The sequence below is a fragment of the Gemella haemolysans genome (assembly GCF_028308085.1).
Classification (GTDB): Bacteria; Bacillota; Bacilli; order Staphylococcales; family Gemellaceae; genus Gemella; species Gemella haemolysans_D.
In genome coordinates, this window is sequence record NZ_JAQMFS010000071.1 from 1 (window position 1) to 46,861 (window position 46,861).

Here is a 46,861-nt window from a genome sequence, read left to right on the forward strand (position 1 = left end):
CCTTGTTTGAACATTGACTCTGTTTCTTGAGTTTGTGGTTGTCCTTGTTTTCCAGTTGTTTCTTTTGGCTCAGCTGTTGGTACTACTGGAGTTACCGTTGGTGTATATGTTGCTGTAGCCGGTGTTCCATTCTTATCTTTTACTTCTACTGTTGCAGGATCTGGTGTTCCTGTGAAGTCTTTGTTTGGTTTGAATGTTACTACACCTGTTAATGGATCGATTGTATATTTACCGATTTCTTTTCCATCTTTTGTTGCTGGAATTTCTGTTGACTCTACTGGTTGTCCATTTACTACGAATTTAGCCGGTTGCTGTTCGTTGATTGTAATTGGTGCTGTTTCATCACCTTGTGTAAATTTAGGTGTTCCTGTTTGCTCTTGACCTTGTTTACCTTCAGATGTAACTGGTTCTCCTGTTGGTGTAACTGGTGTTACCTCTGGAGTATATTTTCCTTTTGATGTAACTGGAACTTTGTTTCCTTCTGAGTCAGTAGCTGTTACTGATACCTCTACATTTACACCTTTAGCTTTTCCTGTGAATGTTGGAAGTGGTTCAAATGTTACTACTCCTGTTGTTGGATCAATCGAGTATGTTCCTTCTCCATCAACTACCACTTTACCTTCAGCATTAGCTCCTTCTAATGAGTATGCAGCTGTTGTCCAGTCTACATTTGTTCCATCTGGAGTGTTTGTTGTTGTATTTAATTCAGAGAAACGATCTTTTCCTGATTTAGATGTTTGAGGTTGTCCTTGTTTTCCTGTAGTTTCATCTGTTGATGGTTGAACTCCATATACAGTTGGTGTATATGTATTTTCTGTCGCTACACTTACTGGGTTTCCTGACTCATCATTGAATGTTACATTCGCTGAAACTTTCATCGGTGTAGCTGTTCCTACAAATCCTTCTACTGGAGTGAATGTTACTTCACCTGTTGTTGGATCTACTGTGTAAGTACCTTGATCAGTTGTTACTGAAGAAACTTTATTTCCTGTTGTTGGATCTACTAGTTTGAAGTCTGATACTGTAGTTCCTTCTTTTCCATCATTGAAATTATCTGCCATTGAGTCAGTTTGTTTTTGACCTTGAGCTCCTGATGATTTCTCTGGATCTGTTACCACGATGTAGTAAGTTGTTTCCGCTACTGCATCTTCTGTTACTTCACCAGCATCTGTTCCATTTACTGTTGGAGTTGTTACAACACCGTTTGAGTCTACTGCTCTCGCTGTTACTTTGTAACGTCCTTTTTGAGATAATACATAAGCATTAGCTTTAGCTAAGTTTGCTTCTGCAGCTGTTTTAAGAGCTGTACGTGCTGTTTCTACTGCTTTTTCAGCTGCTACAGCTTCTGTTCTAGTTGCAGTAACTTTAGAATCAAGTATTGCTACATTCCCTTTAGCTGCTGCGATATCTGCTTCAAGTTTTGCTTTAATTTCTTTTGCTACGTTAAGCGTTCTTTGAGCCATTTCTTCAGCTGTTGGTGAAATTGTACGTAGTTTTAAATTATCTAATGCTGTTTGAGCATCTTCAACCATTCTTATTTGACGATCTAATCTTTCTTGTAAACTTGCTAATTTATTTTGTTCTTCTTGTTTTTCTTTTACCGCTTTAGCTGCTGCTTGAGTTTTCTCAGCTGCTGAACGTTGAGCTTGGATATAAGCTGTTTCTTCTGCTTGAGCTCCATCAAAAGTAGTTACTGTTCCGTCTGGTGCAGTTGCTGTTACTTTTGTTTTAATAGTATCTGAATCTGCTACTGATGTTTTATCATCGATTGTATCTGCGAATGCTACATTTGCTTTAGTAGATTTAATTAAGTCTACTGATGTACCTTTTGCTTCCGAATAACTTGTTGAAGTTCCTGTTGGTTTAGCATTTTGGATAGACGCTAAATCTGATCCTACTGCTTCACGGAATGCAATATACCCATTAAATCCTGAATCAGTTGAAACCTTCCATCCTGCACCTGTTTCTGTTGCCGTAACCTTAGATCCATCAGATGCAGTCCACTGATTTGTTACTGAATCATAATTTACTTTAATCGTTCTACCTTGAGTACTTGACGTTTGATCATTTGGTAATAATGTTTCAGTACGGAAAACATCTCCTACTGCTGTTACTTCACCATTTTTTCTAACTTCTGCTACTTTATCTACTAGATTTGTCGCTGAAGATTTAGCATTCCACGTACGTGTGAATTCATAAACAAATAATTTAACATTTCCGTTAGGTTGAGCTTCTGTATATACACGTCTTTCTGTAAGAATTGAATTATCTCCACTTTCTTCAAGGTGATATGCATCTTCTACAGGTAGAGAGTATTTACCTGTTGCACGGTTAAATGTCGCTGTATATTCTTTGTTGTTATGATCTTTAACAGTTACTGTCTCACGTTGTAAGTGTGCTTGTACTTTGTCAGTTGTTGCTTTAGCCGCAATACTATCGACACCAACATATTTTGTAGATTCTGGAGTCACTGTTAAGTTAATAGTTGATTCTCCTGAAGTTGCAACCGGTGCTAATACGGCTCCTTCTTGAACAGCTGTATTTGTAGTACCTGCTGCAACAACCCAGTTCCCATTCTTAGCTACTAAGTTTGTAACTGTTCCATCTGGCATTGTAATTTCCGCTTTGTTAGCTCCATTAGAGATTGTTACTGGTACGTTTGTTGCATATGCTTCTACATTTTTCACCGTAATCTTAGGTGCTACTGCGATTGTAATATTCTCATGAGCTTCTTGCCCATTCATGTTCCATGCTGATGCACTGTTATAATCTTTAGCTAATGCTGCTACAGTAAAGATTCCTGCTTCTGTTGGTTTACCTGTGATTAAACCTGTTTCTGGTGCGTAAGTTAACCCTGGAATAGTGTCGTCAAGAGATACTGGTTTAGTTCCATTCGTTTTACCATTTAATGTTGTATAAGCAGTAACTGTTTGAGGACTATTCATTGATTTAACAGTAGTCCCGTCAGCTGCCACAAATTCTGCTTTTTTACCAGATGAATTAGGCGCAGTTTTTGAACCAGCTACGAACTTAGAACCATCTTCACGCTGATAGTTAGCACGTATATCTTTATTTACTCCATCATTATCAACATATTGTAATTCATGGCTTACATCCTCCCCAATAGTAACCATTGTTGAAGAACCTTGAATTCTAGGAGCAGTTGTATCCTGCCACCCTATCCATCCTGCTTGTAAGTCACGGAAGAATACTTTTTGTTCAGTATCACCTTTTGCAACAGTTAATTCATAACGGAAGTCATAAACACCGTTTTGAATACTTGCTCCAACATATCCTTCTACAGTATCTGTAGCTGCGTTATATCCTAATCCTGGAGGTAAGTTCAACGGAGTTACACTCTTGATAGTGTATCCTGCCGCTTTTGCCTCATCATTTAAATCAAAACGTTTTGTTACGTCTTTAAGATAAACATAGTGGTTACCTTGTTCATATGTGTATCCATAAATTTCTGTTGCTAGATATTCATAAGCTCCACCTGATCCATATGGGTTAGTATTATTATTTTGACCACTTGCACGAAGTTTGTTATTCCACATCGCTGCTTCACGTCCAAGTTTCTGAGCTTCTGTTTTTGATAACGGAAGGTCAGTACGTGCTCCAGTACCAGGTTGTGGGTTGTTTTTAGCAACGACTTCTGTATTTTCAGATTGGAATCCTTTAACATAAATTCTATATGCAGGATTACCATCTAACTCTTTATACGTTTTCCCAGTCGCTGTTTCAAATTCTCCATTTTCTTTTCTTAGTTCTGTAGATTCTAAAGTATATCCTTCATTTGCTGAAAGAGCTACTCCGTATCTACCATCACGACGAACACCAGCATTTTCTAATTCAGCATATACCGCTTTAATAGAATTACTTAGCTCTTCTAAACTTTTAGCGATTTGTTCTTTTGTTACATTGTCGCTTCCTAGTAAGTTATTAGCTACTTTAATTACTTCTTCGTTTTTAGCCACTGCTTTTTCTACAGCTGGTTTCGCTTCGATTTTAACTTCATTTTTACGAATTGCTTCATTAGCAAGTACGTTTGTTACTTCAGCTTCTGAAGTTACTTGAGTTAGTTCTTTTTTAGCTTCTTTTACTTCTTCAGTTTGTTTTGCTTCAGTTTTAGCTTTTTCTTCTTCTTTTTTAGTTTCTTCTTTCTCTGCAGTTACTTTTGCATTTGATTCTACAACTGTAGAGTTTAATGCTTCAAGTGTAGCTACTTTTGCATCTACTTCTTCTTGAGTTGCATCAGCTTTTGCGAATACTTCTTTCGCTTTCGCTAATTCTTCACGAACAGCTTTCACTACTGCTTCATCAGCATTTTTAGCTTCGTTTAGTTTTTGTTCTAATTTTTCGATTGTTGATTTTAAAGCTGTTTTATTCGCAGCTTTTGTCTCAGTTTTTTCTTCTTTAGCAGTATTTTCTTTTACAGTTTCTTTAGACGCTGTATCTTTTGTGCTTTCTGCTTTTTTAGTTTCTTCTTTTGCAACTGCTGTTGTTACCGTACTTTCTTTAGCAGTTTCTTCTACTTTTGCTGCTTTTTCAACAGCCTTAGGTGCTTCTTCTTTTGTCACTTTAGCATCTGTGTTTGATGTGCTTTGTGTTGTTGTGTTGTCCGATACTTGCTCACTAGCTTGCGCTACTGTTCCTACACCTAAAAAGATACTAGCACCGATTACTACTGATGCTGCACCCACTTTGAATTTCTTAATAGAGTAACTTTCGACTCTTGTACCTTCTTTGGTACTCTTTAAATATTGGTTGTTTTTCCCTACCATTATTTTCCTCCTATGGTATATATTGTATTATTAATTGATTGTGAATTTTTAGACATTCACCTATATAACAAAACTTAATTAATAACAAAACATAAAAAAACATAACAATCTTGTTACATTTTTTCATAAACCATATTGCTTTTGTATAAAAACTCCAATATAATATTTCTCCAAATATAAATTAACCTCTTACCATTAATTTATTAACTATATATTTTTTTTACTAATTTTGAAATTCATTTGATTTCTTTATCATTTTACCAAAATATTTTCATTGTGTCTACTATTTTTCCCTTAATTTTTTCTATCAATCTTTAAAATTCTACTTTTTTATACAATATTATACCTCTTAAAAACACCTTTAAATCAGCTTTTATAAACAGAAAAACCTATAAAATCAACTTTTGTAATTATTGTAATTACTTTGCACAGAACTTAAGATTTTTTTAAAAGTATTTTTGTTTTTAATAAAATTTATTACCTATAACAGTTTCTAATAAATAATATAACATCACGTATAATCACCTTAACAGTAACTTTTAACTTATAAGAATAGAAATTAAGTACAATAACTACAGTTTACTTAAAATATACTTTAAATAACTTAAAAAGTTATAAATATTACTTAAAATATACTTTAAATAATATTCCTTGCGACATCTCTCTACTTTATCTTATCTTTGAAATTTATATATCTTAATTATTTCCATTTTTCATAATACAGCGTTTCAACTCAAAAAACACAAAAAACCACCCTCTATTATCTAGAGGGTGGCTCATATATATCATTAAGAGTTTTTTAGATTTCTAATTAGTCGTCTTTTCTTTGGCGTTTTCTTACAGCCACAGCAATACCCGCAAGTAATGCTCCGAATCCTGCTAATCCTGTATCAACTCCACTTTCACCTGTGTTAGCTAGGCGTTTAGGTTGTACTTTTTCAACAGAGTCCGTTACTTTTCTGAAGATATGTACTAAGTTACCTTCTTTATCTACTTCTGTTCTTACGAATTCGTATCCTGGAACTTTTCCAGCTTCTTTAGTTCCTTTTTCTGTTGGTTTTAGAGGATTTCCGTTTTCGTCTACCCAGTTTGTAGTTCTGCTTTCTTCTGGAATACGATTAACCGGTTTAAAGATGTGGCGTACATTTCCATCTTTATCAGTTACAGTTCTTACGAACTCATATCCTGAGATTTCTCCTGGAACTTTTGTTCCATTTTCTAATGGTTTTAATGGATTTCCGTTTTCATCTACCCATGATGTAGTTTTTTCTACTACTGGAGTTGGTGTTGGCGCTGGAGGTGTTACTTTTTCGTATACATGCTCGATATCTCCGTTTGGAAGTTTCTTAGTTTCTACGAATCTATATCCTGGAATATCTTTCTTCGGTTGTTCTCCATCCTCTGTTGGATAATTTGGAATTTCTTTTCCTTCTTTATCTTTGAATGAAGTTTTAACTTTTTCATATACGTGTTCTGTATCTCCATTTGGAAGTTTCTTAGTCTCTACGAATCTGTATCCTGGGATATCTTTCTTCGGTTGGTCTCCATCCTCTGTTGGATAATTTGGAATTTCTTTTCCTTCTTTATCTTTGAAGGATGTTTTAACTTTTTCGTATACGTGTTCTGTATCTCCATTTGGAAGTTTCTTAGTTTCTACGAATCTATATCCTGGGATATCTTTCTTCGGTGTTTCTCCTTCTTCTGTTGGATATCCTGGGATGTCTTTTCCTTCTTTATCCTTGAATGAAGTTTTAACTTTTTCGTAGACGTGTTTTGTATTTCCATCGTTGTCAGTTACAGTTTCTACGAATCTGTATCCTGGGATGTCTTTCTTAGGAGTTGTTCCATCTTCACTTGGGTATCCTGGAATTTCTTTTCCTTCTTTATCTCTGAAGATAGTGTCTGGACGAACTGTTGGTGTGTAAGATGCAAAGATTGTTTTACCATTTTTATCTTTTCTAACAACTGTTACACCAGATGCTGTTCCTACGAATTCTGGTTCTGGAGTGAACGTTACTTTTCCATTTGGATCAATAGTGTAAGTACCTTGACCTGGTACTACTTTTGTAGTTTTTCCGTCTTCGAATGTTGGTGGTACATCTTTATCGATATCTCCTTCGAATACTGGAGTATTTGATTGAGGTTTACCTTTTGGTCCTTCAGATACTACATCTTTAGTTGATGTTGCTCCTAGAACTGTTGGTGTGTATTTCGCTGTTACTGGTGTTCCATTTTTATCAACACGTTTAACAGTTACACCTTTTGTTACACCTACGAAGTCTTTTTCTGGAGTGAATGTTACTTTTCCGTCTTTATCAACAGTGTATACACCTTCTCCTGGAACTTCTTTTCTAGTTGAACCATCTTCGAATGTCGCTGGTACATCTTTATCGATTTCTACTGTTTTGTTTTTACCGTTAACAGTTTCTGATCCACCTTTGAAGACTGGTGTTTCTTCTTGAGGTGTATTCTTAGGACCCACTGATGTTACATCTTCTCCAGATGGTGATACTGGAATTACTGTTGGTGTGTATTTCGCTGTTACCGGTGTTCCGTTTTTGTCAACACGTTGAACAGTTACACCTTTTGCTACACCTGTGAATGTTTTTTCTGGTACGAATGTTACAGTTCCATCTGGCGCTACAGTGTAAGTACCTTCGTTTGGTACTACTTTTGTAGTTGAACCATCTTCGAATGTTGCTGGTTCATCGTTGTTGATTTCTACTGTTTCTTCTTTACCATTTATAGTTGTTTTTCCACCTTTGAATGTTGGTTTTCCTGTTTGAGTTTCACCTTGTAGATCTTTAGATTTAGCTTCTTTACCTTTTGGTGTTACCCCTAATACTGTTGGTGTGTATGTTGATTCAGCTGGCGTTCCGTTTTTATCAACACGTTGAACTTTAATTCCTGAAGTTTTACCTTTGAATTGTGGTTCTGGTGTGAATGTTACTTCTCCAGTTTTCGGATCGATTGTGTATGTTCCTTCTCCTGGTACTTTTACAGTTTTTTCTTCTGTTGGTTGACCAGTTGTTGGATCTACCAACTTAGCTGGTTTTGTAGTATCAATTTCGACTGTTTCTTCTTTACCGTTAACAGTTGTTTTTCCACCTGTAAATGTTGGTGTTGATTTTTGTGGTGCACCTTGGATATCTTGTGTTTCTTTTTCATCACCTTTTGGTGTTACTGGTTTAACGAATGGAGTGTATTTACCATTTACTGGTGTTCCGTTTTTATCTTCACGTTGAACTTCGATTCCTTTAGCTTCACCTGTGAAGTTTGGTTCTGGTGTAAATGTTACTTTTCCATTTTCATCAATTTCGTAAGTTCCTTCGTTTGGTACTTTTACAGATGTTGCATCTGTTGGTTTACCTGTTGTTGGATCTACTAGTTTTGGTGCTTTATCTAAGTTAATAGGTACTTTTTTGTCACCTTCTTTGAATGTTGGTGTACCTTCTTGTGATTTACCTTGGATTCCTTCTGAAGTTACTGGAGTCGCTGTTGGTGTTACCGGCGTGATGTATGGTGTGTAAGTAGTTTCTACTGTGATTCCATTTTCATCCGCTGCTTGAACACGTACTGGTTGTACTTTACCATGGTAAGTTGCATTTGGAGTTAATACTCCGATAGCTTTTCCATCTACTACTTCAAGAGTGTATTCCCCGATTACATTTCCTTCTGGATCTTTCGCAGGGACTTTCGTAGCTGGTTGTCCATTTTCATCTAATAATGTGTAAGATTGTGGATTAATCGGTACAGTTTTTTGAACTGCTACTTTTACATCTGGGTGATCGATATCAGGTACAGTCGTTTTATCTACTACACTATCGATAAATGTAACAGGTTGTTTTTGAACTTGACCTTGAACATCTTGTGATGTAGCCGGTTGTGCTTTTGGTTTAGCCCCGATAACGATTGGACGGTATTTACCAATAGCTGGTTGTCCAAGTTTATCAACACGTTGAACGATTACCCCTTTAGCTTCACCAACAAATGTTTTCTCAGGAACGAAATCAACTGTTCCGTCTTGTTTAAGAGTATATTCTCCTTCTCCTTCAACTTTTACAGTAGTCCCCACTGGTACTGGTTGTTTTGTCGCTGGATCAAGTAATACTGGTGCTACATTTTCATCGATTTCTACAGTTTTTTCTTCTCCACCGATTTCTACTGTTCCACCTTTGAACTTAGGTTTTCCGTGTTGTTTTTGACCTTGGATATCTGCAGAAATTACATCCCATCCTGTTGGAGTTACTGGGTGAACTACCGCTGTGTATTCTCCACGAGCTGGTGTTCCATTTTTATCTTTACGGATTACTGTTAATGTTGTACCTTTTCCTGTGAATGTTTTTTCTGGTACAAATGTTACTGTTCCGTCTGGAGCTACTGTGTAAGTACCTTCTCCTTTGATTGTCTTAGTTGTATTACCATCTTCGAATGTTGCTGGTACAGTATCATCCATCGGTACAGTTTCTTCTTTACCGTTTACTGTTGTTTTACCACCTTCAAAGGCTGGTTTTCCGCTTTGAGTTGCACCTTGAATATCTTCTGTGAATGCAACTTTACCAATTGGAGTTACAGGTTTAACAGTTGGTGTGTAAGTCGCTGTTGCTGGTGTTCCATTCGCATCTTTAACTTCTACTGTTGCTGGTACTGGAGTACCTACGAAGTCTTTATTCGGTGTGAATGTTACTTTTCCTGATGTTGGATCAATTGTATATGTACCAACTTGTTTTCCTGTTGAATCTTTAGCTGGAATTGTTGGTTCATCAGTTGGTTTACCTGTTGTTGGATCTACTAATTTAGCAGGTTGAGTTGCATCGATTTTAATTGGAGCAACTGGGTGTCCTTGCGTAAATGTTGGAGTTCCTTCTTGAGGTGAACCTTGGATTCCTTCTGAAGTTGCTGGTGTTCCTGTTGGTGTTACAGGTGTAATGTTCGGTGTATAAGTAGTTGTTACAGGTGTTCCGTTTTTATCTTTCGCTTGAACAGTTACCGGTTCTACTTTACCTACATATGTTTTATCAGTTGGTGTGAATACCGCTACTGCTTTTCCGTCTACATTCTTAACAGTGTAAGTACCTACTACTTTTCCTGTTGCGTCTTTTGCTGGTACTTCTGAAGCTGGTTGTCCATTTTCATCTAATAATGTGTATGTTGTTGGATCAATTGGTACTTTTTTCTCAACACCATCGATTGTTGTTTTCGAATCGTTGAATGTTACAGGTTGCTCTTGAGTTGCACCTTGTACGTCTGTTGATGTTGCCGCTTCTGCAGTTGGAGATGCAGGTTCAACTACTGGAGTGTATTTTCCAGTTGCTGTTACTTCTACAGTATTCCCTTCTTTGTCAGTTGCATTAGCTGTTACTTTTACATCTACACCTTGCGCTGTTCCTGTGAATGTTGGAAGTGGAGTGAATGTTACAACACCTGTTGTTGGATCAATTGTGTAAGTTCCTTCGTTTGGAACAACAACTTTACCTTCATTATCAGCACCTTCTAATGAGTACTTAGCTGTTGTTAAATCAACATTTGTACCATCTGGAGTGTTTTCTGGAGTGTTTAGTTTAGAGAATCTTTCAATTCCTGGTTTAGAAGTTTGGACTGCCCCTTGTATATCTTTAGTTGTATCAGCATTACCTTTAACACCATAAACTGTTGGTGTGTATGTAGTTGATGCTTCTACTGTTACAGGGTTACCATCTTCTCCTGGGATAGTTACATTAGCTGCTACTGAAATTGGTTTAGCAGTTCCAACATATCCTTGAGCTGGTGTGAAGCTTACTTCACCTGTTGTTGGATTAACTGTGTAAGTTCCTTCATCAGTTGTTACTGAAGAAACTTTATTTCCTGTTGTTGGATCTACTAGTTTGTAGTCTGATACTGTAGAGTTTTCAGGAAGTCCAGTTTTGAATCCTTTTTCCATAGTATCACTTTGTGGAGTATCTTGAGCTCCTGAAGAAATTTCTGGTTTAGGTACTACGATGTAGTAAGTTGTTTCTGCTACTGCATCTTCTGTTACTTCACCTGAATCTGTTCCTCCTACTGTTGGAGTAGTTACAACACCGTTTGAGTCTACTGCTCTTACTGTAACTTTATAGCTTCCATATTGACCTAATGTATATGCTGCGATTTCTGGGTTTGCTAGGTTTGCTGCTGCAGCTGTTTTCAATGCTTCACGAGCTGTTTCTACCGCTTTTTCAGCTTCTAGGGCTGCAGTACGCGCTGACTCTACTTCAGTATTTTTTGTTGAAAGATTTGCTTGAGCTGTCGCTAGTTGTGCTTCAATAGATGCTTTAAACTCTTTGGCATGCGCAAGTTTTCTTTCTGCTAATTCTTGAGCTGTTGGTGAAATTGTACGTAATTTCAAGTTGTCTAATGCTGATTGAGCATCTTCTACCGTTCTTGTTGAACGATCTAATAGTTCTTGAAGACGTGCTAATTCATTTTGTGATTCTTGTTGTTCTTTTACAGCCGTTGCTGCCGCTTGAGTTTTAGCTGCCGCTGTACGTTGTGCTTGAATATAAGCTGTTTCTTCTGCTTTCGCCGCATCAAATACTTTTTGGCTTCCATCTGGAGCTGTTACCGTTAATTTTGTTTTAATTGTTTCTGATTGAGCATCGTCTGATTTATCATCGATAGTATCTGTGAAATCAACGTTAGCTTTTTCTGATTTTAGTAAATCTACTGAAGCATCTTTTGCTTCTGAGTAACTTGTTGAAGTCCCCGTTGGCTTAGCATTTTGAATTGATGCTACGTCTGTTGAGCTTGCTTCACGGTATGCTACATACCCTTTAAATCCTGATGCTGTTTCAACTTCCCAACCAGCATTTGATTTTTTAGCTGTTACTGCTGTTCCGTCAGAAGATGTCCATTGATTTGTTACTGAGTCATAACTTACTGTAACTACCATCCCTTGTTCTGAAGATGTGTTATCTTTTTTAACTAGAGTCTCTGTACGTGTAACATTACCTACTGCTGTTACCTCACCATTTTTACGGATTTCAGCAATTTTATCTACTAATGTTGCTGCTGAAGATGTTGTATTCCATGTACGTTCAAACTCATAAACAACGAACTTAACATCACCATTTGCTTGAGCATCTGTATAAACACGACGTTCAATAAGAGTTGATGTACCATTACCATTGTCTTTTAATTCATAAGCTTTTTCAGTAGGTAATGAATATTTACCTGTTGCACTGTTAAATACCGCTTTATACGTATTACCTGCTGCGTCATTTACCATAGCAAATTCACGTTGAATATTTGCTTTCACCTTATCAGTTGTTGCTTTTGCTGCAATACTATCAACACCTACGTATTGTGTAGCATCAGATGTTACCGGAAGATTGAATTTTGAAGGTGCTGTTGTAGAAGCTGCTCCTAGTACATCTCCTTCATTTACAGCTGTATTTGTAGTTCCAGCTGCTACTGTCCAGTTTCCATCCTTAACTGCTAATTTAGTTACAGTACCATCTGGCATTGTAATTTCTGCAGTGTTAGCTCCGTTTGAAATAGTTACAGGTACTTTTGTAGCATATGCTTCTACGTTAGATACTGTAATTTTTGGTGCTACAGCAATAGTAATATTTTCATGAGCTTCTTGACCATACATATTCCAATCCTGATTTTTCGCATTGGTTGTATTATTATAGTCTTTTGCATAAACAGCCGCTGTAAAAATTCCCGCTTCTGACGCTGTTCCAGTAATGTCTCCAGTTTGTGGATTATAATTTAATCCTGGTACGACATCATTTATCGAAGTTTGACTTCCCGTATAATTACCATTTAGGGCTGTGTGGGCTGTGACCGTTTGCGGTCCATTCTCGGTATTTACTTTAGATCCGTCAACTGCAGTGAAAGTTGCTCCAGTCGCGCCTCCAGGAGCAGTTTTTGAACCGGCAACAACTTTTTCTCCATTTTTTCTGTATACATAACCTGCTCTTTCATCGCGACTCATTCCATCGTTATCAACATATTTGATGTTATGATTAACTTGATCGCCAATTGTTACTAATTTTGATTTTCCTTGAATAACTGGTGCAGATGAATCTTGCCATCCTATCCATCCAGCCGTTAAGTCTTTGAAACCAACCTGCTGAGTAGCTCCACCTTTCTCTATAGTTAAAATATAACGCATGTCATATACACCATTTTGAAGAGTAGATGATACATATCCTTCCACAGTATCTTTATCAGCATTATATGCTAATCCTGGTGGTAAGTTGCTCATATCAACTTTTGTAATTGTATATCCTGCAGCAGTTGCCTCTGGTGATAAACTAAAACGTTTTTTTACATCTGTAAGATAAACATAATGATTTCCTTGCTCATAAGTATATCCGTAGATTTCTGTAGTTAGATACTCATAAGCACCTCCTGCACCGTATGTGCTAATGATCTTATCTTTGTTAGCTTTTCCTGTAACACGGATCTTTCCATTCCATAGAATAGCTTCACGTCCAAGCTTTTGAGCTTCTGTTTTTGATAAAGGAATATCTGTACGACCACTTGTCCCGGCTTGTCCATTATTAGTCGCAGGCACATCAGTGTTCTCAGATTGATAACCATGAACATAAACTTTATAGTTAGCGTTACCATCTAGTACTTTGTATGATTTACCTGTAGAACCAAGAAATTCTCCATTTTCTTTTCTTAATTCTGTAGAAGAAGCTGTGTATCCTTCATTAGCTGAAAGAGCTACTCCGTATCTACCGTCACGACGAACACCAGCGTTTTCTAATTCAGCGTATACCGCTTTAATAGAGTTGCTTAATTCTTCTAAGCTTCTTGCGATTTGTTCTTTAGTTACATTGTCACTTCCAAGTAAGTTGTTAGCTACTTTGATAACTTCTTCGTTTTTAGCTACTGCTTTTTCTACAGCTGGTTTTGCTTCGATTTTAACTTCGTTTTTACGAATAGCTTCTTTAGCCAACACGTTTGTTACTTCTGCTTCTGAAGTTACTTGAGTTAATTCTTTCTTAGCTTCTTTAACTTCTTTAGATTCTTTTGCTTCTGATTTTGCTTTTTCTTCAGCTTTTTTAGCTTCATCTTTCGCAGCTGTTCCAGTTGCTTCTGATTCTGCTACTACTGAAGTTAGCACGTTTAGTGTTGTTACTTTCGTATTAACTTCGTCTTGAGTTGCATTAGCTTTTGCGAATACTTCTTTTGCTTTTGCTAATTCTTCACGAGCTGTTTTTAATGCTACTTCATCAGCATTTTTAGCCGCTGCTAATTTTTGCTCTAAGTTTTCAATACTTGCTTTTAGAGCTGTTTTATCAGCTGCTTTTGCTTCAGCTTTAGCTTCTGTTTTCGGAGCTTCCACTTTTTCAGCTACTGCCGCTGCAACACTTTCTTTCGTGTTTTCTACTTTTGCTGGTTGTGCTTGTGCTTTTGGTGTTTCCTCTTTTGCTCCTGCGTTTGTTGTGTTGTCCGCAGTTGTGTTATTAGAAACTTCCTCAGCTGCTTGAGACACTGCTCCAGCACCTAAAAAGATACTAGCACCGATCACTACTGATGCTGTACCGACTTTGAATTTTTTGATAGAGTACGATTCTACTTTAGTACCTTCTTTTGTGGTTTTTAAGTACTTATTATTTTTTCCTACCATCAAACTTCCTCCTATGATATATATAACTTTTTAGCGTTAAATTAAATATCTCCTCTTATGATATATTTTCTTCTAAACTAAACCTTTTTCAAACTCTTTATCTTCGATTTTATTGATTATGATATTTAACTTGAACGCATACTACTAATTTGAAATCCATTTTTTGAATTCCACTATTAATAATACCAAATATTATCCTTTTTGTCCAAGGAATCGACTCGATTTTTAAATCTATATTTTTTTTCGGCTACAAATCATAAAACCCTCATACATTAGCCACATTTTTCCGAGTATAGACAGCCTTATGAAACCATGTTAAAATCAACCTTTCAAACTACTAGATGCTATCTATTATCACGCAGTTTTATTCTTAATTTTTACTTACTCTAATGTTTTATAACTATAGAAATCTATAATCTCATGCCTACAAACAACTTCAATCTTCATTTATGTTCTTTACTGTAAAAAACACTGATATTATAAACTTTTCATCAAACTATTTCTAGAAATTAACTTAACTTCCTTCATTTAATTATTTTATATTAATAAAATAATTATTTTTATTAATCCAGCCTAAAACATTGACCTGTTATTTATAAATTATATTATATTTTTTAGTGGAAAACGAATATTAGTATCATTATTTTTTAACTAAATAGAATATCAGTGAACAACAATTTCAAATATATATACAAGTTAAAAACAAATCTCGAACATTTAAAATCATCTCCAGCATTTTTCATTAAATAATAATTCATTTAAATATTTTACATATGTAACAAATAGTTACTCTATTGACCTACTTTAAGACCTATGATAGAATGAAAACGTGGAATATTATGTATTTAATTATTTTTTATGTATAATATGAAAGTAATTTTAAAAAGTTTGATTAACGACAATCTAGCAAGCACTTTTAATCAATTTTTGTAAAATTTCACCACAAAAATACTTAAAAAAATATTGTACATTGGTTATACATTCGATAATACATAGCCAAATTTTAACAAAAAACTAAAATACACGTATACCGGAGGGTTATATGATTACAATTGAAGATATTAACAAAGTTATAGAAAAAATAAAAAATGAACACACAAAAGAATATATTGGAATTTCTATCAGCGGAGATAGAGGTCTAAATGTTAGTACAAATAAATTTGGAGGAGTTCCTTACATTGCACAAGACGCTGAGGTTCCAGCAGACGCAGAAGGTAATCAACTTGCACTACTAGCTCAAATTAACTGTACTGAACTACCAGAAAATGATATTTATCCTAAAGAAGGATTACTACAATTCTGGATTTCACGCGATGATTCTTTCGGACTAGATTCTAAAGGAACTAATGTCGTAAAATATATTAAAGATATAGATGAAAACATAACAAATGGAGATGTACTAAGCAAGTATCATCTTCCTAGCGAAGATAACGACGAGGAATATTCTCCATTCCAAGAAAAAGATGCATCATTTGCATTAACATTCAACAAAGGAACTTCAACGATTACAGCTACAGACTTCTTGTTCGAAGATATCGCAAAAGATGCTATCCATGAATTATTTCCTGATGAACAGGTAGAAGATTTATACGAAGACCTTGATAGTGAAGTCTATAAAACTCTATTTAAAGCTTTTGATGGCGTTAAACACGCTATAGGTGGCTATCCAACATTTGTTCAATGGGATCCACGTGACCCTGAAAACAAAGAAGCGTACGACACTATGCTTCTTCAAATAGAAAGTGAATGGGATGCGAACACGAAAGATAACCTAATTATGTGGGGCGATTCAGGAGTTGCAAACTTCTTTATCAACAAAGAAAAATTAGCAAACTTAGATTTTGAAGATACATTATTCAACTGGGATTGCTGTTAATTAAGACTCTCTGTTAAATTCGGAACATAGAGAAAAAATAAAATCTAGGCAGCAATTCGCTGCTTAGATTTTTATTATTTAGTGATATAACCTTTTTTAATAAAACGTTCAAAAGGACAGAGAGTAAAAATTTACTTTCTGTCCTTTTTCGTTTGTGTATATTATAAATTGAATTACAACGAACCTTATTATAATTCACTTTCATCTCTGGTTTATACTTTTTAAAAGTCTGATACATTATCCGAACCGCAGTAAGGGCAAGTTGGATAACCAAAATCTTGACTTTCAGCATCAAAATACCTGTTACAGTTATTACAATAACATTCTACTTCTATCATCCATATATTTTTCGTAGGTAGCTTTTGTGATTTTTTTATAAACTCTGTTGCTATTTTTGCCTTCGACATTAACTCTACCAATAGCATTGTATCCTCAGCTTGTACTTCTTCCATATTAAACAACCCCTTTTCTAAATTTTCTTCACCTTTATTATACTCCATTAATTATGCATTTTCTAATAATATATAACTTCATTTTCTTCCGAAAATGAAGTCTCGCACCAAATTCCATAAAGCAACCTACTAACCCATGTGCATTTATTCAGCTACTACGACTAAATCTCCCCAGCTGTTTCAGTCAAGCCTAAAAACAAAAATATCTGTTTCGGCCATTCTATTCAAAGCTAAAAACAAAACCCACCTTCGAAATGTATCGAAAGTGGGTCTTATTCTAACTAAGAAGGTTCTTAGCTATTTTTAATCTTCTTTATTTTTGCGACGTTTTACTGCTGCAAGTAGTCCACCGAAGATTGCCATTCCTAATCCAGCTAGTCCTGTATTAGTTTCAGTTGTACCAGTGTTAGCTAAGCGTTTAACTTGAGCTGGTGCTTTCGGCGTCGCTGGTGCTTCTGGAGTTACAGGTGTTGGTTGTGGTTTTGGTTCCGGCTTAGGCTCTGGTTTAGGCGTTGGCGCTGGAGTCGGAGCTGGTGTTGGTGCTGGCGTTGGGTTTGGTTGTGGTACTGGAACGTAGTTGATTGGTGTATCCTTAGTTGGATCGTTCGGTACGTTTGGTACTTCGTATCCTTTAGTTGGATCATTTGGATCAACTGGTTTCAGTGGGTTTCCGTTTGGATCTACCGGAGTGAATCCTGGTACGTAAGGTACGTGTGGTTTATCACTTCCTGGTTTTGTTGGATCTTTCGGATCGTTTGGATATGGAATTGGATTTGTTGGTGTTCCTGGGATGTTTGGTACCCATGATCCTAACTTATCGTAAACAACTGTTTCGTTGATATCTTTGATTGTATCAGGTGTTACTTTAACATCTTTAGTTGATGATTCTAGATCACCAGCTTTAGCGATGTATCCTTTAACAACTGGTACTGGATATCCATTGAAGATGTCATCGTTACGATCTGTTGTCCATTCTCCATATGTGATTTCTCCTGTTACTAAGTTAACCTTAGCTTCACGAGTGAATTTGATTGTTTCTGTACGAGTTTCAGAAACTTCTTTTCCGTTACGATCTACATACTTGATAGTACGTGTAGCTGATTTCTCAGTTACAAGATCTTTCACAGTACTTGGCCATACTGGGCTGTTTGGATCGTTAGGGAATACTGGTTTACCTGGTTCTGGTGTAGATGGTGTTACTGGAGTTCCATCTGGGTTCTTCGGCAAGTTTGGATCATTTGGATCTACTGGTTTACCTGGTGTAACTGGAATAATTCTTTCAGCTACTGTTACATTGAAGATTTGATCTACAGATTTATCTTTATCAAATACTCTGTCTGTATCTTTAGATGGGAATTCGTTCTTAACTACTCTGTATCCAGCTTTTTCAAGTTTTTCAATAGTCTTAGTTACTTCATCAACTTTAGACTTAGTGAAGTTAGCTCCTGAATCACCTTCATCTACTACTGGAGTAGATACTACTTTACCACTTTCAGTTACGAAGTTAGTGATAGCTTTTTGCTTATCAGTTACGTAGTAAATTGGTGTATCTGTACCTGGATTTGTTGGTACTGGTGGCACTTCATATCCTTTAGATGGATCTTTTGGATCAACTGGTGTTAATGGAACTAGTGGGTTATCCGGACTAATTGGTTTAGTTGGATCTTTTGGTACCACTGGTGTAGTTCCTGGTACGTAAGGAACGATTGGTTTATCGCTACCCGGTTTAGTTGGATCTTTTGGATCGTTTGGATATGGAGTTGGTTTAATTGGAGTTACTCCTTCTGGTACTTTCGGTACCCATGAACCTAGTTTAGTGTACACAACTTCGATATTTTCATCTTTAGAGTCTGCAGTTAATCCTGTTGTTGCTGCTACTTCTTTTTGTTTAGCATCTTTCAGAATGTATCCTTTAACTACTGGTGATTCTACTTTATCGAATGTTGTATCTCCACCTTTAGCAGTCCAATCACCGTAAGTGATTACTCCTGTTACAGAGTTGATCTTACCTTCACGAGTGAATGTAACTTTATCTGTTACTTTCTTAGCTACTTCCTCACCTTTTTCGTTAACATACTTGATTGTACGATTAACGTGACGAGTTGTATCGATTTGTTTAATTAAATCTTCTGTCCATTTTGGTCCATTAGGGTTGTTAGGATCGATTGGTTGTCCTGGTTTTGGTCTGTTTGGATCATTTGGATTTTCTGGATCTACTGGTTTAAGTGGCTCAGAGTGTTGAGTTAATACAACAGTGTATTCTTGATCTTTACTAGAATCTTTATCGAAGTTTCCGTTGTTATCTTTACCATAGTTGTTACTTACTAGATCATATCCTTTAGCAATTAACTTAGCAATTTCTGTAGCTACTTCTGTTGCTTTTGTTAATGGCTCTCCAGACTTACCTTCTTCTTCAATGTTATTAACACCTGGAATTGGGTTTCCACTTAGATCTACGAATTTAGTTACTGCTTTTTGTTTATCTTTTACATACTCAATTACAGTATTTTCTGTTGGAGTCTTAGGTGTCGGTGGTACATATCCTTTAGATGGATCTGTTGGATCAACTGGTTTCAGTGGGTTTCCATCTGGATCTTTTGGGGTTGTTCCTGGGATATGTGGAATCACTGGTACACTTGGTTTGTTTGGATCGTTTGGATTTGTTGGATCATTTGGATCTACAACTTTACCTGGATCTTTTGGATCATTTGGATATGGAATTGGATCGATTGGTGTTTCGCCTTCTGGTACTTTCGGAGTCCATGTTCCTACTGGTACGTAAACTACTTCGATGTTTTCATCTTTAGAGTCTGCAGTTAAGTTTTCTGTAGCTGCTACTTCTTTTTGTTTAGCATCTTTCAGGATGTATCCTTTAACTACTGGTGATTCTACTTTATCGAATGTTGTATCTCCATCTTTAGCAGTCCAGTTACCGTAAGTAATTTCACCTGTTACTGAGTTAATCTTAGCTTCACGAGTGAATGTAACTTTGTCTGTTACTTTCTTAGATACTTCCTCACCTTTTTCGTTAACGTATGTGATTGTACGGTTCACATGACGAGTTGTATCAATTTTCTTAATTAGATCTTCTGTCCATTTTGGTCCAGTTGGGTTGTTAGGATCAATTGGTTGTCCTGGTTTTGGTCTGTTTGGATCATTTGGATTTTCTGGATCTACTGGTTTAACTGGCTCAACGTGTGGTTTAACAGTTACTACGAAACTTTGATCTACTTTCGTATCTTTATCGTATTTCTTATCTGTAGCTGTTGTGAATCCGTCAGTTACTAGGTCATATCCTAGAGCTTTAAGTTCAGCAAGTTTAGTTACTGTACTATACTCGATTGGTTCTCCAGATTTACCTTCTAGGTTATCTGTGTGAAGTACTGTTCCTGTTCCTTCTACAACATAAGTTACTTTCGCTTTTTGAGTATCTTTTTCATAAGTGATTTCAGTATCTTCTGTTGGGTTTTCAGGTGTTGGTGGAACATACCCTTTACTTGGATCATTTGGATCCACTGGTTTCAGTGGGTTTCCTTTTGGATCTTTTGGAGTTGTTCCTGGAACATGAGGAATCGGTTTTGTTGGTGTTCCTGGTTTTGTTGGATCTTTCGGATCATTTGGATATTGAGGCTTGTCAAGTTTTGGCTCTTCAAATCCTTCTGGTACTTTTGGTACATATTTTCCAAGTGGTGAGTAAACTACGTTTACTACTGAGTCAGCTGCATCGTGAGCAACGTTCTCTACTTTTTCAGCTGCTTTAATATCTGCAACATATCCTTCGATTACTGGAGATACTACTTCAGCTAATGTTTGTGGTTTTGTCCAATCAGAAGTATAAGTGATTTCACCTGTTACTTTGTTTAGATCACCTTTACGAGAGTAACGAAGTTTTTGTTCTACAGTAGCTGCAGCTTCTTGACCACGTTTAGCTTCTTCTACTTTGTCAGTATTAGCGTATCTGTAGTTGATTGTACGATTTACTTCATCTAGTAATCCAAGTTGTTCGTAAGTACGTTGTTTTGGATCTCCAGGTACTTTATCTCCTGGTTTTGGAGTTGTGTTTGGATTGTTTGGATCTAGCGGTTTATCTGGATCGATTGGAGAAATTCCTTCTTTAACGATTACGTAGTAAACTTGGCTAACTCCACTATCACCTTTATCGTCTTTATCATCGTATGTACGGTTTGCATCAGCGTAGAATGCTACACGTTCTGCTGTATAAGCTGGATCAGTTGGTGCAACAACTTCGTAACCTTTAGCTTCTAATTCAGCTTTAACATTATCAACATTTGTTGTCTTAATTGCTTTACCTGTATCTCCCGCTTCCGCAACTGATACGTGAACTGCTGTTCCATCAGCTTTAATGAAGTGAACTAGAGCTACTTGAGAACCATCTTTAACATACGTAATTGTAGTGTTTTGAGTTGGATCTTCTGGTACTTTCGGTACTTCATATCCTTTAGTTGGATCGTTTGGATCTTTCGGAGTTAATGGTTTACCGTTTGGTCCTACTGGTGTTGTTCCAGGGATGTATGGTACTACTGGAGTTTCAGCAGGCGTTCCTGGTTTTGTAGGATCTTCGTTAGTTGGATTTTCATATGGTTTTGGTGTTAAGTCAGTGTTCGCTGGAGGTGTTACTCCTTCAGGAATTACTGGTACATATGAACCAAGTTTACGGTAGATAATTGTTTCTTCACTATCTTTGTCAGTAGCTTTAACATTTTCACGAGCTGTAGAAACTTTCGCAGAAGCTACATATCCTGGTTTGTTTGGAGTTGTTACAGCGTCGATTGTTGTATCATCGTCTTTAGCTTTCCATTCTCCAAAGTTAGAGATTGCTCCTGTTACTGGATCTAAGTCAGCTGTACGAGTGAATGTTAATGTTTGTACATTATCAGGGATACCTGCATCTGATCCGTCAGCTAGTTTGTAGTGAACTGTGTGTGTTACTTCTTCAATTAATCCTAATTCTTTGTAAGTACGTCCTTTTGGATCATTTGGTACTTTGTCATCAGGTTTTGGAGTAACATTCGGTGTATTTGGATCCGTTGGTTTAGATGGGTCTAATGTTACTGGTTTTGTAGTATAAACCACTGTTTCATTGATATCTTCAGCAGTTGCTGTTACTTCTGATGCTGGTACAGTCGCTTTATTTGGAGTGTAGTTCTTAATTTCTGGTGAAGTTACAGCTTCAAATGTTTGCGCTGGTGACCAGTCTCCGAATGTAATCTTACCAGTTACTGGATTGATTGTTGCTGAACGTTTGAACTCTTTAGTTTCTTCTACTGAATCAGCAGCTTTCTTACCATCTGCATATACATAGTTGATTGTACGTTTAACTTCTTCTTTACGTCCATCTTCTAACTCTTTGATTAACTCTGGAGTCCATTTTGGTCCTGTTGGATTATTTGGATCGATTGGTTGATCTTTAGTTGGAGTTGGATCGTTTGGATTTACAGTTACAGGTTTAACCGCTACAAGAACTTTGTATTCTTGGTTAGTCTTAGAGTCTGCGTCGAATTTACCATCTGTTGGATAGTTGTTTTCAACAACTGTATAACCTTTAGCTTTCAATGCGTTTATTGTCGCTGTTACTTCTGCACCTTTCGTGAATGCTTTTCCTGCATCTCCTGTATCAACGATTGATTGAGCTACTCCACCTTTTTCAGTCTTATCAGTTTCACTATTTACCTCGATGAAGTGTGTAACTGCCACTTGAGAACCATCTTTCGTATAAACGATTGTAGTATCTTCAGTTGGGTTCGTTGGTGTTGGTGGGTTGTATCCTTTAGTTGGATCTTTAGGATCTTTCGGAGTTAATGGTTTTCCATTTGGTCCTACTGGTGTTGTTCCTGGTACATAAGGAATTGTCGTTGTTGGTGTTCCTGGTTTTGTTGGATCATCCGGGTTATTTGGATATTGTGGGTTTTCAATTGTCGGAGGAGTGAATCCTTCTGGAACAACTGGTACAAATTTACCTAAATCTTTATAGATAACTTTTTCAACAATATCTTTATCCGTTGCGTTAACACCCGTTACATCTTTCTTAGATGACTCAACATCTCCTGTAGCTACATATCCAGTTTTAACTGGTACTACTGCTTTACCTTCAAGAGTTGTATCGTTATCTTTAGCTGTCCATTCACTATAAGTAATCTCTTTTGTTACAGCATTAACTGTTGCTGTACGTGTAAAGCTTACTGTAGTTTCATGTTTAGGTTCTGCATCAGTTCCACGTTTAGTAGTATCTGCTACATCATCTGCATAAGTATACGTAATTGTACGTTTTACTTCTTCAGCTAGTTTTAGATCTTTGTATTTTGGCCCATTAGGATTACTTGGATCTACTGGTTTGTTTGGATCGAAGTTTGGATCATTTGGATCAATTGTAATTTGTTTTATTTTATAAACTACAACTTCTTCATAATCAGCAGCATCTGCCGTTACAGTTTTCGCTGGTACGTCACTTACTGTTGGATTACTTACTAACGCTGATGTATATCCGTCAATTGTAGGAGTTGTTACAGCTTCAAATCCGTCAGTTGTCTTAGGAGTCCATGCTCCATACTCAATTTCACCTGTCACAAGGTTAACTTTAGCTGTTCTTGTGAATTCAAGTGTTTTAACTTTCTTACCTGCTACTTCTGTTCCAAGTTTGCCGTCTGGTACTGGAGTTCCATCGTCATAAATATACTTGATAGTACGCGTTACAGATTCAGTAGTTTTCAGATCTTTAACTGATTCTGGCCATTTCGGTCCATTATTATCACCTGGAACTACTGGTTGCCCTGGTTCTGGTTTTACATATCCAGGTGTAGTCGGATCAGTTGGTATATCTTTAATAATCGGTTTGAATGTTACTGTATATTCTTGGTTTGTTGATGCATCTGCGTCGAATACTTTTTCAGCATCTGTTGATGGATAGTCTTTTTCACCTGCATTTACGTTGGCTACTCTTTCATATCCACGAGCTAAAATTTTGTTGATTGCTGCAGTTACATCAGCATCTTTAGTGAAGGCTTTACCTGTATCTCCTGTATCTACTACTGAAGGTTCTAATCCTTTACCAGTTGTATCTACAAATTTAGTTACTACCACTTGAGAACCATCTTTCGTATAAACGATTGTTGTGTCTCCTGTTGGTGTAGTTGGAGCTGGTGGCTCATATCCTTTAGTCTTATCATTAGGATCTTTTTGTTTCAACGGTTGTCCATCTGGTCCTACTGGTGTAGTTCCTGGTACGTATGGAATCGTTGTTGTTGGTGTTCCTGGTTTTGTAGGATCTGTTGGGTGATTTGGATATTGTGGATTTTGAATTGTTGGTGGTGTAAATCCTTCTGGTACTACTGGTACGTATTTACCTAAAGCTTTGTACACTACTTTTTCCGTAATATCTTTATCTTCAGCTTTAACTGATGTTACATCTTTCTTAGATGAATCTACATCTCCTGTCGCTACATAACCTGCTACTTTTGGAAGTTCTGTTTTTCCTTCTAATGTAGTATCGTTATTTTTAGCTTCCCATTCTCCGTATGTGATTTCTCCTGTTACTGGATTTACTTTAGCTACACGAGTATAGTTAACTTTCGTAGTGAATGCATCAGCTACATTAGTTCCAGCTTTATTTGCATCTTTTTCAGCTTGGTTTAATTCACTTGCTTCTGTTGAGTAAGTGTACGAAATTGTACGTGTTACTTCTTCAGTATTTTTAAGTTTCGCAAGTAATTCGTCAGTCCATTTTGGTCCATTTGGATCATTTGGATTAATTGGCTCATCTTTCTTAGGTTCTTTATAACCTGGAGCTTTTGGATCAACAGTAATTAGTTTAGTTTTGTAAACTACTACTTCTTCGAAGTCTTTGTCTGTAGCTGCTACAGTTTTCTCTGGTACATTAGCTGTTGTTGGCGTTACACCTGCAACTGCCGCTGTGTATTTCTCTAATACTGGAGATGTTACTGCTTCGAATGTTTGGTTCGCTGACCAGTCTCCGTATGTAATTTCTCCTGTCGCTACATTAATCTTACCAGGACGAGTGAATTTAAGTGTTTTAACTTTCTTGTCAGCTACACTTGTTAAGTCAGATTCTGCTACTGGAGTACCATCTTCGTATACATACTTAATTGTACGTGTTACTTCTTCTTGTACTTTTACAGCGTTGATTAATGCTTCAGTCCATTTTGGTCCATCTGGATTATTTGGATCGATTGGCGTTACACCTGGAGTTGGTTTTGGATTATCATCACTCTTCGGTTTTGTTGGATCAAATGATGGAATATCAACTACTTTAGCTTTGAATTTCACAACATATTCTTGATCACGGTCTGCATCTTTATCGAACTTATCAGTTGATACAAATCCGTTATTTACAAGTTCATATCCTTTCTTAACTAGCTCAGCAATCTTATCAGTTACTGAAGTTGCTGTTGTAGCTGGGTAAGCTGCTTCTGATTTACCAGTTACTGCGATTGGATCCGCAAGACCTGGAGTAATTACTTTATCTGTATTAGTAGGATCTACTTCTACGAATTTAACTACAGCTTTTTGAGCAACTGGAGTATAAAGTACTGTGATCTTGTAGTCATCTGCTTCTGCATCGATTGCTGCAGTCGCTTCTACAGTAGCGTTATCTGGAGTGTATCCAGCCACTTCTGGAGAGTTAACAAGGTTGAATTTATCATCTTTTGCTACTTCTGCAGGTGTTAACGTTACACCAGTAGCTGTTCCACCTACCGGAGTCCATGGTCCAAATGTAACGATTGCTTTTTGAGCAGCTGTTGCATCTGCAGCTATCGCTTTGTTTGTAATGTGATCGTAGTAAACTGTACGAGCTTTGTATTCTTCAGGAGAATCATATCCGCTCTTATCTAACACCGCTTTGTAAGTTGCGTATTCTGTTGGATATTCTTTCGCTGCTAATGTGTAGTCAATTGTACGGTCACGTTCAAAGTGAAGTGTTTCAGTCACTGTTGGCGCAGCCGTTGTTCCACGTTTATCTGCCGGTACATCATCTGTACTTGCATATTTGTATTCGATTGTACGTGTTACTTCTTGAGTATCTTTAATTTGACGAAGAACTTTTTTATGACGTAGGTAAACATTGAACGCTTGGTCTACATCTTTATCGTCATCGAACTTACGTCCACCTTCAATAGCTGTACCTTGAGTATTATTTGTATAGTCATCAGTTACTAATTCATAACCAAGGTCTTCATATTTCTTGATTGTGTCAGCTGTTAGGTAAGGAATCTTCGTATGAGATTTACCTTGAAGCGTTGTAACCCCGTAAGTTGTTTTCGCATTCGCACCCGTAGCAGGAGCAGTTGCTGCTGTTTGAACTTCAAGAATACGAGCATCACCTGTTGCATCTAAGTCGATGTAAGTTACTTTAGCTTTTTGAGTATCAGCTTTATAAACAACATACATATCGAAGTTGTCTTTGTCATCTGATCTTATTGCTGAAGAAGCTGGTTTATACGTTCCGACATCTTTTGTATTTCTATCAATCGGTTTATAAGTACCAATTTCCTTAGCATCTTTAATATGAGCCATTTCTCCTGTTGCATTTGGAGCATTGTATTCTAAAGTTACAACATTCGCTGTATAACCTTTTACAGTAGGAGAAACTATACTATTCATCTCTTCGTTATTTTCTCCATGTTTCCAATCAGAAATAATCAATGTTCCTTGAGAGAATTTAGTACCTTTAGGTATTTCAGTTCCTGCTGTGTATTCTGTACCATTCACATCTCTAACTGTATTCGCAGTTACCATCGGTTGGTCTAATACACCATCTTCATCAAACATTTTGTATGTACGAGTATAGTTTAGAGTTTGAGATCGTGTTACTGGTTCATTATTGATTGATAAAATTGGATCATTATTTTTATAAGAAGCTTGACTAGTAGCTGTTGCATCATTATCACTCTCATACACATAGTGAATTGTACGTGTAATTGATGCTTCTGTAACTGGTGTTACTATTGGTGTGTATTTTGCTCTACCGTAATCAGTACCGTATTTTTCTGTAACTTTATCATTTGCTACAACATCATTATAGTCTATATCTGGTTGTACTAAATCTACACCTGTTCCTCTTCCTACAAATCCAGGTTCTGGTGTAAATGTAACTTCACCTGTTGGTTTTCCACTTGCATCTTTCACAAGTTCGTATACCCCTTCACCTGTGATTGTTACTTTAGAATCGTTAGTGTTTGCCAGGTCATAACTACGTGGAACCTCTGTTATTGCTCCTGTTGTAGGATCAAGATGTGTTGCGCTTGGTAATATAACTTGATTTAACGGTAATATTCTCTTGACTTTAGTACCCGCTGGAATCGTGTTAGTTGCACGATATTTACCGTCAACTTTTACAACATCTCCTTTTCCTACAATTTGACTAATAGATGTTTCTTTAGCCAAAGTAGAAATTTTTCCTCCACTTTCACGTGGAATAGTATCACCTGTATTATAAGTAACATTATTCCAAGTATTATTAGCTGTCGATACTAGTGGATTTTTAAGTTTAGCTCCTGCTGGAATTCTTCCTCCGGCAGAAATAGTAGTCTCTGTACCGTTAGCTAGAGTAACAACCGTGTCTGCTGTAACAGGATGAGGATCAACTGGACTAGCTCCCGCTGGGATAGTTTTTCCAGTAACAAGTCGAACATTATTTACTACAACAGAACCTGTACCTGTTACTACCACATCTGCATCTTCAGCAATTTTCGCACGCGCTGGTAATTTATCTTTATCAGGAGTATATGTCACTACCTTCCCATCAGCAAGTGTTAATGTAGTAGCCTTACTTACTTCAGTATCTTTATCGTATGAAGATTTATTACTTTCTAAAGTATCCGCTAATTTTATACTCTTATTCTTATCTATGATTTCGAATTCATCAGCATACCTAGAATCTGTAATCTTATCTCCTGTTTCAGTTTCCACTGTTCCATATACTGGGATTTGAGGTCTAGCACTTTGTTTTTTACCTTGAACATCAGTAGTTGTAGTATCTTCACCTATTGGTCTCACATCAATAACAGTTGGAATATAACTAGTATCCATTGTTTTATAACCATTATTTCCATTGTTTGTATTTTCAAGAACCTTATCTTTTTCTGCTAATGTAGTAGATGTTTTAGAAGCCTCAATTGTATCATTATTAGCTTCCCATCCAGTTGAATTATTATTATCATCCCATGCACGTACAGCAATACCTTTTGCTGTTCCAACATAAGATTTGTTAGGTTTAAATGTTAATGTAGTTTCATATAATCCATTTCCTACAGAAGTATTTTTACCTTCATTAGCAGGATTAACTTTATATGTACCTACTTCATTTCCTGCAGTATCATATTCTGTGTACTCACTTAATAAATATTCTGTTTTCCCAGTTAATGGGTTTGTAACTTTAAGTCCTTTACCCAAAACTTTATTATTTTTATCTTTTACTGTTACATATTCTCCTGAATATACAGTGGCACCATTTCGTTCTACATGAACCTTGCCTGTAGAGTCTACACGATAATTCGCAGGTAATCCAGACTTATCAGCAATAGCTTCTTCTGACGCGACTTGCTTATCAGTTAGAACTATTTTCGGTGATAAATTCTCATTTTCAATTTGCGCCCATTTCGTAAATTTAGAATCTTTATTTTTACCATTAGCTATGAACATCGCATTAGTTGGTAGTGTAACTGTTTGTTCTCGACCTTGATAATCTTTTGTCTCATGTCTAGTACCACGTGGCATGTGAACTACATGTGTTTGGAAATCCTCTACTTCCCCTGATGATGCCACACCTGTTGGTTCTAGAATCTCATCTTTTGTTAATGAAATACGTAAACGTACTCCTAAGCTATCTGCTGAAGTATCTAGTAATTGTGGCGTGTTTTTGAATTTAATATTGTAAGTTCCATTTTGGTTAACTTCTACGATTTCTGAAGATTCATTAAGATCAAATTTACCGTTGTTGTTGAAGTCTACCCATCCACGGATATAAGCTTTATCATTATTAACACCTAGGTTAGCACGAACACCTTCAAGGACATATTCATTACCTTGGGCTTGACGTAATTTGTACTCAGTTGCTACCGCTGGATCAAGAAGTTGGCTTTCTCCTTCATCTCCTAGAGTACCTTCACCTAGAGCACCTGTTGTGTGGTTATAAACTCCACGAATCGGAAGCTTAGATACTGGGTTCGCCATCTCAATAACATCACCTTGATTTAAAAGTACACGTGTGTGATCCTCTTTTTCAATTACGGCATTACCATTCGGTAATAATAAGTATGTACCTGTTACACCCTTATCTGTTGTTACAACTGTTTTTCCTGATTCTAATGGTGTCTCTTTATATTTTTCTGATGTGATTAAGTCATCAAGTACCCATCCACCTGAAGGGTCAGTTTTTGTTGAACGGAAGTCTGGGTCTCCTTTAACATTACCTAAGTATGGCTGAGTAGCCGTTACCTGAGTTTTAACTCCATTTTTTACAACTTCTTTATTGAAATCCCCGATAATGTGTTGAGCTGATCCGTAAGATTGCGGAGCATCTCCTCCATCATAAATCATGAATCCGATTGTTCCTGCTTGTGCTCCTGCAGAGTTCAAGTACATTGATAATGTCTTAACGTTTTGAGAAAGAGCGATTGGTAATGAGTTTTTAGAACCCATTGATGTATAGTTTGCTCCAAATGTATTAGTTCCGTATGCAATAGGTTTCCCTTTTTCGTCTAAGTTAACCCAATCTTTTGGATTATATCCCGCTTGCGCAAGACGTCCGTCAGCATTAACATCACTTTCTTTACTTGGATAAACTCCTTGAGCTGTTTTATCATCTATATCTTTTTGAAGATTTAATGCCATGAATTGTTCCCATTTCGTTCCATCCGTTTCAAATTGAACAATTTCTGTACGCCCTGCTTCTTCAGCATCAGCCGCAATTACGTTAACATCTACAATACGACCATTATATGTCGCAGAAAGAGCAAATGTTACACCAACGTTAGATTCATCACGAGACGATGTGAATGCAGTAAGCATTTCACTTCCATCTGGATTTGTTGTTGGGAGTCCTGCTTTTCTTAAGTATGACCATTGAGTATCTTGAGATGTAATTAAGACATCCGCATGTCTTTGATCTCCAATTTTTTTATAAAGATTAGCTGATCCTGATGGTACAGCCTTACCATTCACATTAACATAAGAGAACCCAGTTTCAGCAAGTTTTGTCGCTGTTAAACCTTGACTATCAATAGCTTTGTTGTAGTCTTGAACAGCTTTATGATAAGCTGCTGCTTTCGCATAATAAGCATCTGTATTAGCAAATGTTTCTGTTGGATATTCTGGTAGTGTTAATGCCACACCATTTACTGAAACAGCTGGGTTATTAGCAAATGTTGTTTTATTATTTATTGCATTTTGTTTAAATTGTTTATCCTCAGCTTGTGCTTTTGATAATTGTTTCTCAGATCCCCAATCTCCATAATCACGTACAGCATTCACTGGTCCTGCAGCTGTTTTATTAGGATCAGATTTCACATCTTTTGAACCCAATTTAATAACAGTTGCTGTTAAAGCATATCCTTCAACTTTAGTTTTAACGTTGAATTTCATACCTTCTTGTAAAGCTTCGTAAAGTTCGTGGTCGTTTTGAGCTCCACCTGTGTAATATAGATGTTCTACATATTTTGCAGTTCCTGAATTTAAGAATTTATCATCAGTTGTTAGTCCTTTTGAGCCGTCTGCGTATGTCACATCACGAACCATTGTAATTTTACCAGTTACTACATCTCCATTTGGATAAGTTACAGTTCTAGTTATTGGTTGCGCTAACTTTCTTGCAGGTCCTACTACAGTACCGTTAGGATATGTGATCGATGCTGCTGCAAAGTCAAACCAGTTAATGTTGTTCTTAAGTTGCTCTAAGTTTTTAGTACCTGCAGTACCAACAACAGTATCTCCAGAAGCAATATCAGTTCTAACACCATTTAAAGTAACAGTTGCTCCACCTGCAGTTCCATTTCCTTTTTTTACTACATCAATCATAGAAGGATCCGTAATGCTTGGGTTAGCATTCATGATTTCACGTTTAACCGCTGCTACTTCTTCATCTGTTAATTCATTAATATTTTTTACAGGTGTTTTTGTCGTTGGTGGAACTATTGCTGTATTAGTAGTAGTTTCTCCAGCTAATAACCCTTCTAACTTACCACGGTGCCCTGCACGTTGCATTGTTGCGTATACTGCTTCGATAGCTCTCTCTAGTTCTTTACGTTCTCTTTCTGAATCGCTCTTAGTTGATGAATCAGAGTTGAATACGTCTAGAGCTTTAGCTATTTGTTTTTCTGCTGTTGCTACCGCTGCTTTGATTTCAGCTTTTTTAGGTTCTTCTTTTACTGATTTTTCAGCAAATGCAGTCGCAGTTTGGTTAATAACTTTTGCTTCTGAGATAGTTTTTTCTAAATCTTCTTTTGCTGATTTAGTTTCTTTTTTATCAGATTTTTCTTCTGATTTAGCTTCTTTTTTACCTTTATCTTCGGCTTTTTTGTCTTCAGCTTTAGTTTCTTCTTTAGCGTCCTCGACTTTTTTAGCTTCTAGAGATTTGTTAAGGAAGCTGATTGAGTTTTCTAATGCTACTGTTTGCACATCTACTTGTGCTTGAGTTGCATTTTCATTAGCAACAAGGTCTTTAGCCTTGTTTAGTTCTGTCGCAGCATCAACAGTTAATTTTTGTTGAGTTTCTGACAGCTCTTTTCCTGCAAGAGTTACGAATAAATCGTTTAGTTGATTAATTTTCTCTTGTAGTTTTGTTTTAACAGCACTAGTTTTAACAACTGTGCTTTCAGCTGATTTCTCAGCAACTTCTGCTTTCGGCGCCTCTACTTTTTCGGTAGTTTTGTCGTTAGCAGTAGTTTCTACAGAAGTTTCTTGCTTAGTAGTATCTGCTGCTTGAGCTGCACCACCAAGGAATAAGAAACCAGAAGCGATCAATACAGATGCAGTACCAGCGTTGAATTTTTTAATCCCATACTGGTTAATCTTTTCAGATTGCTTCGTACTGTTCATTTTTAAATTATTTTTACTGAACATTGTTTTCTCCTTTTTTATAAAATAAATAAAATCATAATGACTGTATCATACCATATTACAAAATCAACCTTAAACTTGCTTTAAATTACCACATTTTTTTTCGCAAATTTACGATTCCAATATTTAAATAACATGTTCGATTTTCGGTAAATATTTTTACATATAAACGAAATTATTTTCAAAACTTTCTTATGTTACAAAAATGTTACAAAATCAAGAATTCGTCAATGTTATTTCATGCTATTATTATATCTTAAAACCGCCTATTTATCAATTATTTTACCGTTTTTCAATATTCTAAAAATAACAAATAATTTTAAAATACTAAAAATAAAATAATACTTATACTTTTTAAAATTTCTACAAATTTACCAGCAAAAAAATTTACGTAAACCCCAAAAAGAAAACTGGGTGAAACCTTGTTCTTATAAGGTTTCTTACGATAAAAAAAAAAAAATACAATTTGACATTTATGTCATTAGAAAATATTCATTAATTTATTAAACAAGTAATTCATATACCAATTGTTATCCTTTATTCGAAACAAAAAAAAAAAAACAACCCAAAAACCAACATCTTTTGAAATTTGATTTTTGAGTTATTTTCATGTTTTTAAACTACTCAATATTGTTTAAACTTATTTTTCTTTTTGACGCTTTCTTACACTCATAACTAATGCAGCTAACATCGACATAAATCCTAATGTTGCAACATCTGAGGAAGTAGTTCCAGTATTAGGTAATCGTTCAGATTTTTTTCTATTTACAGTGCTAAGAGTTAAAATCTTTTCTTCAAGTTTCTCTACAGTTGGTAGATTCTGAAGTTGTTCCTTAGGATTTGGTATAGGTTCAACAGTATTCACCAGCGCCGAACCTCTATACTCAGGCACCTCTAATATAGTTGGTTTTTCTGAAGGGACTCCTCCTTTATATTCTGGTATTTCCAATACCGGAGGTTGAGTTGATGGTACCCCTCCTTCAAATTCTGGTACTTCTAACACGGGTGGCTCTGGTGACGAAACACCTCCGTTATACTCAGGCACCTCCAATACTGGTGGATCTACCGGTGATACCCCTCCTTCAAATTCTGGCACTTCATTTATCGGTGCATCAGACGGTACTTGCCAAGTTGGTTTTACAGGAATATCGTAATCATATTGATAGACTACTGTCGTCGTTCCTTCTACAACTTTACCTGTTTCTGCAGTTACATTATTGAATTTAGCAGAAACTGAATAAACTCCGTGGTATTTATATGTTTTACCATCTGCAGCCGTTATTTTCTCAACTAATTTTTCTTTTGCATTATAGTCTTGTACAGAAAACTCCTTAACCACTTCTCTTGTCGATACTACTTTATCACCTGATTTTGTAGTATATGTGTATGTTGTTCTTAAAACTGCATCTTTCACTAAAGTTTCTTCTGGTTTTATTTCATTTCCTTCAGCATCAACATACCTAACTACTACAGAACCTTTCGTTTCTTTTTCAGTTGGATTAGGATCTTCTTTGCTCACTAAACGATAAATATAAGTTACCTGTGTCTGCTCTTTACTAATTATCCCTTCTTCAGGAGCTGAACCTTCTTTTATCCCTACATATTCATAAGTAAATCCTGTTTTATCACCTATGATTGTTTTATATCGCTTCTCAGTTGTATCGTATGCTGGTTCTAATTTTTCTGTAACTTTCTCCTCACCTACTTTTGTAGCACCTGAAAGAATATCATACATTTTTACTTTTTCATAAGGAACATCCGATATAACTGCTTCTGATTCTTTTAAGATTGCTCCTGATTCAGATTCATAGTTTACATTAACAGATCCTACTTTTGTATTTTCAATTTTCACCGGTGAATCAGATAGTTTTGTAGATAATCTATAATAATGATTTACAACTGCTTCTCCCTCTCCCATAACTTTATAAGCACGAATCGGAGTAATAATCTCTTTAACTTTGTAATTCGTTTCTTCTTTAGTTGTTATATCCCTCTTAGTAAATTCAGTCTCATTTGTAGTTGAATTATCATTAACAACATTAATATTACTTAAATCATCAGAGATTGTCACAGCACCTTTATTCGCATATACAGAATCTTCCCTTGTTTCAATCTCAGGATTAACTTTTTCCCAATCGCTGTAATGTTCTTCTTCTTTATCTTTATGGTAAGACTTAATCACACCTGATGCAAAACCATATTTTTCAGAGTATTTTAGAACTTCTTTTGTCGTTAACTCTACATCTTTTAATTGCTTATACTCTTTTAAAGTTTCTTTCGACGTTCCTAATGTGATTTCTAAATCACTTAATACACTTTGAGCTCCCTCAATCTGATCTCTCAATTTTTTCAAAATTTCTTGATTTCCTTGAGAGAACATTAATCCTCTTTCATCTTCAACTGCAACTTTGATTTGATTTTGCTTAATCATTTCAATGGTCTTAGCAATATTTTGCTTCAACTCTTCTCTTCTTGCTAAAACCCTTTTTCTATCCGCTTCATTGTTCACATTACGATCAAAGTAATCTAATATTCCATTTATTTGAGCATGCATCTCTTCTAAAATTTCTTGTAAAGATTCATTTTTGAAATTATATTTATTTGATCCTGTTATTCCTGGAGGTAAATTTTTATAAATATTATTATAATATAAGATATTCTCATCTTTAAAATTCACTTTTCCATCATCAGCTGTACCAAATATATAGTCATCCCCAATAGTTTGAAATTCCCCTGTTTTTGGTTGCATCCAAAAGGCATAAGTCGGCTTCCCTGGAATCCCTTCTGTTCTATTAAAACCTTCAGTATAATTATATGAAGGTTTCGCAGGAATTTTTTCTCGTCTATACTCTACTTTATTAACAGTTCTCGTACCACTTCCATGAGCATATGTATCACGATCCATAACAAGAACTGTATCACCTTCTTTAAGAGTCACATTTTCTTTCGTGAAATCTTTAGCTGTTGCTTGACCATTTTTCCACTTCGCAACTGCATCTTCATCACTAGATACCCCACTAGCTTCTACAAATTTCCCATAATGTCCATTTGAAGTTTCTTCAACTAAATATACTTTTCCTGTAATTTTTCCGTAGTTGATTTCTCCTAGATTATTGTGCATTCCCTCCGGAGATACCTGAGCTTTTATATCATTGAATGTAGTTTTTTCATAAGTTGCTTTGTTTTCATCTACTACTTCTGAACGAATCCATTTGTATTCTTTATTATTAGCTTGAATTACCGCTTCTTTTCCTGTATCTTCGTCGATAGCTGACCCTGTTTTTTCTACAGTTGATTCACGATAATCTTTCCCATCGGTATCGTAAGCAATTCCTTTTTTATCATAAGGAGTCGATACAGTTCCTTCTTCACCAGCTACTTTTTTCGAATCTTTAAGTTTTGAATTATCATCTTCTAACAGATAATTAACTATTGCATTAGATTTGAATTTTACAGAATCTGTACCATCCGCATCCCCTGTGTTTTGATTCGCTTTAGTAGGTCGATTATATCGTATATCAGCCACCGCATCAACAGTTACTTTTTTCGCAGGATTTTGATCATCTGTAAAAGTCGTTTTTGCACTTGATGAAACTTTTTCAAATTTACTTACAAGCGTTGTTTCATTCTGTGCGCCAGAACTTACATTGGCAGATGCAGTTCCACCTCCAGCTAACATCGCTATACCTAGAATTGTTATCGCTCCAATTAATTTTGAATCAGTTCTACCATTTTTATACTTTCTTAGCGAAAATTTCTCTTTTTTAATATTATTAAACATAATTTTCCCCTTTGTTATTTTATTACGTTTCTTTATTACATCTTTCTAATTACAAGAAATCACTAAATTAGCATCTAGATGTTTTCTAAATATCTATGTAATACGTTTTCAATTTTAACACATTAAATAATTTTTATCAAATATTCGGCAACATTACTTCACACTATCTATAAACACAAAACACCCCTGGATTTCCATCCAAGAGCGCCCTGTGATTTACATAATGAAATTAATCATCTTTTAAACTTATTATTTTTCATTTTGACGTTTTCTTACAGCTAAAGCTATACCTGCGATTAGAGCACCGAATCCTAATACCGCTGCATTAGATGTTTCGCTACCTGTATTCGCTAAACGCTTCACCTGTGCAGTTACTGCAGGTTTAACCGGTACTTCCGGCGTTGGTTTTGGTACAGGCATCGGCTCTGGTTTAGGCGCTGGGGTTGGTTCTTCAGGAATCTTAAGTTCTGGTTTTTCCACAATCGGTGGATCTAACGGAACTACTCCCCCTTCGTATTCAGGAATATCTACTGTAGGTGGGTCTAACGGGGTTGCTCCTCCTTCATATTCTGGTTTATCGACAGACGGAGCAGAAAGTTGCATTACATATTGGTAAACAATAGTAGTTACACCCTATTTAACCAGACCTTTTTCGTCTACAGTATTTTCGAATTTATCTCCTGCTGGAAGTACACGTTTCAGTTTGAACGTTACTCCGTCTACTACGATTGTTTCAGGAGCTGTCACAGCATACTCTTCTCCTGTAGCTTTGTATGTAGTTTCTTCTTTGTCCCCAGTAGTTATAGTTGTCGCTTCAGCTACTATTACATTGTTCTTAGCTACTACATCATCCGCAAGGAAGTTTTCATTAATATCTACGAATTTAACAACAACTGTTCCTTTTTTATCTTTAGCGTAATCACGTTTAGTTACCGATGGAACTTGAGAATATTTAACTACAACTGATGAATCTTTTGATTCATGCGTTACAGCTAATTCATCTACCTTAGCTTTATCTACAGTGTAATCTTTGATTTCTGGTGATACTACTTCAGCAAGTTTTTGTTCTGGAGTCCAGCTTGTTGTGTAGACTACTTCACCCGTTCTACTGTTGATTTCGGCAGTTCTTGTGAAACGAGCTATTTGATTAACAGGTGCACTTGCTTCTTGCCCTGCTTTTGGTCCATTTTCATAAACATAAGTAATGTTACGTTTAACTTCTGTCAGTAGACCTAGGTCTTTGTATGTGCGACCTTTTGGATCGTTAGGGATTTTATCCTCTGGTTTTGGAGGATTTTGTTCTCCCTCGTTAGGTTTTGTTGGATCTACTGGAATTAAGTAGTCGTATTGGTATACTACTGTCGTAGTTCCTTCTTTTACCTTACCTGTTTCTTCTATTGTATTATTGAATTTATCAGAAGCTCCATATACACCACTGTATTTATATTTCTTACCATTAGCTTCTATAACATCTTTACGGCTTGCTACAGTGCTGTATTCTTCATTTGTCGCTGTATAAGTAGTTTCTTCACGATCTGCGTAAACTTTTGTCGTAGCTTTTTCTACTACTACATTATCCTTAACAGTTACCGCTTCACCAATTTCATTTCCTTTATCGTCAACATACTTAACAACCACAGAACCTTTTTTATCTTTCGCTGCATCATGTTCGATAATTTCAGGATTTTCACGGTATTTAACAACTTCACTACTATCAGTAGATTCGTGTGTTACTAGTAATTCCGCTACTTTTTCTTTATCAACTGCATATTTATCGATTTTCGGTGACACTACTTCAGCAAGTTTTTGTTCTTTAGTCCACTCACTTGTGTACACCACTTCACCTGTTCTACTGTTGATTTCAGCAGTTCTTGTGAAGCGCGCATTTTGGTTAACAGGTGCACTTGCTTCTTGTCCTGCTTTTGGTCCATTTTCATAAACATAAGTAATATTACGTTTAACTTCTTTTAATACACCTAAATCTTTATATGTACGGCCTTTTGGATCGTTAGGAATTTTATCATCTGGTTTTGGAGTATTATTTGGTTTGTTCGGTGTTCCATTTTCTGGGTGCGGAGGTTCTACCTCCCCATTAGAAGGCGTTGGGGGATTATCCGGTGTTCCGCCTCCTGGATTTGGAGTATTATTATTTGGTTTATTTGGATCTACTGGAATAACGTAGTCGTATTGGTATACTACCGTTGTGATTCCTTCTTTCACCTTACCTGTTTCTTCTAATACGTTGTTATATTTATCAGAAACTTCATACACTCCACGGAAGACATATTTCTTACCATCTTTATTGATTGTATCAACTTTCTTCTCAGCAACATTGTAGTTTACATCATTTTCAGTTACTTCATCACGTGTTGATAATACAACATCACCCGATTTAGTAGCATATGTTTTCGTTGTCTTAACAACTGCATCAGTTATTACATTTTCTGGATCTTTAATTTCATTACCATCAACATCTACGTACTTAACAACTACTGATCCTTTAGTTTCAGTTATTGTCGGTGTTGTATCTTCTTTTTTATCTAATACATAACTGTAAATAACGTGTTTTTCACCTTCAGTTACGTCTCCTGTCGCTGGAGCTGAATCAGATGTTGGTCCTACATATTTATAAACTAAACCTGTTGCTTCATCTTTTAGCGTTGGATATTGTTTATCGGTAGTGTCATATTTTTCTGTAACTGCACGTTTTTCTTTACGTTCAGATACTTTTACACCTTTTGAGTAAGTTACATACGTATCTTCATACTCAACTGGTACTTTATCTTTTACGACTTCTGTTTTTAAAGTTTTTAAACTTCCATCTTCATTGATTACGACATGTTTTACATCAACAGAACCTGTTTTTGTAACTTCTGATTTAGACGGAGTTTTCTCTTCTTCACTTACTAGACGGTATTCGTAAACAACCTCTGTTGTTCCTTCTACTACTTTACCACTAGCAGCTGGAGATCCTTGTTTTAGACCCACATACTCGTATGTAAATCCAGTATCAGCATCTACTAATGTTGGATATTGTTTTGGAGTTGTATCGTAGTTTTGTTCTACAGTTTTAATATCAGTACGTTCATCAACTTTTGTTTCACCTGAATATAAGCTTACGATAGTTTTAGTTTCTAATGTAACATTATCTTTATCAGTTTCTGATTTTAATTGTTTTCCATCAGTTGTTACATACTTAATAACGACACTACCTTGTTTAGTAGCTGTTGCAGTTCCCGCTTCTTCTTTTGTAATTTTTAAGTTGTAGTAATGAGTTACTACTGGTTTTTCTTCACCCATTACTTTGTAAGCACGGATCGGTGTAATGATTTCTTTTTTAGTATAAGTTGCTGATTCAGTTGTCTCTGTACGTGTTCTTGTACCATTATCACCACTAATAATGTATTTATTTTCAGCAACAGTTTCTGTAGGAATATACTTTTCATCTGTAACTTTAGCATCTCCTGAGACTGTTATTGTACCATCCGCAGCAATTTCAACCGTACCTTTTTTCATTAAAGTAGTTACAGCTGTTTCTTTATCAGGTTCAGTTTCCTCTAATGGAATATAGTCATCTGGTTTACCAGTATAGACAGTGTACTCTTTAATTTTTTTAGTCGTTTCTAACTCAATATGAGCATTAGGTCCACTTGGCCAATACTTATACTGCGTAGTTGAAACGATTTTTCTATAAGTACTGCCATTCAATTCTCCAGTTTCTACAGGAGTACCTGTAACCGTCAAGTACCCAATAATGTTTGTGAAATTCCCGAATGCATCACGAAGTTTAGTATCATCAGTAAATCCTGTATCCAAGTTTACGGGTGAGTGTAATACAACATCTCCTGTGAAAAACCTACCATTTGATTGTTTTATAAAACCGATATCCAAACTACCATCCTGAATACCATCCACAACTGATTTCACATGAGCATCTAAACGAGCTCTTGCGTCTTGTATTTTTTTTCGTTCCGCGGCATCACTCACTTTACTTTCTAAAAAGTCCAAAGCTTTATAATTGGCAATCGTATAATTTTTTACAACTTTTTCCAATGATGAATTAAACTGATCCAATGTGCTATCAGGACTATATACTTCACCTGTTTCTACATTTTCAACTAAAGCACCTCTATATCCTCCAGTAAATGTTGATAAAACATAAGTCGGAGATTCAGTCGGTGTTATTTCAATATCATCCGCTGTTCCAAAAACACCATCAGCACCTGGTTTCCAATAATGGTTAGCGGGAAGATATGGTGTATCAAAAGTGGCATCCGTTGTAATATAAGTATTAAAATCCTCTTTTTTATTTTTCGGGACTACTTCATCTGGTACATCAACAGCTGCAAAAGTAACATTTCCCTTTTTAGTTTTTGTAACAGATTTCCCTTCACCTACTGCATAAGTATCTTTATCTAGAACAAGAACTGTATCACCTTTTTGCAGTGTTACATTAGCTTTTGTGAAATCTTTAGCTGTAGCTTGACCAGCTTTCCATTTTGCAACTGCATCTTCATCACTAGTTACTCCGTTAGTTTCTACGAATTTCCCGTATTGTCCATCAGCTGTTTCTTCAACTAGATATACTTTACCTGTTGTTTTTGTATAGTCAATTTCTCCTAGTTTATTGTGCATTCCTTCTGGAGAAACTGGAGCTTCGATATCGTTGAAATGTGTTTTGTCATAAGTAAGTTTATCAGCACCTTCTACTTCAGATTTTCCAGCGTACTCATAGACTTTACCATTCGCTTCTACTGTATCTTTTTTACCAGTATCTTTAGTAACGACAGTTCCCGGTTGAGTTACAGTTGATTCACGGTAGTCTTTACCATCTGTATCATAAGCTAGCCCTTTTTTATCATAAGGAGTTTTTACAGTACCTGTTCCCGCTTCTACCGTGTCTGATTTTAATAATGATTTATCAGAATCAAGTTTGTAATTTACAGTTGCCTCTGATTTAACGTTTAAAGTATCAGTTCCATCGACATCACCAGTATTGCTGTTAGCTTTTGTCGGTTCAGCAGTTCCCTTTTCTAATACCGCATCTACTTTTACAGTTTTTGTTGTATCTTTATCATCTGTAAAAGTTGTAGCTGATGTTGAAGCTACTTTCGATGTATCAGTCACCATTGTTGCCGTATCTGTCCCATTAGAGCTCACGTTAGCTAAGGCAGTTCCACCGCTAGCTAACAGACCCATACCTACTAATAATGTCGCTCCTATTAGTTTTGAATCGGTGCGTCCGTCTTTATATTTTCTTAAAGAAAATTTTTCCTTCTTATTATTTTTTAACATAACTTTCCCTCTCCATTTCTTCAGAACATATAAGCACGTCAATTTCAGTATAAAGATATAAAAATTTAACAATAATTACTTTTGTTTCAAAAAGCAAATTATATTAATTAATATCCCATTAAATTTCCTAGTTATTTTTTAAAACAACTCTATGTAAACTTGCTTATACATTCATAGTTTATCAACTAAATTTTATCATTTTCAGAAAAGTTAGTCAATTATTTTGTTATCGTTTTACCAATATATTTAACACGTTTTTTATCTGTTAAAAATCAGAATCAACTACTCTATCATGACCTTTTCTGGAAAACAACAATTTATAAAATAACACATAAAGATTACTCAATTTATACTAATATATTAGTATAAATTCCGAGGTACTGTTTTGAAAAATAAAAAAATATCTTCCTGGTTTTTTACCAAGAAGATATTAAGTTAACATATATTTCTTTACCTTTCTGACACAATAAGTTTCTATTTACTATAGTTTCAATACTTTCCTATAGTTTTCCACTACTTTTCCCTTCACATATTCTTTAGCAAAAGTTGAAGACTTATATTCTCCCACTTGTTGATATTCTGCAAGAATCTTTAACAATTCGTCAAAAGAACTAAAGGTTTCCGTGTTTTCGCAGATACTTGTGTAATATCTATGGCCTAAATCAACATTAGAAAGTAGACACACTAACCCTTTCGAAGATGCTTCTACCGCTGAATTAGCGAAACATTCACTTAGCGAACAAGATATATAACCTTCGTGATTCTCATATGGCACCTTTTTAACAAAACCTGCAAATTTAACATTTTCTGGTAAATTGTCCTTCGTATATCCATCAGGTAAGTTACCGTAGATCGTAAGTGTACTATCAGGCGTACGTCTAAATGCTTCTATCGCAACCTCACATTTTTTTATAACGGTCATATTACCGACTATACACCAATTCTTTACAGTTGTATATACTTCTTCTTTAACTTCTTCTACATAAACAGGGGGCAGGAATCTCACCTTATCACTTCCCAACCTTTCTTCTAAGACAGGGCTTGCAACAACATTAGTGCACCAACTTTGCAAGACAAACTTCATGAATGGCGCAAGAATATTATAATGCGTATAAGCAAAGAGTTCTCTACCTGTATTTTGGAAAAACTTTCGTAGTTGCAAAGGATATTCATTAACCATATCTATAATAAATCTATCATCGACAGTTGAATTTTCCGCAAGGAATTCACTCACCAACTGCCATTGTGACAGAGTTTTATCCGTTTCTTTTATGTGATACTTATGATAACTCTCAGAAACATCACCTTCTAGTGCTATCCCATTTTTGTTAAAAAGGATAAACTTATCTTCATTAGGGACATATTTATATAATAATTGTGAAGTATAGCACTCTACAGTTCTATCTTTGTAGTGAACTAACCCTACATAACCATCCTTAGTGTATTCCACTTCTAAAACATCTTCTAGATTTTCTATAAAACTTTTATCAACGCTAGGTTTATCCCTAGCTATATCTGATTTTTCAAAAATTACATGATAGAAGTTTTTGAACCCTAGACTTTCAAGAGTTTCTACAAAATTTGGCACAAAATTAGTCAGATTCGTCAAAACTAATTTTTGTTCAACACCTATTTCATCAAAAATATTTTGACGTGCGAGTTGACTACTCTCGAATCCATATATATTGCAAGGAACTCCTTCTTTTATCGTAAATACTTTAACCATTTTCTACTCCAATACATCTTCTAATCTCAAACCACGACTCTTCGCAAGCCTACTTCTAAAAATCATACCCTTATCATCCTCTTCAGGTAAACCATAGTAGGCAGTCAGTGTATTCATCACGAGCGCATTATCCTTAGTTACCATACGCGCCCACAGGTGCCAATCTTCAAAACCATCGCACTCTGGATCATAACCACCAGCTTCCTCAACCGCAGATTTTTTATAAATTACAGTAGAGTGATTAAACATATTTTTATAAGCTAACTTAAACCATAGTTCCTCACCTGATAAGTTGTTAAAATTATTTCTTTTAATTCCACCTTGTAGTTTATTTCTATCCGCATCAACCTTCGAACCAATGATATCTAACTTATCATTTTGTTCTAATTCATTAAGAAGAAAGTCTAAGTGCCACGGCATCCATTCATCATCAGAGTCCTGTCTTGCGATATACTCCGCAGTCGCTAATGAAATCCCCGCATTAAGGGCCCTCGATATACCTCCATGAAGAACTTTATGATAAATAACTCTTTCATCATTTAAATATTTTCTACATACTTCTTCAGTCCCATCACGAGATCCATCATCGACTATAATCAGTCTAAAATTTTTATGAGTTTGGTTTAAGACCGACTCGATTGCGTTACCAACAGTTTTTTCACGATTATAAACAGGCATAATGATATCTACTGCTGTGTCCGATAAAGGTAAATCTATCGACTCAACACCATATTCACCTAGTATCTTCACCTCATTAGTCGTTAAGAACGTTCTAAAACAACGAACACTCACTCCAGGAATATCTTTTACAAGAAGTAGCGAGGTAGAATAAAAACCATAAACTTCCGCATTCTCATAGTTAGACAATAGGTCGTAAATTTCTTCTTCGAAACATTTATCTGACTGGATGGTCTCAGCATTTTCTACATTTACTGTAACTCGAGGGTGAGCATAGTATAACGTATTTCCTATCTCTTCTAATGCCTTCCTCGTCAATTTTTCTGTAATTTTTATATCTTTTTCATCTACATAATTGCCAAGCGCTTGCCCTAAAAAGACCTTTACTGTTTTTCCGTTAGTTACCTTTAAGAAATCATCCGGTTTAGTATCGAAAGGTATTTTTATTAATTTTTCAGTTGGGAATACGGTGTTTGTATCAAATATTGTATAGTGACCATTAGAAAGATTAATAACATTTTCTAGAGTTATATCTTCTGGTCCGACTACTCTATCGGTATAGCGAGTATACATATTCGGCGAAATAATCGAGGTACTACCATCATCAAACGTAAATAATCTCATAAAATTAGGATTAAAGATCATGTGTGCGACCGGATTATCTAAACTTGCTAGATAAAACTTGTCAATCTTGATATTTGCTAATTTTTCTCTAAGTTCACTAACCCACTCTTTATTATCGATAAATAAAGTATCTTCGCAAAACTCCTTCATTTTCTCAGCGTATATTTTCTGCCTATTATCATTAGACATTTTCAAATATATTCCAAAAAACTTCTCACCTGTATACTTAGCAACCTCACGCGCAACTAAGACTTGAAATGGTGAAGTACAAAAAATAATATTCATACACTATACCTCTCTATTAACGGCTCTATTAAGCGCGGAAAACCACGCCAAAAAACCCGTTCCTTTCATAATCATAAATATTTTATCACGCGGGAAAATTCTAGTCAAATTAAGCAGATGTGGGGTGTCTAGATGAAAACCAAAACTTCGGAAGTAGATTGGATACTATGTAAATGAACATAAGCGTTGTACCGTTATCACTCTATCTTTTAGATTATGTAAACAAAGAACACATCTCCACAGAGGTTACTCTAGTTATTCAGATTATGTAAACAAAAATAAATCTCTACTCTTCGCTGAGTTTTTTACTATTTGATATTACGAAAACAATCACACAACTTCTATATAACGTATAAATACAAAAAGAAAGCACCCTCGAAAATTATCAAGGGTGCTTTCAAGCCATTTATTTTATTATTTACTATTTTGTCTTTATGATTTTATTATCTTAATTTTATTTCTCTTTACGACGTCTTGCTGCAGCAAGCATTCCAGCAAATGTCGCTAATCCTAATCCTGCTAATCCAGTGTTAGTTTCTGTTGTTCCAGTGTTAGCTAATCTCTTAACTTGAGTATTTGCTTTTGGTTGAACTGGAGCATTGTTTTGACCTGGTTTTTCAGGTGTTTCTTTTTTATCTTGTTTCGGATCTTTGTTTTGATCTTCTTTTGGTTTATTGTTTTCTGGTTTTGGCTCAGGTTTTGGATCTTGATTTGGTTGCGGTTGTGGGTTCGCAATGTAGTTGATTGGTGTATCTTGACCTGGGTTTGTTGGAATATCTGGTACGATGTATCCTTTAGTTGGGTCTTGTGGATCAACTGGTTTAAGTGGGTTTCCATTTCCATCAACTGGAGTGTATCCTGGTACGTATGGTAATACCGGTCTATCACTTCCTGGTTTTGTTGGATCTGTTGGATCGTTTGGATATTTGATTGGACTTGTTGGTTGTCCTGGGATGTTTGGTACCCATGATCCTAGCGGTTGGTAAACGTATGTTACTGTTGAACCATCTTTTCCAATCTTACCTTTAGCTTCACCTTCTACACGTACTAATACGTATCCGTTGATTACTTTTCCAGTTGTTGTGTACTCATCTCCAATCTTAACTTTTGTAGTTTCAGCTGGGATTAAGTCTTTTCCGTTTTCGTCTACATATTTAACTACTAAGTTTGCTTCAGTAGCAACATAGTTAATTACTGTATCTTGACTTGGATCTGTTGGGATATTTGGTACGATATATCCTTTAGTTGGATCTTGTGGATCTACTGGTTTAAGTGGGTTTCCGTTTCCATCTTGTGGAGTGTATCCTGGTACATATGGTAATGTTTCTGTTGGTTTACCTGGTTTTGTTGGATCTTGTGGATCATTTGGATATTTAATTTTGTTTACTGGTTGTCCTGGGATGTTTGGAATCCATGAACCTAATGGTTTGTACACATATGTTACTGTTGAACCATCTTTTCCAATCTTACCTTTAGCTTCACCTTCTACACGCACTAATACATATCCGTCAATTACTTTTCCAGTTGTTGTGTACTCATCTCCTACTTTTCCTTTTGTCGTTTCAGCTGGAGCTAAGTCTTTTCCATTTTCATCTACATATTTAACTACTAGGTTAGCATCATTTGCTTCATAGTTAATTACTGTATCTTTTCCTGGATCTGTTGGAATATCTGGTACGATATATCCTTTAGTTGGATCTTGTGGATCTACTGGTTTAAGTGGTTGACCATTTCCATCTTTTGGAGTGTATCCTGGTACGTATGGTAATGTTTCTGTTGGTTTACCTGGTTTTGTTGGATCTTGTGGATCGTTTGGATATTTGATTGGGTTTGTTGGTTGTCCTGGGATATTTGGAATCCATGATCCTAGTGGTTTGTATACGTATGTTACAGTTGAACCATCTGTTCCAATCTTACCTTTAGCTTCACCTTCTACTCTTACTAATACGTATCCTTTAATTACTTTTCCAGTTGTAATGTACTCATCTCCTACTTTTCCTTCTGTTGTTTCTGAAGGAGCTAAGTCTTTTCCATTTTCATCTACGTATTTAACTACTAAGTTAGCTTTGTTCGCTACGTAGTTGATTGGTGTGTCTTCACCTGGATTTGTCGGAATATCTGGTACGATGTATCCTTTTGATGGATCTTTCGGATCTACTGGTTTAAGTGGATTTCCATCTTTATCTTCTGGAGTGTATCCTGGTACGTATGGTAACACTTCTGTTGGTTTACCTGGTTTTGTTGGATCTTGTGGATCGTTTGGATATTTGATTGGGTTTGTTGGTTGTCCTGGGATATTTGGAATCCATGAACCAATTGGTTTGTATGTTACTACTTCTGTAGTGTTTTCTGAGTCTGCAGTTACTTTTGTAGCTGGTACAGTTGCTTTGTCAGCTAAGTATCCTTTAACTACTGGTGATTTAACTTCTGCTAAGTCTTGTGCTGGTGTCCAGTCTCCGTATGTAACTTCTCCTGTAACTAAGTTTACTTTTGCTTCACGTGTGAATTTAGCTTCTTGTGTTACTGTTTTTGGTGTTCCATCTTCATTTAATACTGGAGTTCCATCTGCGTATACGTATGTAATTGTACGTGTTACTGTTTTGTTTAGATCTTTTTCTTCTAATCCAGCTGGGTATTTAGGTCCTTCTGGATTATTTGGATCT

11 protein-coding genes are annotated in these 46,861 nt (G+C 35.9%); 1 reads left to right on the plus strand and 10 read right to left on the minus strand.

The window, feature by feature from the left end:
* Both PNO30_RS06040 and PNO30_RS06045 read right to left on the minus strand, forming a co-directional pair.
* The coding region (locus PNO30_RS06040; protein ID WP_271987532.1) for a YSIRK-type signal peptide-containing protein at positions 1 to 4,784 on the minus strand (4,784 nt) is incomplete at its 3' end.
* Positions 4,785 to 5,595: 811 nt separating this feature from the next.
* Positions 5,596 to 14,391: a YSIRK-type signal peptide-containing protein gene (locus PNO30_RS06045; RefSeq protein ID WP_271987534.1), complete on the minus strand. Its 8,796-nt coding sequence runs from the start codon at positions 14,389 to 14,391 to the stop codon at positions 5,596 to 5,598.
* Between the two features lie 1,042 nt (positions 14,392 to 15,433).
* Between PNO30_RS06045 and PNO30_RS06050 the strand changes: the two genes are divergently transcribed.
* Positions 15,434 to 16,267 carry a YwqG family protein gene (locus PNO30_RS06050; RefSeq protein WP_271987535.1) on the plus strand — a complete coding sequence of 278 codons (834 nt, stop codon included), beginning with the start codon at positions 15,434 to 15,436 and terminating at the stop codon, positions 16,265 to 16,267.
* 221 nt (positions 16,268 to 16,488) lie between these two features.
* Here PNO30_RS06050 and PNO30_RS06055 read toward each other — a convergent pair whose 3' ends face one another.
* From PNO30_RS06055 to PNO30_RS06090, 8 genes are all read right to left on the minus strand, one after another.
* On the minus strand, positions 16,489 to 16,719 hold the full coding sequence (locus PNO30_RS06055; RefSeq protein ID WP_271987536.1) for a hypothetical protein: 231 nt from the start codon (positions 16,717 to 16,719) through the stop codon (positions 16,489 to 16,491).
* Positions 16,720 to 17,022: 303 nt separating this feature from the next.
* Positions 17,023 to 31,812 (minus strand): mucin-binding protein, encoded by a 14,790-nt coding sequence (locus PNO30_RS06060; RefSeq protein WP_271987537.1) that lies wholly within the window; start codon positions 31,810 to 31,812, stop codon positions 17,023 to 17,025.
* A gap of 637 nt (positions 31,813 to 32,449) precedes the next feature.
* Complete coding sequence (locus PNO30_RS06065) at positions 32,450 to 35,590, minus strand: SIALI-17 repeat-containing surface protein (protein WP_271987538.1); 3,141 nt, start codon at positions 35,588 to 35,590, stop codon at positions 32,450 to 32,452.
* A 249-nt stretch (positions 35,591 to 35,839) separates the two neighbouring features.
* A complete protein-coding gene (locus tag PNO30_RS06070) occupies positions 35,840 to 36,193 on the minus strand; it encodes an SIALI-17 repeat-containing surface protein (RefSeq protein WP_271987539.1) in 354 nt (117 codons plus the stop codon).
* A 30-nt stretch (positions 36,194 to 36,223) separates the two neighbouring features.
* On the minus strand, positions 36,224 to 40,885 hold the full coding sequence (locus PNO30_RS06075) for a mucin-binding protein (protein WP_271987540.1): 4,662 nt from the start codon (positions 40,883 to 40,885) through the stop codon (positions 36,224 to 36,226).
* 481 nt (positions 40,886 to 41,366) lie between these two features.
* The gene (locus tag PNO30_RS06080) at positions 41,367 to 42,611 is read right to left on the minus strand and encodes a glycosyltransferase family 4 protein (protein ID WP_271987541.1); all 1,245 of its coding nucleotides are present in this window, start codon (positions 42,609 to 42,611) and stop codon (positions 41,367 to 41,369) included.
* A 3-nt stretch (positions 42,612 to 42,614) separates the two neighbouring features.
* Positions 42,615 to 44,198, minus strand: coding sequence for a glycosyltransferase family 52 (locus PNO30_RS06085; protein ID WP_271987542.1), 1,584 nt, complete (start codon positions 44,196 to 44,198; stop codon positions 42,615 to 42,617).
* Between the two features lie 454 nt (positions 44,199 to 44,652).
* Positions 44,653 to 46,861: MucBP domain-containing protein (locus PNO30_RS06090; RefSeq protein WP_271987543.1), on the minus strand; the 2,209-nt coding region annotated here is incomplete at its 5' end.

Excerpts from the sequence above, each read along its gene's own strand:
- PNO30_RS06045 (WP_271987534.1), bottom strand. The coding sequence starts at position 14,391 with ATGGTAGGAAAAAATAATAAGTACTTAAAAACCACAAAAGAAGGTACT.
- PNO30_RS06085 (WP_271987542.1), bottom strand. The coding sequence starts at position 44,198 with ATGAATATTATTTTTTGTACTTCACCATTTCAAGTCTTAGTTGCGCGT.
- PNO30_RS06070 (WP_271987539.1), bottom strand. The coding sequence starts at position 36,193 with ATGCAACTTTCTGCTCCGTCTGTCGATAAACCAGAATATGAAGGAGGA.
- PNO30_RS06080 (WP_271987541.1), bottom strand. The coding sequence starts at position 42,611 with ATGGTTAAAGTATTTACGATAAAAGAAGGAGTTCCTTGCAATATATAT.
- PNO30_RS06055 (WP_271987536.1), bottom strand. The coding sequence starts at position 16,719 with ATGGAAGAAGTACAAGCTGAGGATACAATGCTATTGGTAGAGTTAATG.
- PNO30_RS06050 (WP_271987535.1), top strand. The coding sequence starts at position 15,434 with ATGATTACAATTGAAGATATTAACAAAGTTATAGAAAAAATAAAAAAT.
- PNO30_RS06075 (WP_271987540.1), bottom strand. The coding sequence starts at position 40,885 with ATGTTAAAAAATAATAAGAAGGAAAAATTTTCTTTAAGAAAATATAAA.
- PNO30_RS06060 (WP_271987537.1), bottom strand. The coding sequence starts at position 31,812 with ATGTTCAGTAAAAATAATTTAAAAATGAACAGTACGAAGCAATCTGAA.
- PNO30_RS06065 (WP_271987538.1), bottom strand. The coding sequence starts at position 35,590 with ATGTTTAATAATATTAAAAAAGAGAAATTTTCGCTAAGAAAGTATAAA.